At 68.9% G+C, this 55,619-nt stretch carries 57 protein-coding genes, 1 tRNA gene and 2 pseudogenes (2 of these 60 cut by a window edge); 33 read left to right on the top strand and 27 right to left on the bottom strand.

What is annotated here, in order from left to right; translation table 11 throughout:
• The 5 genes and pseudogenes from AB0K11_RS09360 to AB0K11_RS09380 all read right to left on the bottom strand — a co-directional run.
• Positions 1 to 38: pseudogene (locus tag AB0K11_RS09360) on the bottom strand (DNA-formamidopyrimidine glycosylase family protein) (its annotated part extends 205 nt beyond the left edge of the window); the annotation flags it as partial.
• Between the two features lie 16 nt (positions 39 to 54).
• Positions 55 to 447 (bottom strand): phage holin family protein, encoded by a 393-nt coding sequence (locus AB0K11_RS09365; protein WP_364975088.1) that lies wholly within the window; start codon positions 445 to 447, stop codon positions 55 to 57.
• A 31-nt stretch (positions 448 to 478) separates the two neighbouring features.
• The gene (gene cobF, locus AB0K11_RS09370; protein ID WP_364975090.1) at positions 479 to 1,216 is read right to left on the bottom strand and encodes a precorrin-6A synthase (deacetylating); all 738 of its coding nucleotides are present in this window, start codon (positions 1,214 to 1,216) and stop codon (positions 479 to 481) included.
• A 202-nt stretch (positions 1,217 to 1,418) separates the two neighbouring features.
• Positions 1,419 to 2,237: a SigB/SigF/SigG family RNA polymerase sigma factor gene (locus AB0K11_RS09375; protein ID WP_364975092.1), complete on the bottom strand. Its 819-nt coding sequence runs from the start codon at positions 2,235 to 2,237 to the stop codon at positions 1,419 to 1,421.
• Positions 2,238 to 2,420: 183 nt separating this feature from the next.
• Complete coding sequence (locus AB0K11_RS09380; protein WP_364975095.1) at positions 2,421 to 3,473, bottom strand: YihY/virulence factor BrkB family protein; 1,053 nt, start codon at positions 3,471 to 3,473, stop codon at positions 2,421 to 2,423.
• A gap of 125 nt (positions 3,474 to 3,598) precedes the next feature.
• On the opposite strand from AB0K11_RS09380, the gene AB0K11_RS09385 reads away from it, so the two are divergent.
• Positions 3,599 to 4,507 (top strand): diiron oxygenase, encoded by a 909-nt coding sequence (locus AB0K11_RS09385; protein WP_364975097.1) that lies wholly within the window; start codon positions 3,599 to 3,601, stop codon positions 4,505 to 4,507.
• A complete protein-coding gene (locus AB0K11_RS09390) occupies positions 4,504 to 5,268 on the top strand; it encodes a DUF4873 domain-containing protein (protein ID WP_364975099.1) in 765 nt (254 codons plus the stop codon). The genes AB0K11_RS09385 and AB0K11_RS09390 overlap by 4 nt, the downstream gene beginning before the upstream one ends.
• A gap of 9 nt (positions 5,269 to 5,277) precedes the next feature.
• Here AB0K11_RS09390 and AB0K11_RS09395 read toward each other — a convergent pair whose 3' ends face one another.
• The 3 genes from AB0K11_RS09395 to AB0K11_RS09405 are packed head-to-tail and all read right to left on the bottom strand — an operon-like array spanning position 5,278 to position 8,531.
• Positions 5,278 to 7,065: a thiamine pyrophosphate-requiring protein gene (locus tag AB0K11_RS09395; RefSeq protein WP_364975102.1), complete on the bottom strand. Its 1,788-nt coding sequence runs from the start codon at positions 7,063 to 7,065 to the stop codon at positions 5,278 to 5,280.
• A complete protein-coding gene (locus tag AB0K11_RS09400) occupies positions 7,040 to 8,239 on the bottom strand; it encodes an MFS transporter (RefSeq protein ID WP_364975104.1) in 1,200 nt (399 codons plus the stop codon). Before AB0K11_RS09400 ends, AB0K11_RS09395 begins: the two co-directional genes overlap by 26 nt.
• Positions 8,240 to 8,261: 22 nt before the next feature.
• A complete protein-coding gene (locus AB0K11_RS09405) occupies positions 8,262 to 8,531 on the bottom strand; it encodes a DUF4235 domain-containing protein (RefSeq protein ID WP_264010719.1) in 270 nt (89 codons plus the stop codon).
• A gap of 89 nt (positions 8,532 to 8,620) precedes the next feature.
• On the opposite strand from AB0K11_RS09405, the gene AB0K11_RS09410 reads away from it, so the two are divergent.
• Genes AB0K11_RS09410 through AB0K11_RS09425 form a run of 4 tightly spaced genes read left to right on the top strand, consistent with a single transcriptional unit; the run spans position 8,621 to position 13,195 of the window.
• A complete protein-coding gene (locus AB0K11_RS09410; RefSeq protein ID WP_364975111.1) occupies positions 8,621 to 9,487 on the top strand; it encodes a TIGR03619 family F420-dependent LLM class oxidoreductase in 867 nt (288 codons plus the stop codon).
• A 38-nt stretch (positions 9,488 to 9,525) separates the two neighbouring features.
• Positions 9,526 to 10,548 (top strand): chemotaxis protein CheB, encoded by a 1,023-nt coding sequence (locus tag AB0K11_RS09415; protein WP_364975114.1) that lies wholly within the window; start codon positions 9,526 to 9,528, stop codon positions 10,546 to 10,548.
• A complete protein-coding gene (locus tag AB0K11_RS09420; RefSeq protein ID WP_364975116.1) occupies positions 10,538 to 11,293 on the top strand; it encodes an STAS domain-containing protein in 756 nt (251 codons plus the stop codon). Before AB0K11_RS09415 ends, AB0K11_RS09420 begins: the two co-directional genes overlap by 11 nt.
• 24 nt (positions 11,294 to 11,317) lie before the next feature.
• Positions 11,318 to 13,195 (top strand): CheR family methyltransferase, encoded by a 1,878-nt coding sequence (locus AB0K11_RS09425; protein ID WP_364975118.1) that lies wholly within the window; start codon positions 11,318 to 11,320, stop codon positions 13,193 to 13,195.
• A 12-nt stretch (positions 13,196 to 13,207) separates the two neighbouring features.
• Here AB0K11_RS09425 and AB0K11_RS09430 read toward each other — a convergent pair whose 3' ends face one another.
• From AB0K11_RS09430 to AB0K11_RS09445, 4 genes are all read right to left on the bottom strand, one after another.
• Positions 13,208 to 13,603, bottom strand: a complete 396-nt coding sequence (locus AB0K11_RS09430; protein WP_364975121.1) for a hypothetical protein — start codon at positions 13,601 to 13,603, stop codon at positions 13,208 to 13,210.
• Positions 13,600 to 14,226: a GAF and ANTAR domain-containing protein gene (locus AB0K11_RS09435; protein WP_364975123.1), complete on the bottom strand. Its 627-nt coding sequence runs from the start codon at positions 14,224 to 14,226 to the stop codon at positions 13,600 to 13,602. Before AB0K11_RS09435 ends, AB0K11_RS09430 begins: the two co-directional genes overlap by 4 nt.
• 67 nt (positions 14,227 to 14,293) lie before the next feature.
• Positions 14,294 to 15,289, bottom strand: coding sequence for a helix-turn-helix transcriptional regulator (locus AB0K11_RS09440; RefSeq protein ID WP_364975126.1), 996 nt, complete (start codon positions 15,287 to 15,289; stop codon positions 14,294 to 14,296).
• Positions 15,290 to 15,428: 139 nt separating this feature from the next.
• The gene (locus AB0K11_RS09445) at positions 15,429 to 16,613 is read right to left on the bottom strand and encodes an ROK family transcriptional regulator (protein ID WP_364975129.1); all 1,185 of its coding nucleotides are present in this window, start codon (positions 16,611 to 16,613) and stop codon (positions 15,429 to 15,431) included.
• 85 nt (positions 16,614 to 16,698) lie between these two features.
• Here AB0K11_RS09445 and AB0K11_RS09450 point away from each other — a divergent pair, with 85 nt between their 5' ends.
• From AB0K11_RS09450 to AB0K11_RS09470, 5 genes are all read left to right on the top strand, one after another.
• On the top strand, positions 16,699 to 17,904 hold the full coding sequence (locus tag AB0K11_RS09450; protein ID WP_364975132.1) for an MFS transporter: 1,206 nt from the start codon (positions 16,699 to 16,701) through the stop codon (positions 17,902 to 17,904).
• A 5-nt stretch (positions 17,905 to 17,909) separates the two neighbouring features.
• The gene (locus AB0K11_RS09455) at positions 17,910 to 18,671 is read left to right on the top strand and encodes an SDR family oxidoreductase (protein WP_364976719.1); all 762 of its coding nucleotides are present in this window, start codon (positions 17,910 to 17,912) and stop codon (positions 18,669 to 18,671) included.
• A 93-nt stretch (positions 18,672 to 18,764) separates the two neighbouring features.
• Complete coding sequence (locus tag AB0K11_RS09460; RefSeq protein WP_364975134.1) at positions 18,765 to 19,160, top strand: hypothetical protein; 396 nt, start codon at positions 18,765 to 18,767, stop codon at positions 19,158 to 19,160.
• Between the two features lie 207 nt (positions 19,161 to 19,367).
• Positions 19,368 to 20,294: a hypothetical protein gene (locus AB0K11_RS09465; RefSeq protein ID WP_364976721.1), complete on the top strand. Its 927-nt coding sequence runs from the start codon at positions 19,368 to 19,370 to the stop codon at positions 20,292 to 20,294.
• Positions 20,295 to 20,422: 128 nt separating this feature from the next.
• The gene (locus tag AB0K11_RS09470) at positions 20,423 to 21,031 is read left to right on the top strand and encodes an FHA domain-containing protein (RefSeq protein WP_364975136.1); all 609 of its coding nucleotides are present in this window, start codon (positions 20,423 to 20,425) and stop codon (positions 21,029 to 21,031) included.
• Here AB0K11_RS09470 and AB0K11_RS09475 read toward each other — a convergent pair.
• On the bottom strand, positions 21,024 to 24,005 hold the full coding sequence (locus AB0K11_RS09475) for a kelch repeat-containing protein (RefSeq protein ID WP_364975139.1): 2,982 nt from the start codon (positions 24,003 to 24,005) through the stop codon (positions 21,024 to 21,026). The genes AB0K11_RS09470 and AB0K11_RS09475 overlap by 8 nt on opposite strands.
• 115 nt (positions 24,006 to 24,120) lie before the next feature.
• Complete coding sequence (locus AB0K11_RS09480; RefSeq protein WP_364975141.1) at positions 24,121 to 24,879, bottom strand: acyl-[acyl-carrier-protein] thioesterase; 759 nt, start codon at positions 24,877 to 24,879, stop codon at positions 24,121 to 24,123.
• A 60-nt stretch (positions 24,880 to 24,939) separates the two neighbouring features.
• Between AB0K11_RS09480 and AB0K11_RS09485 the strand changes: the two genes are divergently transcribed.
• On the top strand, positions 24,940 to 26,328 hold the full coding sequence (locus AB0K11_RS09485) for an NAD(P)-binding protein (protein WP_364975144.1): 1,389 nt from the start codon (positions 24,940 to 24,942) through the stop codon (positions 26,326 to 26,328).
• Here AB0K11_RS09485 and AB0K11_RS09490 read toward each other — a convergent pair whose 3' ends face one another.
• Complete coding sequence (locus AB0K11_RS09490) at positions 26,329 to 26,949, bottom strand: hypothetical protein (RefSeq protein ID WP_364975146.1); 621 nt, start codon at positions 26,947 to 26,949, stop codon at positions 26,329 to 26,331.
• Between the two features lie 54 nt (positions 26,950 to 27,003).
• Between AB0K11_RS09490 and AB0K11_RS09495 the strand changes: the two genes are divergently transcribed.
• The 4 genes from AB0K11_RS09495 (at position 27,004) to AB0K11_RS09510 (ending at position 29,822) form a co-directional block, all read left to right on the top strand.
• Positions 27,004 to 27,633: a VOC family protein gene (locus AB0K11_RS09495; RefSeq protein WP_364975149.1), complete on the top strand. Its 630-nt coding sequence runs from the start codon at positions 27,004 to 27,006 to the stop codon at positions 27,631 to 27,633.
• 34 nt (positions 27,634 to 27,667) lie between these two features.
• A complete protein-coding gene (gene rnhA, locus AB0K11_RS09500) occupies positions 27,668 to 28,132 on the top strand; it encodes a ribonuclease HI (RefSeq protein WP_364975151.1) in 465 nt (154 codons plus the stop codon).
• Between the two features lie 188 nt (positions 28,133 to 28,320).
• Positions 28,321 to 29,124 carry a hypothetical protein gene (locus AB0K11_RS09505; RefSeq protein ID WP_364975153.1) on the top strand — a complete coding sequence of 268 codons (804 nt, stop codon included), beginning with the start codon at positions 28,321 to 28,323 and terminating at the stop codon, positions 29,122 to 29,124.
• Between the two features lie 140 nt (positions 29,125 to 29,264).
• Positions 29,265 to 29,822: a hypothetical protein gene (locus tag AB0K11_RS09510; RefSeq protein ID WP_364975155.1), complete on the top strand. Its 558-nt coding sequence runs from the start codon at positions 29,265 to 29,267 to the stop codon at positions 29,820 to 29,822.
• An 85-nt stretch (positions 29,823 to 29,907) separates the two neighbouring features.
• On the opposite strand, the gene AB0K11_RS09515 is transcribed toward AB0K11_RS09510, so the two are convergent.
• A complete protein-coding gene (locus tag AB0K11_RS09515; RefSeq protein WP_364975157.1) occupies positions 29,908 to 32,175 on the bottom strand; it encodes an ATP-dependent DNA ligase in 2,268 nt (755 codons plus the stop codon).
• 32 nt (positions 32,176 to 32,207) lie between these two features.
• Here AB0K11_RS09515 and AB0K11_RS09520 point away from each other — a divergent pair, with 32 nt between their 5' ends.
• Complete coding sequence (locus tag AB0K11_RS09520; protein ID WP_364975159.1) at positions 32,208 to 32,432, top strand: hypothetical protein; 225 nt, start codon at positions 32,208 to 32,210, stop codon at positions 32,430 to 32,432.
• Positions 32,433 to 32,531: 99 nt separating this feature from the next.
• Here the strand turns inward: AB0K11_RS09520 and AB0K11_RS09525 are convergent, their stop codons facing one another.
• Genes AB0K11_RS09525 through AB0K11_RS09550 form a run of 6 tightly spaced genes read right to left on the bottom strand, consistent with a single transcriptional unit; the run spans position 32,532 to position 39,169 of the window.
• On the bottom strand, positions 32,532 to 33,800 hold the full coding sequence (locus AB0K11_RS09525) for a DUF4032 domain-containing protein (protein ID WP_364975162.1): 1,269 nt from the start codon (positions 33,798 to 33,800) through the stop codon (positions 32,532 to 32,534).
• A gap of 4 nt (positions 33,801 to 33,804) precedes the next feature.
• Complete coding sequence (gene ugpC, locus AB0K11_RS09530; protein ID WP_364975164.1) at positions 33,805 to 34,887, bottom strand: sn-glycerol-3-phosphate ABC transporter ATP-binding protein UgpC; 1,083 nt, start codon at positions 34,885 to 34,887, stop codon at positions 33,805 to 33,807.
• A 29-nt stretch (positions 34,888 to 34,916) separates the two neighbouring features.
• Positions 34,917 to 35,786, bottom strand: coding sequence for a carbohydrate ABC transporter permease (locus tag AB0K11_RS09535; protein ID WP_364975167.1), 870 nt, complete (start codon positions 35,784 to 35,786; stop codon positions 34,917 to 34,919).
• Position 35,787: 1 nt separating this feature from the next.
• Positions 35,788 to 36,771 (bottom strand): sugar ABC transporter permease, encoded by a 984-nt coding sequence (locus tag AB0K11_RS09540; protein ID WP_364975169.1) that lies wholly within the window; start codon positions 36,769 to 36,771, stop codon positions 35,788 to 35,790.
• On the bottom strand, positions 36,771 to 38,138 hold the full coding sequence (locus AB0K11_RS09545) for a sugar ABC transporter substrate-binding protein (protein ID WP_364975171.1): 1,368 nt from the start codon (positions 38,136 to 38,138) through the stop codon (positions 36,771 to 36,773). The genes AB0K11_RS09540 and AB0K11_RS09545 overlap by 1 nt, the downstream gene beginning before the upstream one ends.
• Positions 38,139 to 38,167: 29 nt before the next feature.
• Positions 38,168 to 39,169 (bottom strand): sugar-binding domain-containing protein, encoded by a 1,002-nt coding sequence (locus tag AB0K11_RS09550; RefSeq protein ID WP_364975173.1) that lies wholly within the window; start codon positions 39,167 to 39,169, stop codon positions 38,168 to 38,170.
• A gap of 115 nt (positions 39,170 to 39,284) precedes the next feature.
• On the opposite strand from AB0K11_RS09550, the gene AB0K11_RS09555 reads away from it, so the two are divergent.
• The 3 genes from AB0K11_RS09555 to AB0K11_RS09565 are packed head-to-tail and all read left to right on the top strand — an operon-like array spanning position 39,285 to position 42,627.
• Positions 39,285 to 40,286 (top strand): NAD(P)-dependent alcohol dehydrogenase, encoded by a 1,002-nt coding sequence (locus tag AB0K11_RS09555; RefSeq protein WP_364976723.1) that lies wholly within the window; start codon positions 39,285 to 39,287, stop codon positions 40,284 to 40,286.
• Positions 40,283 to 41,695 (top strand): mannitol dehydrogenase family protein, encoded by a 1,413-nt coding sequence (locus tag AB0K11_RS09560; protein ID WP_364975176.1) that lies wholly within the window; start codon positions 40,283 to 40,285, stop codon positions 41,693 to 41,695. The genes AB0K11_RS09555 and AB0K11_RS09560 overlap by 4 nt, the downstream gene beginning before the upstream one ends.
• Positions 41,692 to 42,627, top strand: coding sequence for a carbohydrate kinase (locus AB0K11_RS09565; RefSeq protein ID WP_364975178.1), 936 nt, complete (start codon positions 41,692 to 41,694; stop codon positions 42,625 to 42,627). Before AB0K11_RS09560 ends, AB0K11_RS09565 begins: the two co-directional genes overlap by 4 nt.
• Here the strand turns inward: AB0K11_RS09565 and AB0K11_RS09570 are convergent.
• On the bottom strand, positions 42,608 to 43,099 hold the full coding sequence (locus AB0K11_RS09570; RefSeq protein ID WP_364975180.1) for a hypothetical protein: 492 nt from the start codon (positions 43,097 to 43,099) through the stop codon (positions 42,608 to 42,610). The genes AB0K11_RS09565 and AB0K11_RS09570 overlap by 20 nt on opposite strands.
• 60 nt (positions 43,100 to 43,159) lie before the next feature.
• Here AB0K11_RS09570 and AB0K11_RS09575 point away from each other — a divergent pair.
• The 9 genes and pseudogenes from AB0K11_RS09575 to AB0K11_RS09615 all read left to right on the top strand — a co-directional run.
• Positions 43,160 to 43,945 (top strand): annotated as a pseudogene (locus AB0K11_RS09575) (Ku protein); the annotation flags it as partial.
• A gap of 351 nt (positions 43,946 to 44,296) precedes the next feature.
• Complete coding sequence (locus tag AB0K11_RS09580) at positions 44,297 to 45,088, top strand: SDR family oxidoreductase (RefSeq protein WP_364975182.1); 792 nt, start codon at positions 44,297 to 44,299, stop codon at positions 45,086 to 45,088.
• 10 nt (positions 45,089 to 45,098) lie between these two features.
• Complete coding sequence (locus AB0K11_RS09585) at positions 45,099 to 46,169, top strand: diacylglycerol kinase (protein WP_364975184.1); 1,071 nt, start codon at positions 45,099 to 45,101, stop codon at positions 46,167 to 46,169.
• A 41-nt stretch (positions 46,170 to 46,210) separates the two neighbouring features.
• A complete protein-coding gene (locus AB0K11_RS09590; protein ID WP_364975186.1) occupies positions 46,211 to 46,465 on the top strand; it encodes a hypothetical protein in 255 nt (84 codons plus the stop codon).
• Between the two features lie 147 nt (positions 46,466 to 46,612).
• Positions 46,613 to 47,839, top strand: a complete 1,227-nt coding sequence (locus AB0K11_RS09595) for an Nramp family divalent metal transporter (RefSeq protein WP_364975188.1) — start codon at positions 46,613 to 46,615, stop codon at positions 47,837 to 47,839.
• A gap of 73 nt (positions 47,840 to 47,912) precedes the next feature.
• A complete protein-coding gene (locus tag AB0K11_RS09600; RefSeq protein ID WP_364975191.1) occupies positions 47,913 to 48,983 on the top strand; it encodes a poly-gamma-glutamate hydrolase family protein in 1,071 nt (356 codons plus the stop codon).
• Positions 48,984 to 49,061: 78 nt separating this feature from the next.
• Positions 49,062 to 49,850, top strand: coding sequence for a DUF1365 family protein (locus tag AB0K11_RS09605; RefSeq protein WP_364976725.1), 789 nt, complete (start codon positions 49,062 to 49,064; stop codon positions 49,848 to 49,850).
• Positions 49,847 to 50,428, top strand: a complete 582-nt coding sequence (locus tag AB0K11_RS09610) for a sigma-70 family RNA polymerase sigma factor (protein WP_264010763.1) — start codon at positions 49,847 to 49,849, stop codon at positions 50,426 to 50,428. The genes AB0K11_RS09605 and AB0K11_RS09610 overlap by 4 nt, the downstream gene beginning before the upstream one ends.
• Positions 50,425 to 51,132, top strand: a complete 708-nt coding sequence (locus AB0K11_RS09615) for an anti-sigma factor (RefSeq protein WP_364975194.1) — start codon at positions 50,425 to 50,427, stop codon at positions 51,130 to 51,132. The genes AB0K11_RS09610 and AB0K11_RS09615 overlap by 4 nt, the downstream gene beginning before the upstream one ends.
• Here the strand turns inward: AB0K11_RS09615 and AB0K11_RS09620 are convergent.
• Positions 51,129 to 52,229, bottom strand: coding sequence for a glutamate--cysteine ligase (locus AB0K11_RS09620; RefSeq protein WP_364975196.1), 1,101 nt, complete (start codon positions 52,227 to 52,229; stop codon positions 51,129 to 51,131). The genes AB0K11_RS09615 and AB0K11_RS09620 overlap by 4 nt on opposite strands.
• Positions 52,230 to 52,405: 176 nt before the next feature.
• Here AB0K11_RS09620 and AB0K11_RS09625 point away from each other — a divergent pair, with 176 nt between their 5' ends.
• On the top strand, positions 52,406 to 53,230 hold the full coding sequence (locus AB0K11_RS09625) for a TIGR03621 family F420-dependent LLM class oxidoreductase (RefSeq protein ID WP_364975198.1): 825 nt from the start codon (positions 52,406 to 52,408) through the stop codon (positions 53,228 to 53,230).
• Here the strand turns inward: AB0K11_RS09625 and AB0K11_RS09630 are convergent.
• From AB0K11_RS09630 to AB0K11_RS09640, 3 genes are read right to left on the bottom strand one after another with little or no spacing between them, the layout of a single operon-like run.
• Positions 53,227 to 53,496 carry a cytochrome C oxidase subunit IV family protein gene (locus AB0K11_RS09630; RefSeq protein ID WP_364975200.1) on the bottom strand — a complete coding sequence of 90 codons (270 nt, stop codon included), beginning with the start codon at positions 53,494 to 53,496 and terminating at the stop codon, positions 53,227 to 53,229. The two genes, AB0K11_RS09625 and AB0K11_RS09630, sit on opposite strands and share 4 nt — an antisense overlap.
• Complete coding sequence (locus tag AB0K11_RS09635; protein ID WP_364975203.1) at positions 53,493 to 54,083, bottom strand: cytochrome c oxidase subunit 3; 591 nt, start codon at positions 54,081 to 54,083, stop codon at positions 53,493 to 53,495. The genes AB0K11_RS09630 and AB0K11_RS09635 overlap by 4 nt, the downstream gene beginning before the upstream one ends.
• Entirely contained in the window at positions 54,080 to 54,793 is a 714-nt protein-coding gene (locus AB0K11_RS09640; RefSeq protein ID WP_364975206.1) for a hypothetical protein, read from the bottom strand. Before AB0K11_RS09640 ends, AB0K11_RS09635 begins: the two co-directional genes overlap by 4 nt.
• Positions 54,794 to 54,895: 102 nt before the next feature.
• On the opposite strand from AB0K11_RS09640, the gene AB0K11_RS09645 reads away from it, so the two are divergent.
• From AB0K11_RS09645 to AB0K11_RS09655, 3 genes are all read left to right on the top strand, one after another.
• Positions 54,896 to 54,971: transfer RNA gene (locus AB0K11_RS09645), tRNA-Arg, on the top strand.
• A 106-nt stretch (positions 54,972 to 55,077) separates the two neighbouring features.
• Positions 55,078 to 55,554, top strand: a complete 477-nt coding sequence (locus tag AB0K11_RS09650) for a hypothetical protein (RefSeq protein ID WP_364975209.1) — start codon at positions 55,078 to 55,080, stop codon at positions 55,552 to 55,554.
• A gap of 1 nt (position 55,555) precedes the next feature.
• Positions 55,556 to 55,619: the beginning of an esterase gene (locus AB0K11_RS09655; protein WP_364975211.1), read on the top strand. Its footprint extends 617 nt past the window's final position; the window shows 64 of its 681 coding nt (coding positions 1–64); its start codon is at positions 55,556 to 55,558; the stop codon falls past the right edge of the window.

The raw sequence follows: 55,619 nt of genomic DNA on the forward strand, positions 1-55,619 counted from the left end.
TGGTCGGCGAGTGCCTCGACTTCGGGGAGTTCAGGCATGAGACCAGTGTGCCCGTCAGCGGTCGGCCAGCAACCCGCCCGTGAGCAGCGACAGCACCCAGCTCACGAGTGACAACACGATCGCCGCCCAGATGGCCGTCCACCAGAAGTGGTCGATGGAGAGGCCCCAGTGCGTGGTGTGCTCGGTGATCGACGCGGTGATCCAGAGCATCAACGCGTTGATGACGACGTGGAACAGGCCGAGCGTGAGGATGTACAGCGGAATCGAGAGCACCTGCACGATCGGCTTGATGATGGCGTTGACCACCCCGAAGATCAGTGCGACCACACCGATGATGCCGATCTCCTGCAGCCGGTTGTCCGCACCGACGAAGCTCATCCCCGGCACGAACCAGGTGACCAGCCACAGCGCTAATCCGGTGACCGCGGTGCGGAGCAGGAAGCCCATGCCGGTGATCCTGCCACGATCGGGACGTGCCTCAGGGGCGCAGCAGGTAGGTGTCCATGATCCAGCCGTGTCGCGACCGGGCCTCGGAGCGGATGTCGGCGATCGTCTGTCCGACCTCGCCGACGGTGCCCGCCACGAGGATCTCGTCGGGCGTGCCGAGGTAGGCGCCCCACCAGATCCGCGTCGCGGGCGGACACTGCCGGAAGGCGCAGTCCGCGTCGAGCATCACCACCGCGGCGCCGGACAGTCCCTGCTCCCGCAACCGGCGGCCGGTGGTGATCAGCACCGGCTCGCCGACGTCGTTGAGCGGGATGCGGTGTCGCGCGGTGAGGGCCTGGACGGCGGTGATGCCGGGCACCACGTCGTAGTTGATGTCGACGTGGGCGCCGACCAGGTCGAGGATGCGCAGCGTGCTGTCGTAGAGCGACGGGTCACCCCACGCGAGGAATGCGCCGACGCCGTCCGGGTCGAGTTCGGTCGTGATCGCCTCGGCCCAGATCCGGGCGCGCTCGGCGTGCCAGTCGGCGACGTTGCGCCGGTAGTCGCCGTCGTTCGCGCGCTTGGGGTCGGGCATCTCGACGAACCGATAGCCGGGCGTGGTGATGAATCGCTCGCAGACGTCGCGGCGCAGCGCCACCAGATCGCTCTTGATGTCGCCCTTGTCGGCGGCGAAGAAGACCTGGGTGTCGTTGAGCGCGTCGACGGCCTGGGCGGTGACGTAGCCGGGGTCGCCCGCGCCGATGCCGATGACGTGGATGCGTCGGGTCACGCAGCGAAGTATCCGGCACCGGGATTGGGCGGCGACTTTGGCCCAGGCTGTGGTCTCAACACTGCGGTTGCATCCGGTAGTCACCTTACGAGGGGATGGAACGCAACCTGCTCACCCGCCGCCCGTCCGACCGTACGCCGCACTTCGGGGGCCGTCTACGGATTCCGTACGCCAACACCGCAACAGCTACGAATTTCGTGGGTCAGGCCTGCATGCCGTCGCGGAGCTTGCCCAGCGACTTCGCCAGCAGGCGTGACACGTGCATCTGCGAGATGCCGAGGCGGTCGGCGATCTGTGTCTGGGTGAGCGACTCGAAGAACCGCAGCCGGATGATCGTGCGCTCCCGTTCGGGCAGGGCGGCCAGCAGTGGGCGCAGCGCTTCCCGATTCTCGATTTTCGCCATGTCGGGGTCGTTGCCGCCGAGGGTGTCGGCCAGTGCCGGTGCGCTGTCGTCATCTCCGCCGCCGGTCGTGGCGTCGGTGGACAGCGTGCGGTAACAGCTCCCGGCGATGAGGCCTTCCACCACCTCGGCGCGGTCGAGTCCGAGTTCGGCGGCGATCTCGCTCGGCGTCGGTGCGCGGTTGAGCCGCTGCGACAGATCGGCCACCGCCGCGCCGAGGAGCTGATGACGTTCCTTCAACCGTCGCGGAACGTTCACCGACCAACCGCTGTCGCGGAAGTACCGCTTGATCTCGCCCATGATCGTCGGCACCGCGAAGGACAGGAAGTCGACGCCCTTGTCCACGTCGAACCGGTTCACCGCGTTGACGAGTCCCAGCCGGGCGATCTGCACCAGGTCGTCGCGGGGCTCGCCGCGATTGACGTACCGCTGAGCGCAGTGTTCGGCCAAGGGCAGGCAGCGGGCGATGATGCGGTCGCGCTGGCGCTGCTGTTCGGGCGATCCTTCCGGCAGCGACGCGAGCCCGGCGAACAGCACGAGAACGTCGGCGTAATCGGACGGCTTGGACTGAGGCCGGCGGCGCCCCACTCTCTCTTCGCGCGTCCGCTCGACTGTTGTCATGGCTGAGGAGTACCCAGAGCACGCGGTCGCCTTTTGCTCACGACCGTCAATTGGCGTAGCCGACCATCACCATAAGTTGCCCTATGCAGGTGCTATTTCAATTGACGACGGTAGCTGCGCGCCAGAGAACGCTGCGTGAATTGGCTACCGGAGAGCACCTGGCTTCGCTAATCGCACCTGCGGTCAGGCCTCGTCGCCGCCCCTGCTCCGGCGCAGCGCGGCGGCGCGTTCGATGTCCTTCTCCTCGGCGGCCTCGTTCTTCTCGAGGACGCGAGTGTCCCGCGGAGGCAGTTGCAGCTCGCGTTCGGCGGGCAGGCCGGCCTGCAGCTGCCTGCCCCGCTCGAGTTCGGCGTCGAGTTCGGCGCCGAACAGCAGCGCCAGATTGGTGATCCACAGCCAGAGCAGGAAGACGATCACGCCGGCCAGCGCACCGTAGGTCTTGTTGTAGCTGCTGAAGTTGGCGACGTAGAGCCCGAAGCCGAGCGACGCGAGCATCCACGTCAGGATCGCCACGCCGGCGCCGATGCTGATCCACTTGAACTTCGGCTGTTTCACATTGGGCGTGGCGTAGTAGAGCACCGCCACGGCCAGCACGACGAACAGCAGGATCGCCGGCCACTTCACCACGGTCCACAGCGTCACCGCGGCGCTGCCCGCACCGATCGCATCGCCGACCGCGCGGGCGACGGGGCCGCTGACCGCCAGCATGAACGCCACCGCGGCCACCGACACGACGCCGGCAAGCGTCAGCACCAGCTGCAGCGGCCGCAGCTTCCAGACCGGGCGGCCCTCCTCGACCTCGTACATGCGGTTCATCGCCCGGCCGAAGGCGCCGACGTAGCCGGATGCCGACCACAGCGCGCCCGCCAGGCCCAGGATCAGGCCGAGACCGGCCTGCGGCGACTCGACGAGCTGCTGGATGGGCCCGCGCAGCGTGTCCAGCGCCGACGACGGGGCGACGTCGTCGACGGTCTGCAGCACCGCGTCGGTGGTGCGCTGACCCTGGCCGAAGACGCCGAGCAGCGACACCATCGCCACCAGCGCCGGGAACAGCGACAGCACCGCGTAGTAGGTCAGCGCGGCCGCCAGATCGGTGCACTGGTCCTGCTGGAACTCGCGGGCGGTCTTGCGCAGCACGTAGAACCAGGACCGTTTGGTGAGGTCGGTCGGTGAGTCTGGTTTGCGCGGGTCGTCGGGGTCCGGCACCCGGTCCCGTTCGTCAGCCGTGGCGGTCATACCGGCGCGTTACCCCGGGCATCCGGTGTCAAACGCCTACCGTGGGTATCCGGTACCGCGGGTATTGACCGGGATCGGTTCCGTCACTAGCTTCACTTACATACCGACCGGAAGGGAAGTCGACGATGACGGCATCGGTGAAGCCCACTGGCCCTACCCGCGCGGAGTTCTCGGAGCGGCTGCTGAAGGGCTCGGTGAAGAAGTCCTACGCCCCGGTCGTCGACATCGACTGGGACGCACCGCTCGATCCGGACAAGTTCTACCTGCCGCCGAGAATCGTGTCGCTGTACGGAACTCCGCTGTGGGACACCATGTCCCGCAAGCAGCAGATCGAGCTGTCGCGACAGGAACTGGTCAACACACTCTCGGCGGGCATCTGGTTCGAGAACATCCTGAACCAGGCACTGCTGCGCAAGATGATGCACCAGGACCCGACCGCCCGCTCCACCCACTACGAGCTGACCGAGCTGGGCGACGAGACGCGCCACATGATCATGTTCGGCAGGGCCATCGAGCGGGTGGGCGCGAGGCCGGTCCGCCCGAAGCTCTACCAGCGGGTCGTCATCAACATGTTGCCGATGGCGTTCCAGGGCTCACTGCTGTGGGTCGCCGCCCTGATCGGTGAGGAGATCTTCGACTCGCTGCAGCGCCAGATGATGGACGACCCCGAACTGCAGCCGATGGTGCAGCGGCTGATGCGGATCCACGTCACCGAGGAGGCCCGCCACATCCAGTTCGCCCGCGACGGACTCCGCAAGCGCGCACCTCACATGCGGCGCGCCGGCAGGGTGTGGGCGGCCAACATCAACGGCGCGGGCGGACTGTTCTTCCGCCACCTGTTCAGCAACCCGGTGCCCTACGCACGCGCCGGCCTCGACGCACGCGAGGCGCGCCGCCTGGTCCGCGCCAGCGCACACCGCCGCGAGGTGCAGATCACCGGCTTCGCCCCGCTGGCCGCCTTCCTCGACGAGGTCGGGCTGCTCGGGCCGGTCGCGCGGCGGCTGTGGCGGCGCACCGGCTTCCTGCCGCAATGACCCACCGCGTCGCCATCGTCAGCACCGGATCAGGCTCCCGCACACGAGATGTGTTGCAGCACAGCGGCCTCACCGACGTCATCGTCCTCAACGGGGTGACCGACCGGTCCTTCGACAGCACCGCGCACACGTGGACCCTGCGCACCGGCGACGGCGCCGAGCATCACGCGCAGATCGTCGTCGACGAGCAGCCGGCCGAGCACACCCCCGCGCCCTACCTCGGCATCGCCGTGCACGGGATGCCGAACCATTTCCTGCTCAACGGAGCCGACCACGGTGGAAAGTCGCGTTACATCGTCGAATGCCTGCGCACGATGGAAAGCCGTGGCAGCACCCGCATCGAGGTGCGCCACAGCACCCAGCAGGTGTACAACGACAAGTCCGGCAGCGGCCGCGAGGTGATCCCCTGGCGGCGGCTGGCCAGGAAGATCCCCTCGGCGTTCCACATGAGCTCCTACCCGACGCTGGACGACGAGGTCTTCGACGGACCGGCCCGGCTGCGCATCGGTGACGACGAGTTCGACGTACGGACCCGCCTTTCCGGCCACCTCGATCCCATCGACGGCAGATACCATTGGCAGGGAACGCTTTTCGGTGATCTACCCGAGGAGCTGGTGAGCAGCACCGTGACCGTCGGCATCGGCGACCGCCACGCCGATGGCCGCATCACCGAGCGCACACCGACGGGTTATTCGGTGACGGGCGCCGGCGCTCCGCCGTTCCCGCTCGAGGACGTCGAGGTCACGCTGCCGCAACCCTGATGCGGCGGGTTACGACGGCCCACCGCGCTCGGCGGCGACCTGAGCGCCGACCCGATCGCTCGCGGTTCCGCCGTTGTCCTCGCGGCTCAGCGCATCGACGACCTTGTCCGTCTTCTCGTCGGGCATCAGTGGGGGCAGCAGCGGCGTCGCGGCGTCGACCATCGCCTCGATGACGAACGGCCGGTCGGCGCTCAGCGCCCGCTCCCAGGCCTCTGCGGCCTGACCGGATTCGGTGATCCGGGCGCTGCCCAGTCCGAGCAGCTCGGCGTATGCAGCGTAGGGAAACATCGGAACATTCTGAGAGGCCGGGAATCTGGGGTTGCCCTCCATCTCGCGCTGCTCCCAGGAGACCTCTGTCAGGTCGCGGTTGTGCAGCACCAGCACGACGAATCGTGGGTCGGACCACTCCCGCCACCGGTCGGCGAGGGTGATGAGTTCGAGCAGTCCGCTCATCTGCATGGCGCCGTCGCCGACCAGCGCCACAACGGGCCGGTCGGGTGCGTCGAGTTTCGCGGCGATGCCGTAGGGCAGTGCGCATCCCATCGACGCCAGGTAGCTCGACACGTGGGCGGGCACGCCGCGGGGCAGCCGCAGATGTCTGGCGTACCAGTACGTCGACGACCCGACGTCGACGGCCACCCGTGCATCATCGGGCAGCACCTCCGACAGCGCGCCCACCACGGCCTCGGGGTTGGCGTCCGTTCCCACCACGCCGCGGCGGTCGGCCGCGATCTCCGTCCAGTGCCGCACCCAGTCGTGTACGCGGCGCTGCCAGTCGCGGTCGTCCTTGCGGGTGAGCATGGGCAGCAGGGCCGAAAGGACATGTGCCGCATCGCCGATCACCGGCGCCTCGACGGGATACTTGGCACCCACGACGCGCGCCTCGACGTCGATCTGCACCGCGCGGGCCTGCCCGGGTGCGGGGTAGAACTCCGTCCAGGGGTCGTTGCAGCCGACGATCAGCAGTGTGTCGCACTCAGCCATCAGGTGCGCGCTCGCCGTGGTGCCCAGATGGCCCATCACGCCGGTGTGCCAGGGCGCCGACTCGTCGAGCACCGGCTTGCCGAGCAGCGACACGGTGACGCCCGCGCCCAGAACGTCGGTGACGGCGGCGATCTCGTCGGCCGCGCCCGCGCCGCCCCGGCCCACCAGCAGGGCGATCCGCTCCCCCGCGTTCAGCACCTCCGCGGCCGCCCGCAACTGTTCTTCGGGTGCGCGCACCTGCGGCCTGGCCGCGACGGCGGCCGACGGCACCACACCGTGACTGTGTTCGAGCTGGTCGGGCATCGCCGCCTGCTGCACGTCGTGCGGGACGATCAGACACGTCGGCGTCGACGTCGCCAGCGCGGTGCGCATCGCGTTGTCGAGGGCCATCAACGCCTGCTCGGGGGCGAACACCGTCTGCACGTACTGCGCGCAGACGTCCTTGAACAGCGCGTGCAGATCCACCTCCTGCAGATAGCCGCTGCCGAGCGCGGTGCTGACCACCTGCCCGACGATCGCCACCACCGGCCTGCGATCGAGCTTGGCGTCGTACAGGCCGGCCAGCAGGTGGATGGCGCCAGGTCCCTGAGTGGCGGTGCAGACGCCGACGTGACCGGTGTACTTGGCGTGTCCGCACGCCATGAATGCCGCCATCTCCTCGTGCCGGGTGGCGACGAACTCCGGCTCACCGGAGCGCTGCAGCGCGCCGAGCAGTGTGTTGATGCCGTCCCCCGCATAGCCGAATACGCGGGTGATTTCCCAGTCCCGCAGTCGCGCCACGAGCGCGTCAGCGACTGTCTGCTCCGATGCCATGCCGTCGGCTTACCCCGGCGGCCGTGATCAACACCACCGCGAGCACTGCGCCGACGGCGCCCGAGACGAGCAGCGGCACCGTTCCGTCGGTGCCCCAGGCGAACCCGGCCCACAATCCCGCCGTCAGGACGGCGAATCCGCTCAGGCCCTGAAACAGGCCCTGCGCGCTGGACTGCACGTCGTCACCGACCAGCGACGAGATCCAGGCCTTGCCGACGCCGTCGGTGCAGCCGGTGAACAGTCCGTACGCGCCGACCAGCAGCCACGCCAGCACCGGGTCGGTGGTCAGACCCAGGCCGGCGTAGCCGATCGCGAAGAACACCAACCCGACACCGAACACCGCGGGCCGCCCGATCCGGTCGGCGAGCAGCCCGGCCGGGAAGCTCGCCACCGCATACACCAGGTTGTAGGCGACATAGGCCAGGATCACCTCGGGCACCGAGAAGCCGATCTCGTTGAGCCGCAACAGCAACAGCGCGTCCGGAAAGTTCACCAGGCCGAAGACCACCAGCAGTGCGGTGACGCGCCAGTACCGCCGCGGCAGGTCGCGAACGCGGGAGAACAACGGCTGCCGGTGCGGCCGCGGCGCGACGCGGCGCTTCTCCCGGACGAGGAACACCAGCGCGACGCTCAGCACGGCCGGCACGACCGCCACCCACAGCAGCGGGGCGATCTGTTCGTCGAGCAGGTGGTATCCGGCGAGCCCGAGCAGCGGTCCCACCACCGCGCCGAGGGTGTCCATCGCCCGGTGAAAGCCGAACACCCGGCCGCGCGCGGTGACGTCGACGTCCACCACCAGCAGTGCGTCGCGCGGCGCACCGCGCAATCCCTTACCGAGCCTGTCGACCACCCGCCCGGTCAGCACACCGGGCCACGCACCCGCGGCGGCCACGATCACCTTGCCGAGCGCGGCCACGCCGTACCCGGTCGCGATGAGCGGCCTGCGGGCGAACCGGTCCCCCAGCGGGCCTGCCGCCAGCTTGGTCAGCGACGCGGCGCCCTCGGCGGCACCCTCGACGGCACCGACCACCGCGACGGGTGCCCCCAGCACCGAGGTGAGGTAGATCGGCAGCAGCGGGTAGAGCAGTTCACTGGCGCAGTCCTGCAGGAACGACACCGCAGAGAGCACCCGGACGTTGCGGGTGAGCCAACCCGGGCGCCGGGGCGTGTGCACCTAGGTCATGATGCCCGACGGCTCAGCTGGGATTCTCGTTCGTCAGCGCGTGAAACCCCTTGGCCTGGGCGCGTGCCAGGGACGCACGGACCAGGCCGACGATCATACCCTGCACGGCGGCGGCGATGAAGATCTCCTTCGCGGAGCTCTGCAGATCCATCGGTTCCGGCGGCTCCTGGCCGGACGGGTTCGCCCGCTGCCAGATCTCGGTGAAGATCTTCCCGGCCAGCAGACCTCCGACGATGCTGCTGGCAAGGGCTAACGGCTTGTACATCGTTTTGGCGGCGCTCACGCTGACGAAGTTCCCGGGTGAGCCAAAGCCAAACCTCGAACTAGAACACGTTCTAGTATTCGGGGGACACCCGACAACGAGGAGACGACGTGCGGTTCACCTACGCCGAGGCCATGACCGACCCGACGTTCTACATTCCCCTGGCGAAGGCGGCCGACGAGGCGGGCTACCACGCCATGACCATCCCGGACAGCATCGCCTACCCGTACGAGTCGGACTCGACCTATCCCTACACCCCCGACGGCGACCGCACATTCCTCGACGGCAAGGCCTTCATCGAGTCCTTCGCGCTGATCGGTGCGCTGTCTGCGGTGACCACGCGGCTGCACTTCAACATCTTCGTGCTGAAGCTGCCGATCCGCCCGCCGGCCCTGGTGGCCAAGCAGGCGGGCTCGCTGGCCGCGCTGTTCGGCAACCGGCTCGGCCTCGGCGTCGGCACCAGCCCGTGGAAGGAGGACTACGAGATCATGGGTGTGCCGTTCGCCCGCCGCGGCAAGCGGATGGACGAGTGCATCGACGTCATCCGCGGCCTCACCACCGGCGAGTACTTCGAGTACCACGGCGAGTTCTACGACATCCCGAAGACCAAGATGACCCCCGCCCCGAGCGAGCCGATCCCGATCCTGATCGGCGGGCACGCCGAGGCGGCGCTCAAGCGCGCCGCCCGCAACGACGGCTGGATGCACGGCGGCGGTGACCCGGAGGAACTCGACGGGCTGATCACGCGCATCCAGCAGCTGCGGGAGGAGGAGGGCCGCGACGGCCCGTTCCAGATCCACGTCATCTCCATCGACGGGTTCAGCGCCGACGGCGTCAAACGCCTGGAGGACAAGGGCGTCACCGACGTCATCGTCGGCTTCCGCATCCCCTACATCAAGGGACCGGACACCGAGCCGCTCGACGCGAAGATCCGCAATCTGGAGTGGTTCGCGGAGAACGTGATCGCCAAGCTCTGATCCGGTTGCGATGGCGCCGGTTGGGTAACCGCCCATAGATGGCCGGTATGGACGAGCAACGCAACGGCGCCCTTCGGGGCGTGGTGGCCGTCGGCGCGTCCGCCGGTGGGGTGGAGGCGTTGACCACGCTGGCCGCCGGCCTCCCCGCCGACCTCCCGTACGCGGTCGTGATGACGCTGCACCTTCCCCCGACCTCACCCAGCGTGCTGCCCAGGATCATCGACCGCGCCGGACCCCTGCCCGCCGTCGCGGCCACCGACGGCGCACACATGCGACCGGGCCAGATCACCGTCGCCGTCCCCGGCCACCACCTCCTCGTGGTCGGCCATCACGTGAGACTCTCGGAGGGCCCGACGGAGAACGGCCATCGCCCGGCGATCAACGCCCTGTTCCGCTCAGTCGCCCTGGCGTTCGGGCCGCAGTCGTTCGGAGTGCAGATGTCCGGCGTGCTCGACGACGGCGTGCTGGGGCTGGCCGCCATTCATTCCAGGGGTGGGACCACCGTCGTCCAGGATCCCGACGACGCGGCGTTCCCGGCGATGCCGCGCAACGCCATCAACGCCGGCGTTGTCCATCACCAGGCGCCAGCCGCCGACATCGGTGCGCTGCTGGCCACGCTGGCCGACCGAGAGACCGAGGAACGCGAGATGGAACCCGACATCGGCATGGAACTCGAGAACCGCATCGCGATGGGCAGCAGATTCGACATGTCCATCGACTCCGAGGCCCTCGGCCCGCCGTCGGGGTACACCTGCCCGGACTGCAACGGCTCCCTGATGACGGTGAGCGAGACCGGCTTTCGCTGCCGCGTCGGTCACGCCTGGTCGGCCGAGACACTGCTCGCCGCGCGCGACGACGAGATCGACAACGCGTTGTGGATCGCCCTGCGGAGCCTGCAGGAGAAGGCTCGGATGGCGCGGAAACTGGCCGACAACGTCGGCCCGGGCAGGCTGGGCCAGCGCTATTCCGATGTGGCAGACGAGTCCGAGCACGCGGCGACGGTGCTGGGGCAACGACTCGCCGCCGTGACCCCATCGTCGGGAGGACAGGGTGACGGCTGACCCGGGCGAGCTGACAGTGGCCACCACTTCGGTGGCCGAGGCGACGGTGCTCACCCCCGACGGCGTGCTGGATACCACTACCTATCTGCCACTGCGCGACAGCATCATCAAGGCCGCCCTGGACGAACCGCGCGCCGTGATCGTGGACATCGCGCACCTGGATGTGCCCGCGCAGACCGCGCTTGCCGTGTTCACCAGTGCCCGCTGGCACGTTCAGCGCTGGCCGGAGGTGCCGATCGCACTGGTCTGCGAGCACGCCGACTCCCGGGATGCCGTCGTAAAAAACGGGGTCGCGCGCTATGTCCCGGTGTATCCGACCGTCGACGAGGCGCTGCAGGCGTTGTCCGGTCCGGCCAGGCCGTACCGGCGTCGCGCCCGCACCGAGCTCCCCGCCGATGTGTCGAGCCTGCGGCGATCACGCGACCTCGTGGCGCTGTGGCTGACCGCGTGGTCGCATCAGGATCTGGTGCCGGTCGCCAAGGTGGTGGTCACGGTTCTGATCGAGAACGTGCTCGCACACACCGACGGCCCGGCCGACCTGCGGGTGGAGACCGACGGCACCGCGGTCACCGTGGCGGTCGCCGATGCCAGCCACGTCCCGCCCGGCCTCCGCGAGGACCCGGCGGCCGACCCCGGCCCGTCCGGCCTTCAGGTGGTCGCCGCGCTGTCCCGCATGTGGGGAACGGCGCCGACGCCGACGGGCAAGACGGTGTGGGCGGTGGTGGGCTCGGAGAACCGGTTGTAGCGCGTAGCGTTCGGTGCGCGGCGTATGGTCGGCGCACGGTACGAATCGGACAGCGGGGACATCACCGTTAACGGCGACATAGACGAGGCATTCGAGGCCCTGCTGCGCTTCCTGCGCGATTCCCGGGGCTTCGACTTCACCGGCTACAAGCGGACGTCGCTGATGCGGCGGGTGCGGCACCGGATGGACCAGGCCGGCTACCAGACCTTCGAGGAGTACCTCGACGTGCTGCAGGCCAGCGCCGACGAGTTCGCGGCGCTGTTCAACACCATCCTCATCAACGTCACCGCCTTCTTCCGCGACCCGTCGGCGTGGGACTTCGTCCGCGACCACGTGATCCCGACCCTGCTCGCCGATCGCGGACCCAACGACCCCATCCGGCTGTGGAGCGCCGGGTGCGCGTCGGGCGAAGAGGCCTACAGCCTGGCCATCCTGCTGGCCGAAGCCATCGGACCGGAGGCCTTTCGGCGCCGGGTGAAGATCTACGCCACCGACGTCGATGAGAACGCCCTCGCCGCGGCGCGGGCCGGCTACTACTCCGAGAAGGACCTCGAGGCGGTGCCGAAAGCGTTGCGGGAGCAGTACTTCGAGGCCAGCAACGGCCGGTTCGGCTTCCGCAAGGATCTCCGCCGCGGGGTGATCTTCGGACGCAACGACCTGGTCAAGGACGCGCCGATCTCCCGTGTCGACCTGCTCAGCTGCCGGAACACGCTGATGTATCTCAACGCCGAGACGCAGAAGACCGTGCTCGACAGGCTGCATTTCGCGCTCGCGCCCCAGGGCGTGATCTTCCTCGGGCACGCCGAGATGCTGCTGAGCCACACCGACCGGTTCACCGCGATGGACATGGACAGCCGGGTCTTCCGCAAGGCGCCCGGCTCGCACACCAATCTGGAGCGGTACAACCCGAACAAGCCCAGGGCCCGCCAGGGCGATCTGTCCGGGTTGGATCCGTTGCGCGACATGGCGTTTCGCACCGGCCCCGTTCCGCAGATCGTGGTGACCGGTGACGACACCGTCGCGATGATCAACGAGCAGGCCGAGCGGATCTTCGGCCTGACGCTTCGCGACGTGGGCCGGTTGCTGCGCGACCTCGAGGTGTCCTACCGGCCCATCGAGCTCCGGAACTACTTGGAGCAGGCCAAGGCGGAGCGCCGGTCGGCGATCATCCAGGACGTCCAGTGGCAGCGTGCCGGATCGGCCACCACCTGGTACGAGGTGCACGTCAATCCGCTGCTCGATACCGACAACACGGCGGTCGGGGTGTCCATCGCCTTCTTCGACGTCACCACCACGCGCGGACTGCTGGACAAGGTCACCGAGGGCAGCAGGCAACTCGAATCCGCCTACGAAGAGCTGCAATCCACCAACGAGGAACTCGAGACCACCAACGAAGAGCTGCAGTCCACCATCGAGGAACTCGAGACCACCAACGAAGAGCTGCAGTCCACCAACGAAGAGCTCGAGACGATGAACGAGGAGCTGCAGTCCACCAACGACGAACTGCACACCATCAACGACGCGCTGCGCGAGCGCGGCATCGAACTCGACCAGGCGAGGTCCTTCCTCGGCTCACTGCTCACCTCGATCCATCTGGGAGTCGTCGTGGTGGACCGGGAGATGCGGGTCGTGGTGTGGAACCGCGGCTGCGAGGACCTCTGGGGCATCCGGTCGGACGAGGCGATCGGCGCGCCGCTCGGTGGTCTGGACATCGGCCTGCCGATGGCCGAGGTGAAGCCCCTGATCGGGCGGGCGTTCGTCGAACCCGACGCCACCGAGGAGACCGTCATCGAAGCGATGAACCGACGTGGTCGCACCATCTCGCTACGGGTCACCTGCCGGGCCTTCGTCGAAAGTGGCGCCGTCAACGGTGCCCTGCTGCTGATGGAGGCTCAGGGCTGAGCGTGTAGGCGCCTAACTCAGCCTGCGGAAGTCCTCGCCCTCGAGTTTGGTCTGCTCTGCCGCTGCGGCGTCGTGATGCTCTGCGGCCTCCCGGTGGCGGGCCGCCGCATCCTGGTGAGCGTTGATGTCGGCCTCACCGGCGCTGACGGCGGCCTGCTCGTGCGCCGCCGCCGCGCGGCGGTGCGACTCACCCGCCTCCGCGTGCCGGCCTGCGGACGCCTTGTGCGCCTCGACGGCTCGGGCGAGCGCCTGTTCGGCACGGCGGCGAGCCTGTTCGACCGATTTCGCGGAAGACGTCACGCCGTGGGCGAGTTGGTCGCCGCGCTTGCGCAATTCGTCGGCACGGGCGGCGGCGGCCCGGCCGCGGGCGATCGGCGATTCGGCGTCGGGGTCCGACTCGGGTGTCATCGGACCGGATGATTTCTGGCGACGAGTTGCCCGGCGACCTCGACCAGCGGCGTGTTGGTGTCCTGGGACAGCCGCTTGAGCAGATCGAACGCATGCGCGGCGTCGACGTCGAAGCGCTCCATGATGATGCCTTTCGCCGTGTGCGTGGCGAAGATCAGCCCGATCTCGACGCCCTGCGGCGTGAACGCGTTCGGTTCGACGGCGTAGAAGTTGAGGGCGCCGGACAACTTGGGCCCGGTGAAGAGCTCGAAGGACAACACCGAGCGCACATCGCTCTGCGCCAACACCTCTCGGCAGTAGTCCGGCCATCGGGTCTCGCGGGCGAGGTCGTCGACCCGGACCGTGTGGTTCTCCCACGCAGCCGCCAGGCAGGGCCCCTGCCGATGCTGCTGCTGGATCTGGTCGAGCAGCGTCGCGACCGAATGGGTACCGGCGACATTGCGCACCTTGCCGTCGCGGTGGGCTTCGGTGATGCCCGCGTATGTCGCATCAGGCAATGATTCGACCGCGCCCGCGGCCAGATCGTGCAGCACGGCGGCTGCGTCGGCACCCGAGATTCGACCCAGCTCGCGGGTCACCTCGGCGAGCTGCTGCGCGATCTTTTCCTGGGATGCTGCCGACACGGCGATCCGTTCCGTTGGTGAGTCAGCCCAACGCTACGCCGAATCCAGGCCCCGTCCGGCGGATGCGTCAGTCGCGCAGCGTGGCATGCGGGCTGCGGCCGTACGCCTCGCGGTACATCACCGCGAACCGGCCGGTGTGGGCGAAGCCCCACTTCGCGGCGATCGCGGTCACGGTGTCGCGTTTGCGGTCGGCGGTGATCAGGTCGCGATGCGCCTGGGCCAGGCGGATGCGCCGCAGGAATTGCAGCGGCGTCGTCTCCAGGTGCCTTCGGAACATGTACTGCACCGCCCGCGGCGAGACGTGCACGGCCAATGCGATGTCGTTGAGCGCGATGTCGTTGGTCGCGTTCTCCTCGATGTAGGCGATGGCACGACGCAGTAGCAGCGGCGTGGCGTCGGTCCGGTCGTGCGCCGGCGAGTCGTCCGGCACGATTCCCGGGAAGGTGGACAGTGTCACCGCGCCGAGCAGTCGACCGGCGTGGCCCAGCACCAGCGGCGTCGCCTTCGCGTCGTCGGCGAGCACGCTGTCCCGGATGTAGGTCACGGTGTCTTGCCACATCTTGGCGGCGGCCGCGTTGACCGGGGTGAACTGCTCGAAGCGCAGCGAACGGGACCGGACGGACTGAAGCTTGCCGTGGGCCGCTCCGACGACGAGGGCGGGATCCAGCAGCAGCACCGTCGCGGTGAGGTCCTCGGAGAGTGCGTCGTACGGCAGAGCGGGTTGAGACATCAGTGCGAGGTCGCCCGCGTCCGCCGCGCCGACGACGCCGTCGCAGTGCCCGGTCACCCGGCCGGCACTGGGCCAGACCACCATCACCCGGTTCAGCGCGTCGGGTTTGGCCTCCACGGTGCCCGGCATCCGCATCTCGTCGATGACGAACGCGCCGGCATCAGTCCGCCCGTGGCGGAGGAGCGGCGACTCACCGGCTCGTTCGGCCGTGCGATGAAGACGCATCCGCGCCTGATAGGCCGCGTCGAGGTAGGGCCCGACCTCGTCCGGATCGCTCAGTTCGACTCTGGAGCGAGTCGGCCGGCTGTGCATGTTCGTGTGCTTGTCGATCATGATCACCTCGGCAGGGGTGACGCAGTTCGGAGCTTGGTGCTGAACCCCCGGGACTTGTGCTCCACCTTAGCCGGTGCCGGCGTACCCGGCCGGTATGTCACACCTTTGTCAGACTTCCCCAGCGCGCCGTCACGGTGGTCTAACCTGCCGGCCGGGACAGCGCGGCATCGATCGCCGACGGGCTGAGCACCCGGTCGAGCACCATGGCGGCGCTGCCGATGACCCCGGACCGGTCACCGTAGGTCGAGGGCACCACCTGCAGCGTCCGCGTTGCCAGCGCCGTCGCATTGCCGTACAGGGTCGCGCGCATGCCCGCGACGAAGATGTCGTAGGCGCCCACCATGTCGCCCGCCACCACCAGCACCGCCGGGTTGAGCAGGTTCACGGCGCCGGCGAGCACCTCGCCGACGTGGCGGCCGCTGTCGCGGATCAGCCTGCGCGCCTCGGCGTCCCCCGCATTCGCCAGATCCACCACGTCGCGCAGGTGCCCGACGTCGCGGCCCTGCGCCCGCATCGCCGCGACCAGCGCCCAGCCGCCGGCGACGGCCTCGAGGCACCCGGTGTCGCCGCATCGGCACGGCATGCCCGCTGCCGCTGCCGTTTTGTTGTGGCCGAACTCCCCCGCCGCCTGCGCAGCGCCCCGCAAGAGCGCACCACCGGCGATGATGCCCGCGCCCAGCCCGGTCGACGCCTTCACCACCAGCAGGTCGTCGATCGGCGGGCCCTCGACGCGGCGTTCGGCGAGCGCGATGGCGTTGGCGTCGTTGTCGATCACCACCGGGGCCGCGGTGAGGTCGCGGAAGTAGGGAGCGAGCGGGATGCCGTCCCATCCGGTCATCACCGGTGAGTCCAGGCTCGCGCCGCGGGTCCGGTCGATACTGCCGGGCAGGCTGAGCCCGACACCGAAGACCGTGTCGCGCCGCCGCCCGGACTCGCGCAGCAGGTCGTCGAGGCGGGCGGTGACCAGTGGCATCAGGTCGTCGGGCCGGCATCCCGGGTCCTGGTCGATGTCGCCGACGGCGAGCATGTCGCCCGCCAGGTCGCACACCGCGAGGCGGACCCGGCTGCGCCCGATCGCGGCTGACAACACCACGCCCGCGTCGGCGTTGAACGACACGAACGACGCCGGCCGGCCACCGGTCGAGGGTGCCTGTTCCCGCTGGTCGACCAGGCCGTGCGCGGCGAGCGCGACCACTCTGGCCGACACCGCAGTACGGGACAGCCCGGTCAGCTGACCCAGTTCGCCGCGCGTGACGTCGCGCCGCTCCCTGATCAGCGCATACAACTCGCCGGCGGACGCCGGTGAGAGTCGCAGTGCGGGCACCGTTGCAGCGTAACCTCGACCACTTTTGTCTTTCAAGTGCCTAATTCAGTTGGCTAGTAGGCAGAAGTCTCGTTACCGTGGCCGCATGAGTGTTTCCCTGGATCGGCCTGTCTCGGTCGTCGCACCCGCCCCGGCCGTGCGGTGGCTCGCGGTGTTCGCCCTGGCACTCGGCGGGTTCGGCATCGGCACCACCGAGTTCGTCGCGATGGGCCTGCTGCCCGACATGGCGGCGAGCCTGGGCATCAGCGAGCCGACCGCCGGCCACGTCATCTCCGCCTACGCATTGGGCGTGGTGGTCGGCGCGCCACTGATCACCGCGCTGACCGCCCGGATGAACCGCAGAACGCTGCTCCTCGGCCTGATGACGGTGTTCACGGTCGGCAACCTCGTCACCGTCCTCGCCCCCACCTACGGAACCCTGATCGCGGCCCGCTTCGTCGCGGGCCTGCCGCACGGGGCGTTCTTCGGGATCGCGGCACTGGTCGCCGCCCACCTGATGGGGCCGAAGAACCGCGCCAAGGCGGTCGCGCACGTGATGACCGGCCTGACCCTGGCCACCGTGCTGGGTGTGCCGATGGCGTCCTGGCTGGGTCAGTGGCTCGGCTGGCGGGCCGCCTTCGCCCTCGTCGTCGGCATCGGCGCGCTGACCGTGACGGCGCTGTGGTTCTGGCTGCCCTCACTGCGGTCGATGCACGCGACGAGTCCGAAGACCGAACTCGGCGCGCTGCGCCGGGTCCAGGTCTGGCTGGCGCTGCTCATCGGCATGGTCGGCTTCGGCGGGATGTTCGCCGTCTACACCTACGTCGCGACCACCATGACCGACGTCGCCGGCCTGTCGCGCCAACTCGTCCCGCTGGCGCTGATGATGTTCGGTCTCGGCATGGTGGTCGGCAACTTCGTCGGCGGCTGGGCCGCCGACCGGTCGGTGGTCCGCGCGCTCTACGCCTCGATCGGAACGCTCGCCGTGGTGCTGGCACTGTTCGTCGCGGCGGCCCACCACCCGGTCACCGCGCTGATCGGGCTGTTCGCGGTCGGAGCCGCCGGGTCGGCGGTCGCCCCGGCGCTGCAGACCCGGCTGATGGACGTCGCGCACGGCGCGCAGAGCCTGGCCGCGGCGCTGAACCATTCGGCGCTCAACATCGCCAACGCCACCGGCGCCTGGGTCGGCGGGCTGGTGATCGCCGCCGGGTACGGGTACACCGCGCCCGCCGCCGCAGGGGCCGCGATGGCCGTCGCGGGGCTCGTCGTGCTGACCCTCTCGGTGGCGCTGGGCCGACATTTGATCAAATGACCCCCATGTCCGTACTCGACGCGTTCCGCCTGGACGACAAGGTCGTCATCGTCACCGGCGCCTCCTCCGGCCTCGGGGTGTCGTTCGCCCGGGCGTGCGCCGAGGCAGGCGCCGACGTGGTGCTCGCCGCCCGCCGGGTCGAGAAGCTGGCCGACACCGCCGAATTGGTGCGCGGTGCGGGCCGCCGGGCGCTGACCGTCGCCACCGACGTGGTGGACCCGGAACAGTGCCAGGCGATGGTCGACGCCGCGATGAGTGAGTTCGGCCGCGTCGACGTGCTGGTGAACAACGCCGGCGTCGGCACTGCCGTGCCCGCCACCCGCGAGACGCCCGACGAGTTCCGCGCCGTGGTGGACATCAACCTCAACGGCTCCTACTGGGCGGCGCAGGCCTGCGGACGGGTGATGGAGCCAGGCAGCTCGGTGGTCAACATCTCGAGCATCCTCGGCATCACCACGGCGGGCCTGCCGCAGGCGGCCTACAGCGCGAGCAAGGCCGCGATCTCCGGACTCACCCGGGATCTGGCTCAGCAGTGGGGCGTGCGCAAGGGCATCCGGGTCAACGCGATCGCGCCGGGTTTCTTCAAGTCCGAGATGACCGACCAGTACAAGCCGGGCTACCTCGAGAGCGTGATCGAACGGGCCGCCCTCGGTCGCGTCGGTGACCCGGCGGAGCTGGCCGCCACGCTGGTGTGGCTCGCCTCGCCGGCCGGCGGGTACGTGACGGGCCAGACGATCGTCGTGGACGGCGGCGTCACCATCACCTGACCGCACCATTCTCGCGGGCGCCACGGGGCCGGTCACGCGTCTCATAGAGATTTCACATGTGCGCCGTCTCGCCCGCGCGGGTATGCGGTCGCCGTGGCACATCAGTCCTTCGACTTCCGGTTCGACTCCCGCTATCGGATCGCGGCGCTGCCGTTCGGCATCTGGCCTTCGCGATGCGGCGTCGACCTCGGCCCGGACCGCATCACCGCCCGGTTCGGGCCATGGCGGTTGGAGACCGCGCTCGAGAACATCGCCGACGTCGAAGTCACCGGGCCGTACCAGTTCATCAAGACCGCAGGCGCCGCGCACCTGTCGATCGCCGACCGCGGCCTCACCTTCGCGACCAACGGCGACCGCGGGGTGTGCCTGCAGTTTCGGGCGCCGGTGCCGGGCATCGAACCCACCGGACGCCTCCGGCATCCCAGCCTCACCGTCACCGTCGCCGACTGCGACGGGTTCGCCGCCGCGGTGCGCCAGCGCCTGACCTGACGGCCGGCGCTGCGGCGACCCTTACCCGGCGGACAGCAAACCCTTCCCCCACGGCGCGAGATTCTGGCTCGGCGGCGATTACCCGGGCGGGACGCCCTCGCGACGATGGATGACGTCCTGCTGTACACCGCACAGAATCAAGGAAGTCTGATGTTCGCGACAACACCGACCGGCCCGAGCCGCCCCGTATACGACGAAACCGTGCGCATGCGTACCGCCGACCTGCCGGTGAAGCCGCTCGCGACTCACGTCCCCTCCCCTGACGTACCGATGAAGGCGCTGCCGAAGGCCGTCAGCGGCTTCGACGGCAAGACCGTGCGGCTGCGGCCCGTCGAGATCATCGGCACCGTCTCGGACACCGTCCGGCAGCGCTACATCGACCTGGCCAAGAAGCCGAGCCCGCCCACCAAGTGGGCCATCGCCCGGGTGCTGTTCGTGCTGTTGCTGGCATCCATGCCGATCCTGGCGATTCCGGTCGAGGTGTTCGGACTGGTCCACCAGAGCACGACGTCGATCGTCATCATCGCGCTGCTGGCCGTGCTCGGCGCGATCATCGCGTTCGTGCCGCACCGAATCGACATGGTGGTCGGGCGTGGCCTGATCGCCGGCATGGTCGCCTGCATCGTCTATGACGCGGCGAGGTTGTTCGCCGTGCACGTCTTGAAACTGATGGGCGACTTCATCCCCGTGATGGGTTCGTTCGTCACCGGAGAGCCCGAGACCAACGGCAGTGCCGCGGTCGGCTACGTGTGGCGTTACATCGGCGACGGCGGCGGCATGGGTGTGGCGTTCTTCATCGCCGCGTTCGCGTTGGGCATCGACCGGTGGAAGAGCGTCTACGCGGTGCTGGCCTTTGTGGCGATGTCCGTCTTCCCGCTGTGGAGCGGACTGATCGGCACCGTCGTCGTGGCGCCGCGCGGCGAGGAGATGATGTTCGACCTGAATCCCGCCACGTTCACCATCACGCTGATCGGGCACCTGATCTTCGGTCTGGTGCTGGGGCTGGCGTTCCTGAAAGCGCCGCGCGGCGCCGGACACAGCGAATGGCCGTGGCCGCCGATCCTGGAGTCGGCGAAGGTGAAGCGGATGATCCCGCAGGCATGGAGAGCCACCCACCGCGCGCCGCGCGCGTGATCTGACGGTGGGCGAGCCGCGGGTCGTCGGGGACCACTCCGACGGCCCGCGGTGGCGCGTCCGCCGTGTTTGCGACCACGGATCGGCTCCGTGGGCGAAGATTGCCGGGAGAGGAGGTCCTCATCGTCATGTCGTCGCACCTGGAAGTCCTTCGGCCGTCGGGTCGGGAGCTCGTCCCGCTGACCGGCCAACGGGTGACCCTTGGCAAGTCGTCGACCAACGTGGTGGCGCTCGAGCACGACGACACCGTGTCGCGCCTGCACGCGGTCCTGGAGAACCTCGGGTTCGCCTGGTCCATCCGGGACCTCGGCAGCCGCAACGGGACCCACCTCAACGGCGAGAAGATCACCGCCGAACGCGTCCTGCGGTCCGGGGACGAGGTGCGCATCGGAAAGACGAAGCTGGTCTTCTGGGAGGTCAGGGACTCCGGCGGTGCGCTCGACGAGGAAACCGTCACGGCCCAGCCCGCCGAGGTGCCGCCCCGGCTGACCAGGCGGGAGGTCGACGTGCTCGTCGTCCTGTGCCGGCCACTGGTCTCCGACGACCCGTTCCCGGAACCGGCATCGGTGCGGAAGATGGCCGGCGAACTGTTCGTCTCCGAGGCGGCCGTCAAACAGCACCTGCAGAATCTCTACGACAAGTTCGCCGTCCCCGCCGAGGGTGACCGGCGGGTGCGGCTGGCCAACGAGGCACTGCGGCGTGGCGCCGTCACCCTCTCGCAGCTGCGCGCTACGTGAAGTCGAGCGCCTCGACGGTCGCGACCGGGCCTTCGTGCGTGGGCCGGTCGGCGCCCCCGATGCAGTACACGGTGGAGCCGACGGCGGCCACCACCTGACCGTGCACCGGGGTGTTGATCGGCGCCACGGTGGACCACTTTCCGGTGTCGATGTCGTAGATCTCGACGGTGGCCAGCACGCGCGTCGGTTCCTCGCCACCGACGGCCACGATCCGCCCGTCGACCAGCGCGGCGCCGTAACTGCCGCGGGCAGTCGGCATGTCCGGCAACCGTTCCCACGTCCCGGCCTCCGGGTCGAAGCGCTCGACCGCCGAGGAGTTCTCGTCGGCGGTCAATGCCCGCCCGCCCACCGTGTAGACGTAGGTGCCGTCCGACACCGCCACGAGATGCTCACGCGGAGTGGGCAGGTCGGCCGCCGTGGACCAGGACTCGCCGTCGAACACCTCGGTCGCCGTGACGAGTTGCTTGTCGTTCTGCCCACCGACGACGACGAGCTTGTCGTCGACGACGGCCGCCGACGGTGCCGCGCGGGCGAATCCGAGGCTCGGCAGTTCCTCCCACGCGCCGCCGCGCAGCGCGAAGACCTTGTTCGACGCTTCGGCGACGGTGTCGGTGGCCCCGCCGATCACGATCATCTCGCCGCGGAAGGCCGCCGCCGTCGCGTGGTGCAGGGGTATCGGTAGCGGCGGATGCTTCTGCCAGGCACCGGTTTTCGGGTCGTAGCTCTCGACGGTGTCGAGGGACTGCGAGTGCCCCAGCATGCCGCCTGCGATCCAGATCTCGTCGTCGAGCACGGTCGACGCCATCATCAGCCGCGGCGTCTGGGCGTCCGGCAGCGCCCGCCATGCCGCCGCCGGCTGAGGCCTGCGCGGCGCCAGCTCCAGCGCTTCGGCCGACGAGGTGACCTGGTCGTCGCCGGCGCCGGTCGACCCGCTGATCGCGTACACGGTCTTGCCCACCGCCGCGACCCCCGAACCGTGCCTCGCGGTGCCGAGATCCGGCAGGTCGCTCCACGTGGAGGTGGTGAGGTCGAGCGCGGCGACACTGTCGAGGACCCGACCGCGGGACATGCCGCCGACCGCCACCAGCCGGGCGTCGGTGACGGCCACGCCGAAATCACTGCGCGGCAGCGGAAGATCGGGCATGGCCGACCACCTGTCGGCGATCGGGTCGTAGGCCTCGACCGCCGCCAGGTCGGCGGTGCCGTTGGTGCCGCCCACCGCGTACATCAGCTTGCCGTCCGACGCCGCGCCCAGCAGCTGCCGCGGAGTGGGGATGGGGGCAGCCGGCTTCCAGGAGGTGCCGTCGTAGACCTCGGTGGTGTTCAGCAGTCTGCCGCCGGAGTCCACCCCGCCGGTGACGACGATGCGGTCACCGACCACGGCGGCCGCCGCGGCGGCCCGCGGTTGCAGCAGCGGCGGGAGCTCCACCCAGCGGCTGTTGACCACCCGCCAGACCCGGTTGGTGGCGATCCTCTCGTCGGCGCCCTCGGTGCGCCAGCCGCCGAGCACCACCGGAGTGTGCTGCCAGGTGACCGCCGCCGCGTGCTGGACGGGGACGGGCAGGTCCTCGCCACCCTTCCAGCTGTCGATGGCGGGGTCGAAGCCCTCGTGGCCGCCGCTGACGCGGTTGTCCGCGCCCACGCCGCCGAAGATCCAGATGGTGCCGTCGGCCTGGGTGGCCGCGACCGCGTCGCGCGCGACCCGCGCATCGGCGACCGGTTCCCAGACGGGCGGCGGTTCGGCGGTCGGACGGCTCGACGCGGCCTCCGTCGGCGGTGCGGCGTCCTGCGACGAGGTGACCATGACGATGCCGCTGATCACCAGGAGCAGCACCGCCACGATGGCGGCTCCGGCGATCAGCAGCCTCTTGCCGTCGCGCTTGGCGGGCGGGCCGGGATCGGACTCCATCACCCGCGGGGGTTCGGGGACCTTCGGCGGGATCTGCGCGGCCTGCCACGGCAGGCTCGACCCGCTGATCGAGGTGGTGTGCGCGAACATGTTGGGGACCGGCGGCGGAAGGCCGTCGTCCGGTTCGCCGGACGGGTCGCCGGCGTCACTCACCAGTGGCAGGGCCTGGGTGCCGTCGTCCTGGTCCGGTGCGGGACCGGCGTCGCTGAGCGCCATCGGATCGGCGGTCAACCCGTTGTGTCCCTGTGCCAGTTGGAGTTCGCGGCCGAACTCCGCCGCCGATCCCTGCCGGTCCCCCGGCTCGCGCGACATCGCCTTCTCGATGGCCGCGCAGACGTCGGCCGGGATGCCCTGCGGACGCAGATCCGGCACCGGCGTCGAGGTGATGCGCAGGTAGTGCGCGATCAGGTCCTCGTCGGCCTTGCGCTCGTGCGGTGGCGTCCCGGCGATCAGCGCGTAGAGCGTCGCGCCGAGGGAGTACACGTCTGCCGCGACCGTGGGCGGGTTGCCTGCGAGCACCTCGGGTGCGGTGTAGGACAGGGTGCCGGTGAAATAACCGGTCACGGTCTTGTATCCGCCGGTGATGCGGGCGGTGCCGAAGTCGCTGAGCTGCGGTTCGCCGTAGTCGTTGGCGAGCACGTTGGCCGGCTTGATGTCACGGTGCAGTGTCCCGGTCCGGTGGGCGGTCTCCAGCGCCCCGGACAGTTTCACCCCGATGCGCAGCGCCTCCGGCCACGCGATGCGGCCCTCCCGGCGTAACCGTTCCGCGAGCGAACCCCGCGAGTGGTAGGGCATCACGATGAACGGCCGACTGCTCTCGGTCACGCCGACCTGCAGGATGTTCACGATGTTCGGGTGCCCGGACAGGGCTCCCATCGCATAACCCTCGCGCAGGAACCGCTCCCGGTCGTCGTCGTCGAGATCGGAGGCCAGCACCTTGATGGCGACGCTGCGGCCGAGGGACTTCTGGTGGCAGCGGTAGACCACCCCGCCGCCGCCCCGGCCCACTTCGTTCGCATCCCCGAAGCCGGCGGCCGCCAACTCGGCCGCTATCCCGCCCGCCATGGTGTCTCGCCCTCCGGTGACATGCCGATTTCCTTCGCTTGAAGGTACCGAGCAAACATTCGGAAAAGATGAAATTCCGCATCACTCACCGGCGCGCTCGCAGGACGTTCGCGGGCTACAGGCTGCGGACCAGTGCGGCGGCGTGCACGGTCTCGTCCACGACGAACCACAGCCGGAGCTCGCCCTCGCGCCGCCCCCAGTGAATGACGACGTCGTCCGTGCGCTGAATCGGCTTGCGGTACTCGACGACTGCGCGGTACGGACCGGTCGTCATGTCCGGGTACCGGGCCAGCACCTCGTGCACGCCATGCCAGTAGACCGTGTTGTTGACATGCCTGAAGTGGTCGATGTCAGTGTGCCGCAGTGCGAACGGCACCGAGGACTCCGCGTCGGCGGGGCCCGGCAACCATGGCCGCCACTTCAGCCGGGTGTCGTCCGTGGTGGACGCGAACCGCTCGAACAGGTCGCCGTCGATCAGTGACGGCGTCTGGGTGTCCTTGTTCATGTTGATCCAGAAGCCCTCGGTCTCGACCAGGCCGCCCTCCGCGCCGTCGAGCCGCACCCGCATCGAACACCAGCGGTTGGAGATGCCCGAACACCACCGCCGGAAGGTGATGTCGCTCGGCCATTCGATCGGTTCGACGACATCGATGACGGTGCGCTGAACGATCCAGTGTGGATTGACGTCGGCGAACCCGGAGTCGATCAGGTGCTCGGCCCCGACCTCCTGGATGTACCGGGCGACGCCGTCCAGCCGGATTCGCCGGTGCTCGTCGATGTCGCTGGTGGTCAGCCGCCACCCCGTCCGGTACACGTAGCCGGTGTCCGGCAACGCGTGCAGCGGTCTCGCCGCGTCCGGCTGAGCAGTCGACACGGTACCGACGGTAACGCATGCCCGTACCTCGGATAGGGTCGCGCGGAGCGAGGGGGCGACATGCGGACGATCGAGACCGATTACCTGGTCGTCGGCGCCGGTGCCATGGGGATGGCCTTCGCCGACACCCTGGTCGCCGAGAGCGATGCGCGGGTCGTCATCGTCGACCGTGGCAGTTCGCCCGGTGGGCACTGGACGCGCGCCTATCCGTTCGTCCGCCTGCACCAGCCGTCGGCCTATTACGGCGTCAACTCCCGTCCGCTGGGCTCCGGCGCGGTCGACGATGCCGGGTGGAACGCCGGCCTGCACGAGCTAGCCACCGGTGACGAGGTGTGCGGATACTTCGACGAGGTGATGGAGAAGGTGCTGCTGCCGACGGGCCGGGTGTCGTACCTGCCGGACAGCGAGTACCTCGGTGATGACCGGATCGTCGGGCACGACGGTGACGAGGTGACCGTCGACGTGCGACGCCGGACGGTCGACGCGACGTACCTGCAGACGGTGGTGCCGTCGATGCGCCCGCCGGCATACGGCGTCGCCGACGGCGTCACGTGCGTGCCACCCAACGAGTTGCCCGCGCTGGCAGAGGGTTTCGACCACTTCACCGTCGTCGGTGCAGGCAAGACGGGTATCGACGCGTGCCTGTGGCTGCTCGCCGCCGGAGTCGCACCCGAGCGGCTGCGGTGGATCATGCCGCGCGACGCATGGCTGCTCGACCGCGAGAACATCCAGCCGGGAGCCGACTTCCTCGATCGGTTCAAGACGAGCTTCGGGGCGCGGCTGAAGTCCATCACCGACGCCGACTCCGTCGACGACCTGTTCGCCCAGCTGGAGGCCAACGGCAACCTGCTGCGGCTCGACCCGGCGGTCCGACCCACGATGTACCGCTGCGCCACGGTGTCTCGCGCCGAGCTCGACCAGCTGCGCCGCATCGACGACGTGATCCGGCTGGGACGCGTCGAGCGGATCGAGCCCTCCGCGATCGTGCTGACCGGCGGCGAGGTCCCGTCCGCCGGTTCGGCGTTGTACGTGGACTGCACCGCCGACGGTCTCGAGAAACGCCCGGCGGTGGACGTTTTCGACGGAGACCGGCTGGTGCTGCAGAGTGTGCGCGGCTGCCAGCAGGTGTTCAGCGCCGGCCTGATCGCCCATCTGGAACTCAGCGGCGCCGACGACGCCGCCAACAATGCGCTGTGCCGGCCGGTGCCCCATCCGGACGCCGACGTCGACTGGCTGGCGATGACGCTGGCCGAGCACCACAACGAATTGCGCTGGCTCGCGGAGCCCGAACTGATGGATTGGCTGGCGACGTCACGACTGAACCTGCTGCGCGAGATGCTCACCCCGATGCTGGCGCGACCGAGAAGCCGCGAGCGGTTGCTCGGCATGATCGCCAAGGCATTGCAGGCCGCCAACGACAAGCTCGAGCTGCTGCTGCGCGAGGGCTGACTATTCGAGCGCGTGCAGCTGGTCGAGGATCGACCCGAGCAACTGGCCGTCGGTGGTGGTGTGCAGGCGCACGGGTTCGAGGCGGCTGCCGCCCGACGGCAGTTGCCGCTGCATCTCGTCGTGACGCTCCAGCACGTCGTTGACCAAGCCGCCGAAGTCCTGGAGGTGCTGGTTCAGGAACCGCGTGCAGCTGTCGAGGAGCTCGACGTGTTGCCATGCCACGGAACGCCTTCGGCAGTTCTCCGCGATCTCGAGCATTCGCTCGTAGAGGTCGCCCAGATGGTGTGCGGCGCGGACAACGCCGTCGGGGTCGGCGGTGTCCTGGCCGGCGCCGAACACCGCCGCGAACTGAGGCGCGCGCAGGTAGGCCGCTGCCTCCGCGACGACGTCGTCGGCGGCGCGCAGGTGCCGGGTGAGGAATTGCGCGACGTCGCTGCCCGTCCGCAGCCTGCCGGCCGGATGCGTGGCCCGCCCGACCACCTGGGCGATCTTGCGCTCCTCGAGCGCGGCCCAGCGCTGGAACATCACGGACGCGAAGGCCGCCAACGCCCAGCCCGGCGGCTTGTCCCGCACCATCTGGTCGACGAGTTCGGGCGTGGGGACGAGGTCCGCGGTTCGCATGGCATGACGGTAGGCGAGGGCACCGACAAGCCGAGGGCATGCGACCGTTGACCCATGACCGTCACCGTCGAGTCGTTCGAGGTCGCCGATCCGCCGGACGTCTGGACACGGGCCGGCTTCAGCGTCTCGGGGGACGTCTGCCGGGTCGGCGGAGTCGGCATCCGGCTGGTGGGACGTTCTCGCGGCGCCGGGATCGTCGGGTGGTCGTTGCGCGGCCTGCCGTCCCGCGCCTCGGCCCACGACCTCGACGGCGTCCCGACGACATGGACCGACGTCGCCGCCGAGCCACCGGCCTCTCACCCGAACGGCGTCGTCGCGGTCGACCACGTCGTGCTGCTGTCGCCCGATCTTCGCCGGACGGTCGCGGCGCTGGGCGCCGTCGGAGTCGAGCCACGCCGGCAACGGGATGCCGAACTCGGCGGACGTCCGATGCGCCAGATCTTCTTCCGGTTCGGCGAGGTGATCGTCGAGGTGGTCGGCTCGCCGGACACCACGGACGAGGGGCCGTCCACCCTGTGGGGTATCACCTACGTCGTCGCTGACATCGACGCGACCGCCGCGTTCTTCGGTGACCGCACCGGACCCGTCAAGGACGCGGTGCAGCCCGGACGCCGGATCACCACCCTGCGCCATCACGACCTCGGCATGTCGGTCCGGACGGCCATGATGTCGGCGCGTCGATGAGGTCGACCACCCGACCCTTGCCTATTCTCGGCGCATGACCGAGGACGTCGTCGTCATCCACACCGACGGCGGGTGCAGACCGAACCCCGGACCCGGTGGTTGGGGAGCGGTGCTGCGCCAGCGCCAGCACGTCCGCGAGATGTGCGGCGGCGAGCCCGGCGAGACGAGCAACAACCGGATGGAGTTGACGGCGCCGATCATGGCGCTGGAGGCGCTCACCCGTCCCGTGGTGGTGCATCTGCACACCGACAGCACCTACGTCCGGAACGGCATCACCAAGTGGGTGTTCGGCTGGGAACGCAACGGCTGGTTGACTTCCGCGAAGCAACCCGTGAAGAACGTCGACCTCTGGCAGCGGCTGCAGGCGGCCTGCGCGCGGCACCAGGTCGAGTGGTTCTGGGTGAAGGGACATTCCGGCGTCGCCGACAACGAACTGGCCGACGTGCTGGCGACCCGGGGCATGCAGGAAGCGATCGACGGGGCGGCGCTGCTCGCCTGACCGGTCAGCGCAAGGCGCTGGCGAGGATCGCACAGCCGCAGCACCGCGCCGATTGCCCCGGAGTGTCCCGTTGTGCCACGAACAGACATGCCCCACACTCGTCAGGCGATGATCGCCATCATCGTCGAAGACGGTGATGGGATCAGCATGGACCAGGCATGGCGTACCGGACGAATACGAATCAGCTCATGCTGACGTGGCTGGCGGCTCTGGTGCTCATCGTCGTGGTGACATCCGTCGTCGTCGTGAAACTGCTGGCGCGTAGGCGCGCGCCCGACCCCGGCTGGTTCATCGACAGCACGCGCGCCGCAGGAGCGCTCACCGTGATCGGCACCATGTTCGCGGTGCTGATGGCCTTCACCATTTTCTACGCGCTGCAGAACTACCAGCGCGCGCGAGACGGCGGCAGCATGGAGGCGATCGCGGTCACCGAGTTGCACAACGTCGCCGATGTGCTCGAAGGGCACCAGGGGGAACGCCTGCACGGTGACCTCATCTGCTACTCGCGTGCGGTCGTCAACGACGAATGGCCCGCGATGGCGCGCGGCGAACGATCGGAGACCGTGCAGCACTGGGTCGACGCGATGGTCTTCGATTTCGCGGCCACCGATCCGACGAACCCCAAGCAGGAAGCGGCCTACTCGCAGTGGTTCGACCAGCAGGCACAGCGCAGGGACGGCCGCCGTGCCCGCGCCGCTGAGATCGATCCGTCGGTGCCGCCGCCGCTGTGGATCGTGTTGGGAATCGGTGCGTCGGCGATCTTCATCTACATGTGCGTCCAGGCCGACCGCCGGGAGAGCGCCGTCGTCCAAGCGGTTCCCATCGCGTTCGTGTCCGCCCTCGTCACGTCGGCGTTGCTCGTGGTGGCGTTCCTCGATCACCCCTACGCCGATTGGGCGGGCAGCATCCAACCCGACGAGATGCGGGTGACCCTGAGTCTCATCGACGACGGTCACGCCGTCCCGTGCGATGCCAACGGTGATTCTACGTAGGGCGCTCGCTCCTCGCTGGGACCCCGAGACTTGTTCGGGGTAGCACTACCTGCCGGGTCACGGCAGCCTCATTGTCGACCCGCTTTCCGCGAAGCCATGCTGGCAGACGACGCAGCAATCTTCTACGGCAGGAGTCCTCCATGAGTACCGCAGTTCGCGACGACCTCGTGCTCTCGCACGCCGTCATCACCGCCGACGTCACGGCGCGGTTCGATGACGTCGACATCGCGGAGTGGTTGAAAACGCTTCCGACACACGAATACCAGCGCTGCGCACCGGGTGATCACAAGGCCGCCGGCTACACCGTGGACGACGACGGGACGCCGATGTCCATCAACATCGAGATGATCGGCACGGGTTTGGTGGTGCAGCAGTACCGCTTCGACGTGGCACAGCCGCACTACTGCAGGATGGTGTCGCTGTCGGACATTCTCACCCCGTCGGGATGGACCACCACACAGGTCATCTGGGAACTGCGCATGGAGCAACTCGACGGCGACCGCTGCCGCTACACCAACACGGTGACCTCGCACCCCACCGAGGACTTCTTGAAGTTCATCGCCCAACAGGGCCAGACATTCGCCGAGGCTGCGCACGCTCGCCAGGACGCGTCCGGACGGCACTGCCGGATCGAGACACCCCGGTACGCCGAGAGCATCGCACGCTGGGCGACGGCACGCTCAGCTCTGACCGCGTAGCTCCTTCACATCTGAGAACGGAATTGCGATGACCTCAGCAGTGTTGTTCGACCATCCCGGCAGCTAGGCGCCGCGGCACAGGCGGTCATTCCCACCTGACCTCGTCCGGCGTCTTGTCCGGCCGCAATCCCCGCCAGGACGGTTGTCGCAGCCGGCCGTCGGACGTCCGCTCGCTGTAGCGCACCTCCCCCACCAGCTCCGGCCGCACGAACGTCACGCCCTTGGCGTCCTGCGTCGGAAGCCTTGTCGCGAAGGGAGATTCGTCGGTCTGCAGCGGCGTCAGTGTCTTCTTGAGCTTCGCCAGTTCCTTCTCGGTGAAGCCGGTGCCGACCCGCCCGACGAACTGCAGCGCGCCGTCGGCGTCAGGGATGCCGAGCATCAGGGCGCCGATCCCACTGGTGCGTCCGCCGGTGCCTTCGCGCCATCCGCCGAGCACCACCTCCTGGGTGCACCAGATCTTGTCCTTGATCCACGACGACGACCGCCTGCCCGCCTGGTACGTCGACTCCAGTTTCTTGGCGACCACGCCCTCCCACCGCTGCTTGCGCGCGTACTCCAGCGCCTCCGGGCCGTCACCGGGCAACCGGTCGGGCACGACCAGGCCGGTGCCCTCGGCCACCGCCTCGAGGATCTTGCGCCGGTCGGAGTACTTGGCGCGCAACAACGACCGGCCGTCGAGTGCCAGGATGTCGAACGCCCAGAACTCGACGCGGGTGGAGCGCGCCCGGTTCTGCATCTCGCCGAAGCTGGGCACCCCGGACTCGTCGAGGGCGACCGCCTCCCCGTCGAGGACGACATGGTGGTCGGCGAGGTCCGCGCCGAGCGCGGTCAGTTGCGGGTACTCGCGGGTGACGTCGCGGCCCCGCCGTGACCGCAGGGTCAGCGTGCCGCGGTCGGCGTCCACCAGCAGGCGGTAGCCGTCCCACTTCCCTTCGAACGCCCACTGATTCGCCCTGAGCTTGTCCACCGACCCCTCGGTGGCGAGCATCGGCGCGAGATCGCCCGGGGTGGGCTGCTGTTGCTCCTTCATCCGGTGGGCGAGCCAGTTCTTGCCGTCGGTCTGGATGAGGGCGTAACGGCCGCTGATCTTCTCGCCCTTGAGGGTGACGATCACCTCGCCGCCCTTGGCGGGCCCGTCCGGGGCGTGATCGTTGAACTTCTCGGTCTCGTAGGTGCCGGTGTCCCAGACGTAGACATCACCGCCGCCGTACTCACCCTTCGGGATCTCACCGGCGAAGGTGAGGTACTCCATCGGATGGTCCTCGGTGTGCACGGCGAGGTGGTTGACGCTCGGGGTCTCCGGCAGGTTCTTCGGCACCGCCCAGCTGACGAGGACGCCGTCGCGTTCGAGGCGGAAGTCGTAGTGCAACCGTCGGGCGTGGTGCTCCTGGATGACGAACTTGTCGTTGTTGCCGACCGCGGGCGCCTTGGCGGGCACGGGTTCCGGCGTCCTGCCGGGGTCACGCATGCTGCGGTAGGTCGTCAGCCGGTCGGCCAGCGGGGCCTTCTCGTCGAGTTCGGCGAGCAGGTCGCCGTCGCGTTCCACCCGCTCGAGCACTTCGTCGAACCGAAGGTGCCGTAGGTCGGGATCGTCGATCTCGTCCCAGGTGCGCGGCGCCGCCACCGTGGGCTCGTCGCGGCCGCGCAGCGAGTACGGCGCGATCGTCGTCTTCGCGGCGCTGTTCTGGCTCCAGTCGACGAACACCTTGCCGGTGCGCAGGCTCTTCGTCATCGTCGCGGTGACCTGCTTGGGCATCGTCTTCTCGAGCTGCTGGGCGACGCGGCGCGCCAGCACCGACGCCCCCCGCGAGCTGATCGGCTCCTCGAGCGGCACGTACAGGTGCAGCCCCTTGCTACCGCTGGTGAGCGGATACGTGGTCAGGCCGATGTCGGTGATCAGGTCGCGCACCTCATGGGCGACCTGGCACAGCTGGCGGAACGTCACCCCCTCGCCGGGGTCGAGGTCGAAGACGATGCGGGTGGCCGGGCCGACCTTGCCGTCGACGAAGCGCCACTGCGGCACGTGCACCTCGAGCGACGCCTGCTGGGCAAGCCACGCCAGCCCCTCGCGGGTGTCGATCACCGGGTAGGTCGTCGTCCCGGATTTGTGCACGACGCTCTCGCGGTGCAGCCATTCCGGTGCCGACGAGGCGAGTTGCTTCTCGAAGAATTCGAGCTCGCCGACGCCGTTCGGCCACCGCTTGCGGGTGACCGCGCGGCCGGCGATGTGCGGGACCATCGCGTCGGCGATGGCCACGTAGTAGTCGAAGACCTCACCCTTGGTCGTCCCGGTCGCCGGGTACAGCACCTTGTCCGGGTTGGTCAGCCGCACCCGCCCGAGTTGATCCACCACACGACGGTATTACCCGTTGTAGCGTCGTACCAGTGAAGATCCTGTGCGCGGCGTGCATCATCGCGGTGGGCGCCGTGTTCGCAGCGCCGCATGCCGCCGCTGATCCGCGCGACTGGGTGCCCTACTGCTCGGGCGATCAGTCGCCGATGGATGACAACTGCAAGCCGATGGCCCACCAGCACTTCACCCACGACGCGCCGGGCGCCAACCCGCAGGTGCCCGTCGGGCTCGACCCCGACAACGACCCCGCCGTCTGAGGCTTCTATTCGCGAGTTTCGCGTTGACTTTGCACACAGAGCGCAATTCCGAGTGAAATCACGATCTGCGTGCAATCTCAACGCGAAAGCCGCCTTCCGCTAGTCGTCGTCCGCGCTCAACACCGCGAACGGCGCCGTCGGGACCTCGGCGACGGCCAGCTTCGCCGCCGAGTCGACCGGGATGACGTCACCCGCGAGCGCCGCCAGGGCCTTGTTGGTGCCGACGTCGCGGCCGGCCTTCTCGCTGAGCAGCCACCGCACCTCGAGCATGTCGCAGTACGCCTGGATCTGCGTGCCGGTGCCGTGGACGGCCTGGTGCGCCAGGTGGCCGTAGGGGGTCAGCACCTCCATCACCCACAGCCGTGCGGCGGTCGACTCGTCGACGTCGTGGCCGGCCTCGCGGGCCAGCTGCGCCTGGTAGGCGTGCAGGTCGCCGAGCAGGATCGCGGCCTGCCCCTCCCCGACGTCGAGGCCGGTGAGATCTCGCAGACGCTGCGCGTGGTACCGGCGGTCGCCGACCACGACGTGCACGCGCAGCCGGCTGGGATCGGCGCTGTCCGGGTGCAGCGACAGTTCGTCGACGGCGAAGCCGAGGTCGTTGAGCCTGCGGATGGTGCCTTCGACGCGGTAGCGGTCGGTGAAGGCGAACACAGGCTCGGCGTGCAGCGCGTCCCACAGATCCCGGTAACGCCTCTCGACCTGCTTGGCCTCGTCGATCAGCTTGTCCTGCAACGCTTCCGAGGCGCCGATGCGCTCGGCCACGTCGATCATTCCGCCCGCCACGTTCTGCACCATGATGTCCAGATCCTGTCGGCGTTGCCCGCGGCTCAGCGACGGGTGCACCTCGGAAGTCTCGGCGTCGACGAGGTGCGCAGCCAGGAGTTGACCGTCGCGGGAGAACAGCGTGTTCGCCAGCGAACAGTCACCCCAGAAGACGCCGTGGCGGTGCAGTTCCACCAGCAGGCCCGCCATCGCGTCCAGCAGCCGCGCGCGGTGCTTCGGCTCGTCGGGCGGCAGCCGCATGAACAGCCGGCGGTACTGCCACGACCCATCCAGGTAGCGGGTCACCAGGATCGCGGTGTCGAACTGGGGCTGCACCACCAGGCCGGCGGGACGCACCGCGGGCAGCGCCATCTCCTCGAGACGGCGCAACACGTCGTACTCCTTGGCCGCAACCCGCGGCGGCATGTCCTTGACCGCCCACAGCGCGCCGTCGGCCTCGACGAACTTCACCAGGTGCCGGCTCGGTCCGACCGCGATGTCGCGCAGTGCGACGTCGGGAGCCTTCCAGTGCACCAACGGCAGGTCCCACGGCAAGGCGAGCAGACCCGCCGTGGGGGCCCGCAGCCGCAGTTCCGGCGGGCGCATGATGTCAGTTCAGGCGTTCGCCGGTCTCCGGATGAAACAGGTGCACCGTGCCCTCAGGGTTCATCCGCAACTCGACGGTATCGGCCAGCTTCACCGGGGTGCGGGACAGTGACCGCGCCACCAACTCCACGTCGGGATGTGCATGGGTGTACAGATAGGTCTCGCTGCCGAGGTTCTCGACGAGGTCGATGACGACGTCGATGCCGCCGCCCGGCGACACCTCGAGGTCCTCGGGCCGAATGCCGAGCGTGACCTTGTCGACGCCGGCCTCGTGCAGCTTGGTCAGATGCTCGCGCTCGAGCGGCAAGGTGGAATCCTCGCTGATCCGCACACCGTCGGCGACGACGGGAGCCGTCAGCAGATTCATCGCCGGCGAGCCGATGAAGCCGGCGACGAAAGCGTTGGCCGGCCGGTCGTACAGCTCGTTCGGTGAGGCGAACTGCTGCAGCTTGCCGAAGCGCAATACAGCCACCCGGTCGCCCATCGTCATCGCCTCCACCTGATCGTGGGTCACGTAGACGGTGGTGGTGCCCAGGCGCCGCTGCAGCGCGGCGATCTGGGTGCGGGTCTGCACGCGCAGCTTCGCGTCCAGGTTGGACAGCGGCTCGTCCATGCAGAACACCTGCGGCTCACGCACGATGGCGCGGCCCATCGCGACGCGTTGCCGCTGACCGCCGGACAGCTTGGCGGGCTTGCGATCCAGGTGCTCGGTGAGGTCCAGGATCTTGGCGGCGTCTTCGACCTTCTTGCGCCGCTCGTCAGCGGAGACGCCCCGCAGCTTGAGTGCGAAGCCCATGTTCTCGGCCACTGTCTTGTTGGGGTACAGCGCGTAGTTCTGGAACACCATGGCGATGTCGCGATCCTTGGACGGCACGCCCGTCATGTCCTTGCCGCCGATCTCGATGGCGCCTTCGTCGATGTCCTCGAGTCCGGCGAGCATGCGCAGCGCGGTGCTCTTTCCCGAACCGGACGGTCCGACCAGGACGACGAACTCGCCGTCCTGGATGTCGAGGTTGAGGTTGTCGACCGCGAGTTTGTCGGAGCCTTCGTAGATGCAGGAGGCGTTCCTGTAGGTGATCGATGCCATTGTTCTTCTCCCGGTTCGTTTTCTGACGTTTACTTGATCGCGCCGAACGAGAGTCCGCGCACCAGCTTGTTCTGGGCGAACCACCCGCAGAGGATCACAGGCAGCGCCGCCATGGTCGCGGCCGCCGACAACACGGCCCAGTACTGTCCCTCACCGGCGATGAAGCCGACGAGGTACACCGGCATCGTCTGTGCGTTCACCGCGGTCAGGTTCACCGCGAGGAAGAACTCGTTCCACGCGAAGATCACGCAGATGAGCGCCGTCGCCGCGATGCCGGGCGAGACCAACGGAAGGATCACCTCGCGCACCGATCGCCACAGGCTCGCGCCGTCCAGGCTGGCGGCCTCGAGGAGTTCGCCCGGCACTTCGAGGAAGAACGACCGCATCATCCACACGGCGATCGGCAGATTCATCGACGTGTACAGGATCACCAAGGCCCAGATGTTGTCCAGCAGGCCGATGTTGGACACGATCACGTACAGCGGCAGGATCGCCGCGACGACGGGCAGCATCTTCGTGCTCATGAAGAAGAACAACGCGTCGGAGGTCTTGCGGACCGGCCGCAGCGACAGCGCGAACGCCGCGGGCACACCGAGCAGCAGCACCAGAATCGTCGACATGGCTGTGGCGAACACCGAGTTCAGCATGGCCGGCCCGATGCCCTGATTGAAGACGGCCGAATACTGGTCCAGCGTCGGGACGAAGAACAGCTTCGGCGGATTGGTCGCCGCGTCACTCTCGGCCTTGAACGAGGTGAGCACCATCCAGAACACCGGGAAGAAGAAGCCGAGTCCGACCAGCCACGCCACGATGCCCCACGGGCTGAACTTCTTGGACTTCTTCTTGCGGACCGGAGCGACATCCTTGGACGCCGTGGTCCTTTCGGCAGTGGTAGTCATGCTAGGCCGCCTCTTCCTTGCCAGAGAATGATTTGAAGATCAACCGCAGCGCGAAGCTGGCGATGATCATCGTGAAGATGACGACCACCACGCCCATGGCCGCCGCCTGCCCCATGTCGAAGCCCAGGAACGCGCGCTGATAGATGTAGAACGGCAGGTTGGCACTGGCGACACCCGGCCCGCCCTGCGTCATCATGAAGATCGCGTCGAAGGTGTTGACCAGGTAGACCGCGCCGAGCACGACGCCGAGTTCGATGAAGCGCCGAAGGTGCGGCAGGGTCAACTCCCGGAAGAGTTGAATCCCGGTCGCCCCGTCGACCCGGCCCGCCTCGAGTTGGTCGCGGGGCATGGACGTCAGGCCGGCCAGGATCAGCAGCATCATGAACGGCGTCCACTGCCAGATCAATTCGACCATCACCATGGCCAGCGGGAACTGACCGATCCAGTCGACCGGGCCGATTCCCACCAGCGAGAGCACCCAGTTCAGGATGCCGTTGTTGGGGTCGAGGATCGTCGTCTTCCACACCAGCGCACCCGCGACGGGTGTGATGAGGAACGGGGTGATCAACAGCGTGCGGACCACACCGCGGCCGAGGAACGCGCGATCGAGCAGCAGCGCGATTCCCAATCCGAGCGCCGCCGAGATCAGCACCACCCCGACGATGAGGATGACGGTATTGCCCGCCACCGACCAGAACTGGCTGTCCTGGATGACCGCGACGTAGTTGTCGAATCCGACGAACTGCCGCGAGCCGGGCCGGACCAGGTTCCACGACAGCGTGGAGTAGTAGAGCGTGAACAGGAACGGCACCTGCGTCACCGCAATCATGAAGATCAGGGCGGGCAGCAGCGGACCTCGCCGTCGCCATCCCTCGGCGCGACTCACGCCGACGCCTTGCGACTCCTTGATCTTGCGAACCCGTTCGGCGACGGCATTCTCGTCGGCCGTGGCCGTGGATCCGGCGGTTACCGAAGTTGTAGTCATCACTTCTCCTGGTAGCTCTTGCCGACGACCTCGGCATACAACTGTGCTTGCTCCAGCGCCTCGTCGACGGACTTCTGCCCCGCGATCGCCGCGCTGATCTGCTGGCTCACCCGCGTCCCGAGGTCCTGGAACTCCGGGATGCCGACGAACTGGATGCCGGTGTACGGCACCGGCTGCACGGTGGGCTGGTTCGGGGTGGCGCTCTCGATCGACTTCAGTGTCAACGGACCGTAGGACTTCGAGATCGCCTCGTACTCGGGCAGTTCGGTGTAGGTGGAGGTGCGGCTACCCGGTGGCACCCGCGCCCAGCCCAGCTTCTCGCCGACCAGCTTCATGTAGTCCTTGCTGGTCATCCACGAGATGAACTTCCACGCGCCGTCCGGATTCTTGGCGGCCTTCGGAATGCCGAGGGCCCAGGTGTACAGCCAACCGGAATTGGGCTTCTCGACGATCGGCGCGGGCAGGTAGCCGATCTTGCCGACGAGGTCCGGGTAGGTCTGCGGATCCTCGAGCACCGACACGGCCGACGTCGCGTCGTACCACATGGCTGTCTGGCCCTGTCCGAACAGGTTGGCACATTCCTGGAATCCGGTTGAGGAGGCGCCCAATTCGCCGGATTCCTTGATCGTGTTGACGTAGAAGTTGACGGCCTCTTTCACCTGGGGGCTGTTGAGCTGGGCGTTCCACTGGTCGTCGAACCAGCGGCCGCCGAAGGTGTTGATCACCGTGTCCAGCGGTGCGAGCACCTCACCCCAGCCCGGCTTGCCGCGCAGACAGATTCCGGCGCGGTCGCCGGTCTTGAGGGTCTTCGCCCAGTCGGCGACTTCCTGCCAGGTGGGCTGATAGTTCGGGTTCTGGTCGACCTTGATGCCGGCCTGCTCGAAGAGATCCTTGCGGTACATCAGGAACGACGATTCGCCGTAGAAGGGAACCGAGTACATGTTGCCCTCGTAGGACAGCGACTCCCGCAGCGACGGGATGAAGTCCTCTTCGTCGTACCCCGGCGTGTTCTTCGCGTAGTCCGAGAGGTTGAGCAGCCAGCCGTCCTTGGCCCACTGCGGGGTCTCGAAGTTGCTGATCATCGCGACGTCGAACTGACTTCCACCCATGGCCGTCGACATGGTGATCTTGGCCCGTGCCTGGTTCTCCGACAGCGAGATGAATTTCAGCTTGACGCCGGGGTTCTCCTTCTCGAACTCGGTCGACAGCTCCTGGGCGTCGGCCATCTGCGAGTTGGACACCAGGGCGATGGTCACCTCGTTGTCCGATGCACCCAGGCTGCCCGCACCCGCGCAACCGGCGGTGAACGTCAGCCCGACCGCGGCGGCGCACGCCGCCATCTGCTTGAGAACTCTTCGTCGAGTCATCTCAGGAGTACCTACCTTTCACTGCACAGTCATCGGGCGAGTAGCCAACGGGCACAATCGATGTCACACACGAGGAGTTTGGCCAGGCCGCCCCGCAGGGCGGCCAGCGTGGCCTGGTGCTTGCCTGCACCGCTGGAGATCAGCAAGGTCTTCTTGCACGCCCGCACGTCCTCCAGCGGAACGGACACCGCCCGGGCCTGCAGCTCGCTGTCGACGGGCCGACCGTCGGCATCGAAGAACCGTCCGCCGATCTCGCCGACGGCACCCATCGAGATCAGCTCGTCGAGCATCCGGGTGTCCAGGAAGCTGCCCTCGAAGAGGGTCGTCGAGGTGGAGACCGCGCCGACGCCGAACAGCATCACGTCAGCGCGCCTGCCGGCTTCCAGCGTTCGCGAGATCATCGAGTCGCTGCGCATGGACGCCACCGTGGACGGGTCGGCGTACAGCGGGGCGGGGAGGCGAATGGTGTTCGCGCGCAGCGTGTCCGCGCAGCGGCTGAGGATCAGCTCGACACCGGTCTGGTAGGCGGCGCTCGACATGGAGCCGTCGAGCTGGACCACGGCCCGGCACGTCGCCACACCGGCGGACAGCGCCGTCGCCACCGCCACCTGCTCGGGCCCCCAGGTGAAGCCGAGCACGTCGTTGGGGGTGAGGCGACGCATCAGCAGCGCCGCGGCGGCACGGCCGACGCTGGCGTAGGCGGGCGGGCGGCCAGGCGCACCGACGTCCATACCGTGGCCGGCGACCACCACCTCGGTGAGACCGAACCGCTGCTCGAGTTCACGCTCCTCTTCGGCGTGCAGGTCGTCACTGAGGTCGGCAGGCACCACCACCTCGATGCGGACCAGGCCGCGGGCCTTCGCGCGGGCCACCAGCCGGCCGGCCGTCGGGCGCGAGACGCCCAGGCGTGCGGCGATCTCGGCCTGGGTGAGTCCGTCGAGGTAGTAGAGCGTCGCGGCGCGAAGCGCCAGACGAAGGTCCTCGGGCTGGACGCGACTCGCCGTCGTGGCGCGATCCGTCGTCACCGTCATTCCTCCACCCCGCTCTCGCGTTGTCACCATGAGCATTTGCTCAGGGGTGCGTGTAGATGCTCATCACGTTAACATGATGAGTGTGACGCAGACAACACTTTCCCCGGACCAGCGGATGCGGGCCGCCGTGCTGATCGAACCCGGGACCATCGCGATGCAGGAGCGGCCGGTGCCCACACCGCAGGCCGGTGACGTGCTGGTCCGGGTCTCGTCAGTCGGGGTCTGCGGGTCGGACACGCACTACTACCGGCACGGACGGGTGGGCTCGTTCGTCGTCGAATCGCCGCTGGTACTGGGCCACGAGGCGGCGGGCACGATCGTCGGCGTCGGTGACGGGGTGGACCCGGCGCGGATCGGGCAGCGCGTGTCGATCGAGCCGCAGCGGCCCGACCCCGACACCGTGGAGACCCGCAGCGGCCACTACAACCTGTGCCCGCACATGCAGTTCTATGCGACGCCGCCGATCGACGGCGCGTTCTGCGACTACGTCACCATCGGCGCCGCCTTCGCCCACCCGGTGCCCGACACCGTCTCCGATGACGCCGCCGCGTTGTGCGAGCCGCTGTCGGTGGGCATCGCCGCGGTCCGCAAGGCCGCGGTGACCGGCGGTTCCCGGGTGCTCATCGCCGGCGCAGGCCCCATCGGCGTCGTCATCTCGCAGATCTGCAGCGCCTACGGCGCCACCGAGATCGTGGTGAGCGATCCCGACGAGGCGCGACGGCGGCAGGTGCTGGGCTTCGGCGCCACCGCGGCGCTCGACCCGACGGCCGGGCCGATCGGCGATCTCGGTGTCGACGCGTTCATCGACGCCTCCGGCGCTCCCTCGGCGGTGACCGCCGGTATCCGCGCGGTGCGGCCGGCAGGCACCGTCGTGCTCGTCGGATCGGGCGCCGAGACGATGGAGCTGCCGACGCAGGTGATCCAGAACCGCGAGCTGATGCTGACGGGCGTGTTCCGCTACGCGAACACCTGGCCGACCGCGATCGCGCTGATCGAGTCCAAGCGCGTCGACCTCGACGCGATGGTGACCGCCCGCTTCCCGCTGGAACGGGCCGCAGAGGCACTGGACTCCGACCGCACGCCGGGTAGCGTCAAGGCAGTGGTGACGGTGTCATGAAACTCAACGCGTCCACACTGGCACAGCTCGGGATCCCCAAGCCCGAGTACGGCCGCGCGGCAACGACTGTCGGCATCGTGCACTTCGGCGTCGGTGGATTCCACCGGGCCCACCAGGCGATGTACGTCGATCGCCTGCTGGGCGACGGCGCCCCATCCGAGTGGGCGATCTGCGGGGTCGGCATCCTGCCCGGGGATCGCAGGATGGCCGACGTGATGGCCGCCCAGGACGGCCTCTACACCCTGCTGCTCGAGAAACCCGACGGCACCCGCGAGGCCCGGGTGATCGGCTCGATCGTCGACTACCGATTCGCGCCCGACGACCCCGAGGGCGTCGTCGAACTCCTCGCCGCGCCCACCACCCGCATCATCTCGCTGACGATCACCGAGGGCGGCTACCAGCTCGACTCGCTGCCCGAGGTCAACGTGTTCGGCCTGGTCGCCGAGGCGCTGGCGCGGCGCCGCGACCGGGGCGTGGCATCGCCGACCATCGTGTCGTGCGACAACATCGAGGGCAACGGCGACGTCGCACGCTCGGCGTTCACCACCTACGCCGATCGCGTGCATCCCGGACTGTCCGAGTGGATCACCGAGCACACCCGCTTCCCCAACTCGATGGTCGACCGCATCACCCCGGTCACCACGCCGGAGGTGATCGCCACCGTCGCAGATGAATTCGGCGTCGACGACAAGTGGCCGGTGGTCGCCGAGCCGTTCACGTCGTGGGTGCTGGAGGACTCATTCTCCGACGGCAGGCCGCCGTTCGAGGACGTCGACGTGCTGCTGGTCGACGACGTGACCCCCTACGAACTGATGAAGCTGCGGCTGCTCAACGCGGGCCACCAGGCGCTGTGCTACTTCGCCTACTTGTCCGGCTACCGGCTGGTGCACGATGCCGCGGGCGACCCGCTGATCGCCGAGTTCCTGCGCCAGTACATGGATTCCGAGGCCACCCCGACGCTGAAGCCGGTGCCGGGGATCGACCTGCCCGACTACAAACGGACCCTGATCGAACGCTTCGCCAACCCAGGCGTGCGGGACACCGTCGCACGGCTGTGCTTCGGCTCGTCGGACCGCATCCCGCAGTGGCTGCTGCCGGTGATCCGCGAGAATCTGAAAAGTGGTGCGCCGGTGCGGCTGTCAGCGGCGGTGGTGGCGAGCTGGGCCCGCTACGCCGAAGGCGTCGACGAACAGGGCGAACCGATCGACGTCCAGGATCAGCGCGCCGAGACGCTGATACCGCTGGCCAAGGCGCAGCACGACAATCCGCTGGCCTTCATCGAGTACACCGACCTCTTCGGCGACCTTGCCGAGCAGTCGCGCTTCGCCGAGGCCTACACCTGGGCACTCGAGTCACTGCACCGCGACGGGGCGCGGGCCACGCTGGAGAGGTTGGTGAGCTCGCCATGACCGAACGCGCGCTGGTGATCGGCGAGGCGCTGATCGACATCGTCGAACGCGACGGCGTCATCGAGGGCGAACACGTCGGCGGCAGCCCACTGAACGTGGCCGTCGGCCTCGCGCTGCTGGGCCGCGACGTCGACTTCCTCACCCACATCGCCGATGACGACCGCGGCCGCCGCATCGTCGAGCACGTCGAACGCGCGGGGGCGTCCCTGGTCACCGGCAGCATGACCGCGTCGCACACCCCGACGGCGCTGGCCACGTTGGACGCCGACGGCCAGGCGAAGTACGAATTCGACATCGACTGGCAGCTGTCCGGCACGCCGGAGGTCGCGCCGCCGCTCGTCGCGCACACCGGCTCGATCGCCACGGTGCTGGAGCCCGGGTGTCGCGCCGCCGTGGCACTGCTGGACGCCTACCACCTCTCGGCGACGCTCACATTCGACCCGAACGTGCGACCGTCGTTGATCGACGACGACGCCACGGCGCGCAGTCGCATCGACCGACTGGTGGAGCGCTGCGACGTCATCAAGGTCAGCGACGAGGACCTGCACTGGCTGGATCCGGATCGCACGCCCAAGCAGATCGCCCGCACCTGGTTGAGCCTCGGCCCGTCGGTGGTGGCGGTGACGATGGGTGGCCGCGGGGCCTTCGCGATGTGTGAGGCGGGTACGGCGCGTGTCGCCGCGCGGCCGGTGCAGGTGGTCGACACCGTGGGCGCGGGCGATGCGTTCATGGCGGGCATGATCGACGCGCTGTGGACGCTCGGTCTGCTCGGCGCGGACCGGCGTCAGGAATTGCGCCGCATCAGCCTCGAGGCGCTGCACACCATGCTGCAGACGGCGGCGCTGTCCTCGGAGCTGACCGTCGCGAAGGCGGGCGCCGACCTACCCGACCGCGCGACCCGCGACGCGGCGCTCAACTCGCCTGGGCAGTGAATTCCCCCGCGCGGATCTGAGCCGCCAGCCGGTCGACGAGTTCGCCGGCGGCATCGAATCCGGCGGCGCTCTCGGTGCGGTGATGGATCTTCTCCCGGTTGATCTGCACCGGCCAGCGCGAGATTCCGATCGACCTCGCGGCGAGCGCGATCGGCAGCACGATCACCTGCACGAGCATGTCGAGCACCGAGACGGTCACCGTCAACACCACCGCGACCACGATGAACAGCAGCTTGCCGATCCCGATGACCGCCCAGATGATGATCCCCAGCACCCAGAACAGCACCTTGCCGACGGGATTCGCCGGTTCCTTCGACTCCTCGGCCTCCGCAGGCGTTTCGGGCGTCTCGCCCTCTTTGGACTCCGTGTGCCACAGTTCGCGCAGTGCCATCGCGCGCCGCCAGGGCAACCACCGTCGTCTCACCGTCCAGGTGACGCCGTCGGGATCGACGACGTGGGAGCGTCCCGCCACGAACGCACCTTAAGCCAGGCCCATCGCCTTTTCCCGCCGATTTGCGGCCATACTGGCAACATGCGTTCCATCTGGAAGGGATCGATCGCCTTCGGCCTGGTGAACGTGCCGGTCAAGGTCTACAGCGCGACCGAAGACCACGACATCAAGTTCCACCAGGTCCACGAGAAGGACAACGGCCGGATCCGGTACAAGCGGGTCTGCGAGGTCTGCGGTGAGGTGGTGGAGTTCCGCGACATCGCCAAGGCCTTCGAATCCGACGACGGCCAGATGGTCATCATCACCGACGAGGACATCGCGACCCTGCCCGAGGAGCGCAGCCGCGAGATCGAGGTGCTCGAGTTCGTCCCGGCCGCCGACCTCGACCCGCTGATGTACGACCGCAGTTACTTCCTGGAGCCCGAGGGCAAGTCCTCGAAATCCTATGTGCTGCTTGCCAAGACGCTGGCCGAGACGGACCGCGTCGCCATCGTGCACTTCGCGTTGCGCAATAAGACGCGGCTTGCGGCCCTGCGCGTCAAGGACTTCAGCAAGCGCGACGTGATGGTGATCCACACGCTGCTGTGGCCCGACGAGATCCGCGACCCCGACTTCCCGGTGCTCGACAAAGAGGTCGACATCAAGCCGGCCGAGTTGAAGATGGCCGGCCAGGTGGTCGAGTCGATGACCGACGACTTCAACCCGGACCGCTATCACGACGACTACCAGGCCCAGCTGCACGAACTGGTGCAGGCCAAGCTCGAGGGCGGCGAGGCGTTCGCGGTCGAGGAGCAGCCGACCGAACTCGACGAGACCGAGGACGTGTCCGATCTGTTGGCCAGGCTGGAGGCGAGCGTGAAGGCGCGCCGCGGCGGCAAGTCCGACGACGATGGCGACGGCGATGGCGACGGCGACGGCGACGGCGACGGCGACAAGCCGGCCAAGAAGGCGCCCGCGAAGAAGGCGGCGGCGAAGAAGGCACCCGCCAAGAAAGCCGCGAAGAAGACTCCGGCCAGAAAAGCCGCTGCCAAGAAGTAGGCCCCGCGCCCGCGGTTGTGAAACGTGGGCGGAATTCGGGCCGATTCTCCGCCCACGTTTCACACTCGCGAGTCACCGACCGCAATGGTGCCGCGTCACACTAGAACGTGTTCCAGAAATCGGCCACCAAGCGTCCGTCGCCTTGTTACGGTGTCGCCCGGCGACAGAAGTGGAGACGACGTGATCCTGGACAGATTCCGGCTCGACGACCGGGTGGCGGTGGTGACCGGAGCCGGTCGCGGACTGGGCGCCGCGATGGCGGTGGCCTTCGCGGAAGCCGGTGCGGACGTGGTGATCGCGGCCCGCACGCAGAGCCAACTCGAGGAGGTCGCGGAGCAGATCGCCGCGACCGGTCGACGCGCCCACATCGTCGTCGCCGACCTCGCCCGGCCCGAGGCCATCGCCGAGCTCGCCCAGGCCGCGGTCGAGGCCTTCGGCAAACTAGACATCGTCGTGAACAACGTCGGCGGCACCATGCCCAACGCGCTGCTGAGCACCTCCACCAAGGACCTGCGGGATGCGTTCACGTTCAACGTCGCCACCGCCCACGCGCTCACCACGGCCGCCGCCCCGCTGATGCTCGAACACTCCGGCGGCGGCAGCATCATCAACATCACCTCGACGATGAGCCGGCTGGCCGGCCGTGGCTTCGCCGCGTACGGCACCGCCAAAGCGGCGCTGGCCCACTACACCCGGCTGAGCGCGCTCGACCTGTGCCCGCGCATCCGCGTGAACGCGATCGCGCCCGGCTCGATCCTCACCTCCGCGCTGGACATCGTCGCCTCGAACGACGACCTGCGTCAGCCGATGGAGAAGGCCACCCCGATGCGCAGACTCGGTGACCCGCAGGACATCGCGGCGGCCGCGGTGTATCTCGCATCGCCGGCGGGCAGCTTCCTGACCGGCACGACGCTCGAGGTCGACGGCGGCCTCACCTTCCCGAATCTCGACCTGCCCATCCCCGATCTGTGAGGACACGCCCATGACCATCAGAGTCGCGCAGATCGGCACCGGCAACGTCGGCGGCCATGCGCTCACACAGCTGATCAAAGACCCGCGGTTCGAACTGGCGGGTGTGTGGGTGTCGTCCGAGGCGAAGGCGGGCAGGGATGCCGCCGAGCTGGTCGGACTGCCCGACGCGACCGGGGTGCTCACCACGAACGACCTCGACGAGATCCTCGCCGGGAAGCCGGATTGCGCGGTGTACACCGCGATGGCGGACAACCGGCTGCCCGAGGCGCTGGAGGACTACCGGCGCATCCTGTCGGCCGGTGTGAACGTCGTCGGCAGCGGACCGGTGTTCCTCCAGTACCCGTGGCAGGTGCTGCCGCCCGAGCTCGTCGACCCGATCGAGACGGCCACCCGCGAGGGCGGCTCGAGCCTGTTCGTCAACGGCATCGATCCCGGTTTCGCCAACGACCTGCTTCCCCTCGCGCTGGCCGGCACCTGCCAGAGCATCGAGCAGGTCCGGTGCATGGAGATCATCAACTACGACACCTACGACAGCGCCACGGTGATGTTCGACGTGATGGGCTTCGGCAAGGCGCTCGACGACCTCCCGATGCTGCTGCAGCCCGGGGTGCTGAGCCTGGCGTGGGGTTCGGTGATCCGGCAGCTCGCCGCGGGCCTCGGTATCGAACTCGACGAGGTCACCGAGACCTACGAACGGGTGCCCGCACCGGACGATTTCGACATCGCCTCCGGTCACATCGCGAAGGGCACCGCAGCCGCGTTGCGCTTCGAGGTGCGCGGCGTGAAGGACGGTGAGGTGGTCGTCGTGCTCGAACACGTCACCCGGCTGCGCGACGACCTCTGCCCCGAATGGCCCCAGCCGGCACAGGAGGGCGGGTCCTATCGCATCGAGGTCACCGGCGAGCCGACCTATGCGCTGGACCTCTGTCTGAGCAGCCCGAACGGCGACCACAACCACGCCGGTCTGGTCGCCACCGCCGCCCGGATCGTCAACGCGATCCCCGACGTGGTGGCCGCCGCGCCCGGCATCAGGACGACGCTCGACTTGCCCCTCAGTACCTGGAAAACCGCTGTACGCTGACTGAACGAACCCGGGGATCACCGAAAAGAAAGAGCGCGCACATGAGGACCACCCTCCGCTATCTCACACCGCTGCTCGCCGCAGGCGGTGCCGCCGTGGCCATCCTGGCCGCGCCGGCCGCAGGTGCCGCGCCCGGCATGCAGTGCGAGAACACCGGTGGCTCAGCGGCTCTGGGTGGCTCGTCGACCCTGTGCGAGTCACCGGGTAACGCACAGCTCAACGCCACGCCGCCCGTCTACGCCTACCCGTGGTCCGACGAGTACTACGGCCCGGCCATGATGATCGGCGGCTGGTAGCCGCGCGAACCGTCACCGGCCGCGCGGCGTGAACGCCGCCGGTCGGGGTATCGGGCATTCGAGCAATGCGGATGCCCGGCTTGACGGCTAGGTTTCGGTTAACCTAACTTTTCTATTCGCATCGCCGGATAGAGAAGAGGTTCGTTGGTGCTTCGAGACGCCGCCCCGCCGCTGAAGCCGGGTTTCCTGCTGCTCGGTCCCGCCTTCGTGGCCGCCATCGCCTACGTCGACCCGGGCAATGTCGCCGCCAACGTCAGCGCGGGCGCACAGTACGGATTCCTGCTGGTCTGGGTGATCGTGGTCGCCAACGTCATGGCAGGCCTGGTGCAGTACCTGTCGGCGAAACTGGGGCTCGTCACCGGCCGGACGCTGCCCGAGGCGGTGGCCGACCACACCCGCACCCCGACCCGCATCGCGTACTGGCTGCAGGCCGAACTCGTCGCGATGGCCACTGATCTCGCCGAGGTGGTGGGCGGCGCGATCGCCCTCTACCTGTTGTTCGACCTGCCGCTGCTGGTGGGCGGCGCGATCACCGGTCTGGTGTCACTGCTGCTGCTGGCGTTGCAGAACCGCCGCAGTCAGCAGGTGTTCGAGCGGGTCATCAGCGGTCTGTTGCTCGTCATCGCGATCGGATTCCTCACCAGCCTTTTCGTCGAGGCCCCCGCGGCGAGTGACGTTGCGAGCGGCCTGATCCCGCGCTTCGACGGCGCCGAGAGCGTGCTGCTGGCCACCGCGATGCTCGGCGCGACGGTGATGCCACACGCGGTGTACCTGCACTCCGGTCTGGCCCGCGACCGGCACGGCTGCCCCGACGCGGGCGCGCCGCGCCGCCGCTTACTGCGCATCACCCGTGTCGACGTCGCCCTGGCGATGCTCGTGGCGGGCGCGGTGAACCTCGCCATGCTGCTGGTCGCGGCCACCAACCTGCAGGGCATGGAGAACACCGACTCGATCGAAGGCGCCTACGCCGCCGTGCAGAACTCGCTCGGCCACACGGTTGCGCTGTTCTTCGCGGTCGGGTTGCTGGCCTCCGGCCTGGCGTCGACCTCGGTCGGCGCCTACGCGGGCGCGATGATCATGCAGGGCCTGCTGCGGCGCTCCTATCCGCTGCTGTTGCGCCGTCTGGTCACCCTCGTCCCCGCACTCGCCATCCTGGCGATCGGGATCGACCCCAGCCGCGCCCTGGTGGTGTCGCAAGTGGTGCTGTCGTTCGGCATCCCGTTCGCGCTGATCCCGCTGATCCGGCTGACCGCGAACCGGACGCTGATGGGCGACGACGCCAACCACCGGGTGACCACCGCGCTCGGCTGGCTGGTCGCCGTGCTGATCAGCGTGCTCAACGTCGTGCTGATCTACCTGACCGTCAGAGGTTGAGCCCGGACGGCGACCGGCCGTCCGCGCGGTAAAGTCATGAATCAGTGCTCATCTATTCCAGCGTCACGGGCTGATGCGTCCCGCGCACACCTATTTCGCGTACGGGTCCAACCTGTGCGTGCGGCAGATGGCGCAGCGATGCCCGGGCGCCGTCGACCCGCGGCCGGCGACACTGGCCGACCATGACTGGCTGATCAACGAACGCGGCGTGGCCACGGTCGAACCGTTCGACGGCTCAGAGGTGCACGGTGTGCTGTGGCGGCTCACCGACCACGACCTGGCCACGCTGGACAGCGCCGAGGGCGTCCCCGTGCGGTACCGACGCGACCGGATGACGGTGAACACCGACGACGGGCCGGCCGAGGCGTGGGTCTACATCGACCACCGGGTCGAGCCCGGCCCTCCGAGGCCCGGCTATCTCGAGCGCATCATCGACGGCGCCGAGCATCACGGGCTGCCGCACCGCTGGGTCGAGTTCCTCCGCCGGTGGGATCCGGCGCACTGGCCGAGCCGTGCGGGCTCGGCGAAAGGCGAAGGACCGCAGTCACTTTCCGAGCTGCTTGCCGACCGTGCCGTCGTCGAGGACAGCACCCTGCGATCGCGCTTCGGCTTCCTCGCCATCCACGGCGGCGGTCTGGAGCAGATGACCGACGTCATCGCCGAGCGCGCCGCCGAGGCCGCAGGCGCATCGGTGTACGTGGTGCGCCACCCCGACCACTACCCGCATCACCTGCCGTCCGCGCGCTACCTCGCCGCGGAGTCCCCGCGCCTCGCCGAGTTCCTCGACCATGTCGAGGTCGCGGTGTCGCTGCACGGGTACGGCCGCATCGGCCGCAGCACGCAGTTGCTGGCCGGCGGGCTCAACCGCGCGCTGGCCGGGCATGTGGCCGAGCACGTCGAGGTGCCCGGCTACCAGGTCGTCACCGATCTCGACGCGATCCCGCGGGAGCTCCGGGGGCTGCACCCGGACAACCCGGTCAACAGGGTGCGCGGCGGCGGAACCCAACTCGAACTGACACCGCGGGTGCGCGGCCTCAGTCCCCGCAGCCCGCTGCCCGCCGACGACGGCCTGTCACCGGCGACATCGGCGCTGGTACAGGGGCTCGTCGCGGCCGCAAGGACCTGGCGGCCGCCCGCACCGTAGCGACCCGACGATCACATCCACGCCCGCGGCCATCCGTGCGCGCAGCGACTCCGAATACCGGGTGTGGAAAGTTCATGCATCGCGCAGGCCCCTGCGCTGTACCGGACCCGGGTGACGCATCTGCGCCGTTCACCGGTGCACCACTACTTCGAGCACAGTGGCTACTGCTGGTACGTCGACGTCGACGAACTGCCGCGGCTGCCGCGCTGGCTGCGGCCGTTCGCCCGGTTCGAGGCCGACGACCACTTCACCGGCGGCCCGAACGAATCACTGCGGCACCGCATCGACAGGTTCCTCGCCGAGCGCGACATCGACCTGCGCGGAGGCCGGATCACCGCGCTGCTGCAGGCCCGGGTCCTGGGCTACGTGTACAACCCGTTGTCGCTGTACTGGTGCCACGACGCCGACGGCACCCTGCGCCACGTCATCGCCGAGGTGCACAACACCCATGGTGAGCGGCACGCCTACCTGCTGCCGCCGTCGGGCGAGCAGCCCGTCATGGTGCGCAAGCGGATCTACGCCTCGGCGTTCAACGGGGTCGACGGCTACTACCTGGTGCGCGCACCGCGCCCGGCCGACGCCGTCGACGTGTCGATCTCCCTGCACCGCGACCAGCACCCGGCCTTCGTGGCCACCCTGCGCGGCACGCGGCGCTCCGCGGGCGCCGCACAGGTGCTGCGGATGCAGCTGACGGCGCCCGCGGCGCCGCTGATGGGCCGCTGGAGCATGAAGGTGCAGGGCGCCCTGCTGTGGCTGCGGCGGGTGCCGGTGGTGCCGCGACATGCCGAAGGATGTCCGGTGACGCATGAAACCGATTCGCCCGCAACGCCTCTGATCGCACGCGAGTCCAGATCGCAATTATTATGACGTTGCTGCTGTGTCCGGTTAGGCTACCGCTCGTGACCACCGACCTCGACGATTTGCTGCGTCGGGTCGCACAGCGGGACGCCGACGCGTTCGCCACGTTCTACGACCAGACCCGCTCCCGGGTGTTCGGCATGGTCACCCGAGTGCTGCGCGACCCCGGATACAGCGAAGAGACCACGCAGGACGTCTACCTGCAGGTCTGGCGGTCAGCCGGTAACTACGACCCGACCGCCGGCTCTCCCCTGGCGTGGCTGCTCACTCTCGCGCACCGCCGTGCAGTCGACCGGGTCCGCTCCGAACAGGCGGGATCCGTGCGCGAGTCGCGCTATGGCGCCGCCACCGTCGAGCCGCCCGTCGACCACGTCGCCGAGGCAGCGATCAACCACGACGAGCGCCGCCGGGTCACCGCCTGCCTGGACTCGCTCACCGAGGTGCAGCGCGAGGCGATCCAGCTGGCCTACTACGACGGGATGACCTACGTCCAGGTCTCCGAGCGGCTGTCGGCGAACCTGGCCACCATCAAGTCACGGATGCGCGACGCGATCCGCGGACTGCGCCGCTGCCTGGGGGTCTCATGACCGCGCCGATGGAACACGAGCTGATCGAGCTCGCGACTCCGTATGCGCTGCATGCGATTCCCGAGTCCGACCTCGACGACGTCGAGCGGCGCCTTGCCGACGCCCCGCCAGAGGTGGTGCGCGCCTTCGACGACGAGGTGCGCGCCGTGCGGGAGATCATGGCGGTGCTCTCGGCCGGCACGGCGGTCGACCCGCCGGATCAGCTGCGGGACCGCGTGCTCGGCGTCGTGGCCGACGACCCGGTACGCGAACTGCGGCCGAGACGCTGGCAGAAGGCGGTGCTCGCGGCGGCCGCGGTGCTGGTGATCGGGCTCGGCGCACTCGGCGTCGGGTACGCGTTGCGGCCCGCGCCGAGTCCGTCGACCGCCGAGCAGGTGTTCGCCGCGCCCGACGTGCGCACGGTGTCGGGGCCGATCCCGACCGGCGGCACGGCGACGCTGGTGTTCTCGCGCGACCGCAACGCGGGCGTGCTGGTGATGAACAACGTCGCGCCGCCCGCGCAGGGCACGGTCTACCAGATGTGGCTGGTCGGGTCCGAGGGTGCGGAGTCCGCCGGCACCATGGACGCCAAGGCTGTCGCGCCGTCGACCACCGCGGTGCTGCCCGATCTCGGGAACTCGGACGCGCTGGCCTTCACCGTCGAACCCGGCTCGGGCTCACAGGCGCCCACCACCCCGGTGTTCGCCGAACTACCGCTGGTTTAACACCCCGACAGCGTCGCCGTCGCCGCCTCGTCGATGACGTCGGCCACGTCGTGGCGCCTGCGCCAGGCGGCACGCTGGCGCATCGCGCCGTTGCCCTGCTCGGCGATGCGGTCCAGTTCGGCCCGCACCAGGTCCTCGTCGCCGACGGCCCGCAGCGCCGGTGCGATCCGGTCGACGAAGGCCCGCAGCAGGTCGACGGCCGGCGCCGGTGAATGCGCGTCGAACAGATCGACGGCCTGCCCGTCGAGGCCGTCACGCGCCGACTTCCAGTACGCCGCGGCCAGGGCGTGCGGGGAGATGCGCGGCAACCCCGTACCACTGCGCTCGTCGTCGAGTGCCGTCATCACCGCGGCGCGGGTCAGCGCTGCCAGCAGCACGGTCTCGTCCACCGTGGCGGGCACGTCGGACACCCGCACCTCGACGGTCGGGAAGTTCGCCGACGGCCGGACGTCCCAATAGACCATGCCGTCGTCGAGCATGGCGCCGGCGTGCTGCATCATCTGCACCACCGCGTCGTACTCGTCGACCGACTCGAAGTGCGGCGGCGGCCCGGCGCTGGGCCAGCGCGACCACAGCACCTGACGCCAGCTGGCGTGCCCGCTGTCGGCGTTGCGGTAGACCGCCGAGTTGGCGGTCAGCGCCAGCAGCAGCGGCAGCCACGGCCGAAGCCGGTTGCTCACCCGGATCGCCGCCTCGCGGGTCGGCACCGCGACGTGCACGTGGCAGCCGCAGATGCCCTGTTCGTGGGCGATCATCCCGAACATGTCCGCGATCTTGCGGTATCGCGGCGAGTCGGTGATCGGGAAGTGGTGCGGAACGGTGGGAGGCAGCCCGACGGCGAGCAACCGTGCGCCGGCCGCGTCGGCGGAGCGGCCGGCGATCCGCCGCAGCCGGGTCAGCTGCTCACGAAGATCGGCGGTGCTGCCGGCCACCTCGGTGGCGGTCTCGACCTGGCAGGAAGTCAGCTCGAGCTGAAGGTCGACGCCGTCGGCGGCGGCGAGTTCGGCGACGCGGCGGTTGTAGGGGACCGGTTCGCCCGAGTCCGGGTCGACGAGGAGGAACTCCTCCTCGACGCCGACGGTGGGATGGGTGGACATCGGGCCTGCGGTCTCTCCGAAATATTGATCCGGCCCGCCGGAGTACTCACAACGGGCCGGATCTGGTGGTGGTTCGGGGGGTCCGCACCGCGGTGAGGCGAACCGTGCGGATCATTTGTGCCCACTTCCCGCGAGAGTCAAACATCCGGATCCGGGCGACCTCCTACGATCGACTGATGCCGCGGGATCTCCGATTCGGACTCGGTCTGCACGCCGCCCGGTCACTGGCGAAAGTGCAGGACACTGCGCGGCGCACCGAGGATCTCGGCTTCGACGTGCTGCACGTGCCCGACCATCTGGGCGCCCCGGCGCCGTTCCCCGCGCTGATGGCCGCCGCGGCGGCCACCCGCACGCTGCGGCTGGGGACGTTCGTGCTGAACGCCGGCTTCTACCGGCCGGCGCTGCTGGCCCGCGACATCGCGGCGCTGCACGACCTCAGCGGCGGGCGGTTCGAGGCGGGCCTGGGCACCGGGTACGTACGGGAGGAGTTCGAGGCCGCCGAGCTGCCGTACCCGAGCGCGGGAGCACGCGTCGACCACCTGGCGCATGTCACCGGATATCTGCGCGAACACCTGCCCAGCGTGCCGATCCTCATCGCCGGCAACGGCGACCGGGTGCTCACCCTCGCTGCCCGCAGGGCCGACATCATCGGGCTGACCGGTGGCGACCGCCCGGCGTCCGGCGACGAGGACCCGCTCGCCGAGCGGATCGCGTTCGTGCGGGCCGCCGCGGGCGACCGGTTCGCCGAGCTGGAACTCAACCTCGCCGTGACGGCGATGCCGGTCGACGGCTCCGAGCTGCCCGACCTGTCGATCCCGCGACACTTCCTGCCCGAGCTGACCGACGAGCAGCTGCTGCGCCATCCTGGCACGCTGTCCGGGTCGACGCGCGACATGGCCGACCGCATCCGCGGCTACCGCGACGACTACGGCATCTCCTACATCATCGTGCAGGCGCCGCACGCCGACGCGTTCGCGAAGGTGATCGCCGAACTGCGCTAGTACCAGAGGTACAGCCCGCTGAGCACCGCCCACACGGCGATGCAGTAGACCTCGAAGACCGCGCGCAACGCCACCGGTGCGCGGCGCAGTTCCATGAAGTCCAGGCCGACGAGCCGCACCTTGACGGCCGCGATGGCGAGCACGACCACGGCGACGGTCGAGCCGGTGCCGTGCTCGGCGCCGACCGCCCACGAGACGACGGTGGCGGCGATCAGCAGTAGCCACGTCACGCCCGCGCGGTTGCGAACCAGCTGCAGCACCGTCATGACACCAGGTACAGCAGCGCGAACAGGAAGATCCACAGCAGGTCGACCAGGTGCCAGAAGCAGGCGCCGCCCTCGACGAGCGCCATCCTGTTGGCGCTCAGCTCGGCCCTGCGGGTCTGCGTCCACACGAAGGTCAGTGCGACCAGGCCGAGGCCGACGTGGAACAGGTGCAGGCCGGTCAGGATGAAGTAGTAGAGGTAGAAGTCGCCCGCCCCCGCGCCGTGGCCGGCGGAGACCAGCGCGGTGTACTCGTAGACCTTCAGGCCGGCGAAGACGAGGCCGCAGCCGATCGCGGCGGTGACGGCACCCGTGGCGATCGAACGGGCTCCGGTGCGCACGGCGCCGAGAGCGACGACCACGCACAGCGAACTGGTCAGCAGCACCAGCGTGTTGAGCAGCCCGACCCCGATGTGCAATGTCGTGCGTGCGGCGTCGAAGGCCTCGGGCGTCCGGCCGCGGGCGACCATGAAGGTGACGAAGAAGACGCCGAACACCAGCATGTCGCCGAACAGGAAGACCCATGTGCCTGCCTCGCCGGGGATGCGCCGGGCGTCGGAGTCCACGGGCGCGGCGGCCGCGGCCGTCACGGCACGAGGGCCGGCGATGCGGCGGCCTGCTCGGCCGAGATCGAGCGCAGCATGACGACCGTCGTCGCCACGATCCAGATCACCAGCACCAGGCCGGGTAGGTAGAAGGCGAACACGCCGTTCCACGCCAGCGGGCCGTCGTTGAAGACCACGACGACGCATCCCGGCAGCGACAGGGTGGCCACCCACAGGTTGAGGTAGCCGTACCAGCGCGGGAAGGTCGGCGGGTCCGCCTTGTCGATGAAGGACGCCACCGCCAGCGTGATGTTCTGCACCACGATCGTGCCGACGATGCCGATGAACCACAGCCAGAACAGGTCGTTGAGGGCCCGGGTGATCTCGGGTGGGCGGTCCTCGGGCCGAAAAGCGGCTGCCGCCAACATCATCAGCGGGAAAATCAGCGCGGGCACGAAGATGGTCGCGGCGAACACCTGGGTGACCGAGAGCATGCCCCAGCCGCCTTCGGCGCGGCGGATGCGCAGCACGAGTGCGGCGAGGAAGGGCAGCGCGAGGACTGCGGTGAGCAGGGCGCCCGCGACGCCGAACCGGATCCACAGCTTGTGGTCGACGAAGAACGCCGCGATCTCGTCGGCCGACGCCGTCGGCGAGAGCGGCGGGAACAGCCGCGCCAGCCCGGAGAAACAGGTGCCGTAGAGCAGGATCATCACTGTTCCCGACCAGGCGCCGACGCGTTGCATCCTCAGCTCCACGTCGGCAGGCTACCGGCCGATACCGAACGTTTTGACAATTTTGCCGAAACTCCCGCGTGGCGAGCGGACTGCGCGGGGGCGGTAAACTCTCACGCGGTCCCCGCCCCCGTAGCTCAGGGGATAGAGCACGGCTCTCCTAAAGCCGGTGTCGCATGTTCGAATCATGCCGGGGGCACCACTCGACGATTCAGCGATCTTGGGATCGGTAGCCACGCGAACGGTGTCGGATGAGGGCATCGACGAAGCCGCTGGGGCGACGTCTGGGCGCGAGGAACCGCATTGACATGACGACCCCGAGACGCTTGGCCATCGCGGCGGCGACCGTCGCACTGGCAGCGATCAGCACGATGCCTGCGACGGCGCACGCCGACGAGCACCGGATGAACTTCACCACGCCGTCGGGGAACATCCGCTGCGTGTTGGACCGTGACCGCGGCGAGAGCCCTTACGTGATCTGCCAGCTGGAGAACGTCGACTACGTCGTGCCACCGGGAGTCGCCCACGACGCCGACGGCGCGCCGTGCCCGTCGGACACCGGGTCCGGCAACGACGTCATGCTCATGCAGGGCGAACCCGGCTACATCCGGTGCTCCTACGCGTCGATCAGCACGGGTGTCCCCGACTGGCCCACACTGGAATACGGCGACACGATCATCTCCGGTGCGATCGCCTGTGACAGCGAGTCGTCGGCGCTGACGTGCACCGACACCAGCAGCGGTCACTTCTTCCGGGTGTCACGCCTGGCATATGAGCTGGGCTGACATGCGAGCGCGACCGCACCTGGTCCTGGCCACCACCGTGGTGCTGGCCGGACTGTTCGGCAGCG

The organism is Mycobacterium sp. NPDC050551 (assembly GCF_040674075.1).
Lineage (GTDB): Bacteria > Actinomycetota > Actinomycetes > Mycobacteriales > Mycobacteriaceae > Mycobacterium.

Excerpts from the sequence above, each read along its gene's own strand:
- AB0K11_RS09365 (WP_364975088.1), bottom strand. The coding sequence starts at position 447 with ATGGGCTTCCTGCTCCGCACCGCGGTCACCGGATTAGCGCTGTGGCTG.
- AB0K11_RS09375 (WP_364975092.1), bottom strand. The coding sequence starts at position 2,237 with ATGACAACAGTCGAGCGGACGCGCGAAGAGAGAGTGGGGCGCCGCCGG.
- AB0K11_RS09380 (WP_364975095.1), bottom strand. The coding sequence starts at position 3,473 with ATGACCGCCACGGCTGACGAACGGGACCGGGTGCCGGACCCCGACGAC.
- AB0K11_RS09385 (WP_364975097.1), top strand. The coding sequence starts at position 3,599 with ATGACGGCATCGGTGAAGCCCACTGGCCCTACCCGCGCGGAGTTCTCG.
- AB0K11_RS09390 (WP_364975099.1), top strand. The coding sequence starts at position 4,504 with ATGACCCACCGCGTCGCCATCGTCAGCACCGGATCAGGCTCCCGCACA.
- AB0K11_RS09395 (WP_364975102.1), bottom strand. The coding sequence starts at position 7,065 with ATGGCATCGGAGCAGACAGTCGCTGACGCGCTCGTGGCGCGACTGCGG.
- AB0K11_RS09415 (WP_364975114.1), top strand. The coding sequence starts at position 9,526 with ATGGCCGGTATGGACGAGCAACGCAACGGCGCCCTTCGGGGCGTGGTG.
- AB0K11_RS09425 (WP_364975118.1), top strand. The coding sequence starts at position 11,318 with ATGGTCGGCGCACGGTACGAATCGGACAGCGGGGACATCACCGTTAAC.
- AB0K11_RS09430 (WP_364975121.1), bottom strand. The coding sequence starts at position 13,603 with ATGACACCCGAGTCGGACCCCGACGCCGAATCGCCGATCGCCCGCGGC.
- AB0K11_RS09440 (WP_364975126.1), bottom strand. The coding sequence starts at position 15,289 with ATGATCGACAAGCACACGAACATGCACAGCCGGCCGACTCGCTCCAGA.
- AB0K11_RS09450 (WP_364975132.1), top strand. The coding sequence starts at position 16,699 with ATGAGTGTTTCCCTGGATCGGCCTGTCTCGGTCGTCGCACCCGCCCCG.
- AB0K11_RS09455 (WP_364976719.1), top strand. The coding sequence starts at position 17,910 with ATGTCCGTACTCGACGCGTTCCGCCTGGACGACAAGGTCGTCATCGTC.
- AB0K11_RS09465 (WP_364976721.1), top strand. The coding sequence starts at position 19,368 with ATGCGTACCGCCGACCTGCCGGTGAAGCCGCTCGCGACTCACGTCCCC.
- AB0K11_RS09470 (WP_364975136.1), top strand. The coding sequence starts at position 20,423 with ATGTCGTCGCACCTGGAAGTCCTTCGGCCGTCGGGTCGGGAGCTCGTC.
- AB0K11_RS09475 (WP_364975139.1), bottom strand. The coding sequence starts at position 24,005 with ATGGCGGGCGGGATAGCGGCCGAGTTGGCGGCCGCCGGCTTCGGGGAT.
- AB0K11_RS09485 (WP_364975144.1), top strand. The coding sequence starts at position 24,940 with ATGCGGACGATCGAGACCGATTACCTGGTCGTCGGCGCCGGTGCCATG.
- AB0K11_RS09490 (WP_364975146.1), bottom strand. The coding sequence starts at position 26,949 with ATGCGAACCGCGGACCTCGTCCCCACGCCCGAACTCGTCGACCAGATG.
- AB0K11_RS09495 (WP_364975149.1), top strand. The coding sequence starts at position 27,004 with ATGACCGTCACCGTCGAGTCGTTCGAGGTCGCCGATCCGCCGGACGTC.
- rnhA (WP_364975151.1), top strand. The coding sequence starts at position 27,668 with ATGACCGAGGACGTCGTCGTCATCCACACCGACGGCGGGTGCAGACCG.
- AB0K11_RS09505 (WP_364975153.1), top strand. The coding sequence starts at position 28,321 with ATGCTGACGTGGCTGGCGGCTCTGGTGCTCATCGTCGTGGTGACATCC.
- AB0K11_RS09510 (WP_364975155.1), top strand. The coding sequence starts at position 29,265 with ATGAGTACCGCAGTTCGCGACGACCTCGTGCTCTCGCACGCCGTCATC.
- AB0K11_RS09525 (WP_364975162.1), bottom strand. The coding sequence starts at position 33,800 with ATGCGCCCGCCGGAACTGCGGCTGCGGGCCCCCACGGCGGGTCTGCTC.
- ugpC (WP_364975164.1), bottom strand. The coding sequence starts at position 34,887 with ATGGCATCGATCACCTACAGGAACGCCTCCTGCATCTACGAAGGCTCC.
- AB0K11_RS09535 (WP_364975167.1), bottom strand. The coding sequence starts at position 35,786 with ATGACTACCACTGCCGAAAGGACCACGGCGTCCAAGGATGTCGCTCCG.
- AB0K11_RS09540 (WP_364975169.1), bottom strand. The coding sequence starts at position 36,771 with ATGACTACAACTTCGGTAACCGCCGGATCCACGGCCACGGCCGACGAG.
- AB0K11_RS09545 (WP_364975171.1), bottom strand. The coding sequence starts at position 38,138 with ATGACTCGACGAAGAGTTCTCAAGCAGATGGCGGCGTGCGCCGCCGCG.
- AB0K11_RS09550 (WP_364975173.1), bottom strand. The coding sequence starts at position 39,169 with ATGACGGTGACGACGGATCGCGCCACGACGGCGAGTCGCGTCCAGCCC.
- AB0K11_RS09555 (WP_364976723.1), top strand. The coding sequence starts at position 39,285 with ATGCGGGCCGCCGTGCTGATCGAACCCGGGACCATCGCGATGCAGGAG.
- AB0K11_RS09560 (WP_364975176.1), top strand. The coding sequence starts at position 40,283 with ATGAAACTCAACGCGTCCACACTGGCACAGCTCGGGATCCCCAAGCCC.
- AB0K11_RS09565 (WP_364975178.1), top strand. The coding sequence starts at position 41,692 with ATGACCGAACGCGCGCTGGTGATCGGCGAGGCGCTGATCGACATCGTC.
- AB0K11_RS09585 (WP_364975184.1), top strand. The coding sequence starts at position 45,099 with ATGACCATCAGAGTCGCGCAGATCGGCACCGGCAACGTCGGCGGCCAT.
- AB0K11_RS09590 (WP_364975186.1), top strand. The coding sequence starts at position 46,211 with ATGAGGACCACCCTCCGCTATCTCACACCGCTGCTCGCCGCAGGCGGT.
- AB0K11_RS09600 (WP_364975191.1), top strand. The coding sequence starts at position 47,913 with ATGCGTCCCGCGCACACCTATTTCGCGTACGGGTCCAACCTGTGCGTG.
- AB0K11_RS09610 (WP_264010763.1), top strand. The coding sequence starts at position 49,847 with ATGACGTTGCTGCTGTGTCCGGTTAGGCTACCGCTCGTGACCACCGAC.
- AB0K11_RS09615 (WP_364975194.1), top strand. The coding sequence starts at position 50,425 with ATGACCGCGCCGATGGAACACGAGCTGATCGAGCTCGCGACTCCGTAT.
- AB0K11_RS09620 (WP_364975196.1), bottom strand. The coding sequence starts at position 52,229 with ATGTCCACCCATCCCACCGTCGGCGTCGAGGAGGAGTTCCTCCTCGTC.
- AB0K11_RS09625 (WP_364975198.1), top strand. The coding sequence starts at position 52,406 with ATGCCGCGGGATCTCCGATTCGGACTCGGTCTGCACGCCGCCCGGTCA.
- AB0K11_RS09630 (WP_364975200.1), bottom strand. The coding sequence starts at position 53,496 with ATGACGGTGCTGCAGCTGGTTCGCAACCGCGCGGGCGTGACGTGGCTA.
- AB0K11_RS09650 (WP_364975209.1), top strand. The coding sequence starts at position 55,078 with ATGACGACCCCGAGACGCTTGGCCATCGCGGCGGCGACCGTCGCACTG.